The sequence below is a fragment of the Frankia alni ACN14a genome (assembly GCF_000058485.1).
Lineage (GTDB): Bacteria > Actinomycetota > Actinomycetes > Frankiales > Frankiaceae > Frankia > Frankia alni.
On sequence record NC_008278.1, the window covers coordinates 1,206,442 to 1,264,112 of the forward strand.

A 57,671-nucleotide genomic window follows, 5' to 3' on the forward strand; every position below is an offset into this window, starting at 1 on the left:
AACCGCCGGCCGGTGCGAACCCGCCGGGTGTTCGCGGCCTGTTCGGCGCCGCCGGCCTGACCGGCGGCGTGCGCTCGGCGGGCGGACCGGGCTCGGCCGGTGACCTTGGCGGCCCGGCCGCCGGCTCCGGCCCGGCCGCCGGCTCCGGCCCGGCCGCCGGCTCCGGCTCGGCCCCTGGCTCTGGCATGACCACGGGGGAACTGGCGTCCTACGGCGGCACCGGGCAGTTCGGGCGGTGGGCTTCGCCGGACGCCCCGCCGGACGCCGACGCAGCCGGGCCGAGCGGCCCGCCGCACGTGACCGCGCCGACCGCTGCCACCGGGATGACTTCCGCCGGCACCACGGGCCCCGGCCCCGCCGGCACCCCCGGGGGCTGGCACGACGGCGATGCGACCGGCGAGTTTCGGCGGGTCGGTGCGCCGACGGGTACGGGGGCCCCGCCGGCGCGGGCGGCCGGTGTGGCGGACTGGGACGATGACCTCGACGACGAGGGTGACTCCGGCACCGACGCTTTCGGTGGCGGGAATCCCTTCGGCGGCACGGAGCCTGGCCGCGGCACGAAGTTCGATGGCGAACCCGAGTCCGGTTGGGCACCGTCGGGACCGCGCAGGCCGGCGTCGGCGGTCGCCCGCCCGGCCGCCGCCGGGGGGCTGGGCGAACGCGTCGGCGGGTTCCTCCGGCAGGCCCGCGATCGTCCCCCGCTGCTGATCGCGGCCATCGTCGTGCTGGTCTGCGTGGGCCTTGGGGTCGCGGGATTCCTCGCTTTCGGCGGGGGCGGCTCGGACGGTGGGTCGGCCGTGGGTGCCGCGGCAGCCGGCAAGGGCCATTACAGCAAGGCCGTCCGCGAGGCGTATCTGAGCTCCTGCCTGGACGTCAGCAACGGCAACGAGGGGTACTGCACCTGCACTCTGGACAAGCTGGAGGCCACCTACACGGAGGAGGAGTACAAGCGGTTCAACGCCAGCGTCCAGTCGGAGTCGTCGCGGCGCATCGTGCGCGAGATGTACGCCGCCTGTCGTGACAAGCGATGACTCCCTCCCGTGTACCATGGTCAGTCGGAGCTAAGACCCCATATCCTTCCGGGCTTATGGGCGACCCGCCAGCGAGCTATTGCTTTTTTGCCGGCCGTACGGTAGGACGTCCATCACGCATAGCCACACGATCACGGCCAGGCGGTGCGCGGGGCCGCAGACCGGGATCGCATGCCTCCGAGCGGCGCTGCTCCCGACCGACTGATCTGGCTGGGTGCGGGTTGCGACGAGATGGTTCAGACAATGCACGTCCACACGATGGCTGCCCACATCGTGCTGATCTGGGGGGCAGGAGATGCCGCCCGATGACCATGCACCGTAGCCCGGGGCCCGAGGGCCCTGCGTCTGCCGTTCCGTCCACCCGCGTGCCGAGGCGGGGGGCAGTTCGGTGACGACCCACGATGCCGATGTGAACGGCCCGGCCCGGCCGGCTCCGCCCCGCCGCGACGACGACTTCTTCGCCGTCGAGCGGGTCGGCGAGCCCGAGTCCCGCCCCTCCGCCGCGCCGTCCCAGGTCTCCTTCGCCCCGACCCCCTGGCCACCGCAGTCCGCCGAGCCGCCGAACGCGGGGCCGCCGAACGCGGGGCCGGTGAACTCCGGGCCGCGGGCGGTCCGGCCGCAGGACTCCGCCGTGGCGCCGCCCGGCGGGCCGCCGCGCCGCACCGATCCCTTCGACGTCACCAGCACCTGGGACGGTCCGGCGCCGCGACCCGGAGGCGGGTCCTCGTCGATCTCCGTGGCGCCTCCGGTCGACGCCGTCGCGCCGGGCGGTTTCCGGCCGATGGCGAACCTGCCGTCGATGTCACCCCCGGTACCGCCCGCATCCGCCGGCGCCGGCCCGTCCGCCCGTCGGGAGCCGGGCGTCGACCGGATCGGATCGCCGGTGGCAGGTGGCCGGACCGGGCCCGGTGACCAGCGGGCGTGGGGTGGTTCGTCCGCGGACGCGGTGCGCGTCGGTGACTCGCCCCAGCACGGCGCGCCCGCGGCGGACCGGTCCGCCGGCGGTTACACCGACCCGTTCACCGGCGGTTTCCCCATCTCCGCCCGTCCGGTCCCCGCCACCGGTCCCCGTACGGGTCCGACCCCGTTGTCGTCTCAGCCCCCGGCGGCCTACCCGGTCGCGGCGCCACGGCAGGCCGCGTACCCGCCGTCCGCGCCCGCCGGCCCGCCGGCGTCCGCGGGCTTCTCCGCGGCCCCCGCCATGCCCGGCACGAACGGCATGCCCGGTACCAACGGCATGCCCGGCAGCAACGGCATGCCCGGTACCAACGGCATGCCCGTGGCCGGAGCCGCGTCTGCAGCCGCACCGCCGGGAACGGCCGGCCGGGCGACCGGTTCGCCGTTCGGGGGGGCCCGCCAGCCGGAGCCCGGGACGCAACAGCGCGTGGGACCGGACGGCTTCGGCGTGACCGACGCCAGCCCGCATCCGGCTCGGCCGGCGATGCCCGGCGGTCGCGGCCCGGGTTGGACCGGCCCCGGCGGCTACGGACCCCAGGGCGGGGCCGACCTGCCCGCCACCGCGGGCAGTGGGCGGGAGGCCCCTCGGCAGACGGATCCGTGGAACGGCCACAGCTCGCCGCGGCTGCGGCCGCCGGCGTCACCCGCAGCCGACCCGGCCCAGGCAGGCTGGGGGACGGGCGGGCAGGCTCCCGACTACCCGTCGGTGCCGCCGCGCGGCTTCGGTGGGGTGGGTGCCTACCCGTCGCGGGAGTCCGGAGCTGGAGCTGCGGGCCGACCCGGGGACCTCGCCGCGCGCGGCCAGGCCGCGGCCGCCGGCGAGGCGTTCGCAGCCGGGGCGGCGGCGCCCCCGGCAGGAGGTGTGTACGACCGCGCGGGCGCCGGCCCGCTTCTCGGCGCCGGCGCGGCGTCGGCGAGCCTGTCGGGACCGGCCGCTGGGATCGAGCCGGGGCCTGCGGTCGATCGCGGGCGCTCCGGCCCCACCGCGGCGCCCCTCGCTCGACCAGAACGCCCCCGGGATGCGTCGCAGGGTGCGCCCGGCGCCTCGGCCTGGCGCAACCCGTTGACCGACACCGGCAGTTTCGTCCGCCCGCTGCCGCCGCCCGGCGTCCCCGGCTCGCTCGCCGACCGGGAAGATCCCCTGTCGGGGCCGTTGCCGGTGGGACGGCGTCGCCGTGGGTCCGGGGTCGGGATGGCCGGGGCTGGAGTGCCGGAGGCTGGAGCGCCCGGACCCGCCGGGCCTGGAATCGGTGAGTCTGGAGTCGGAGCGCCTGGAATCGGGGGAGCCGGCACCGGCTGGCGTGCGCCCGCCGCCTCGCCGGCGGGGGAGCGCCACCTGTCCCCTGCTCGGGAGGGAGCAGCGACAGGCGTCGACCGAGCCGGTTCCGCCTCGGTCGCGCCGGACGCGGCCCCGGTCGGCATGCGAGCCGGTGGCCCGCCTCCGCGGCGGGTCGAGGAGACGATGACGACAGCCCGGCCGCTGTACCGGCCGGATGCACCGGCTACCGGTGGGCAGCCCGAGGGCAGGCCCGGGCAGCCCGGCGAGGCGGGCGGTCGGAGCCCCGGCGCGGCCGGCCCCACCGGGCGCCGGCCGGAGACGCCGGCCGAGATGACCTCCCTGGTCACCCGGCGAGCATCGGGCCGGGGACGGGGCGGCGCCGCGAACTCGGCGGGGGACGACGACAGCGGTTGGCAGCCGTCCCGGACGGTGCGCAAGCCGAGCGGTCGCAGCGTTCCCGCCGATCGTCGCCGCACGCCGAATCCGGTGACTGACACCGACAGCCTGCAGCCGGTCTCCGCCCCGTCCGCGGGACGGCCCACTGCCGGCGGTCGGGTGGAAGGCCGTTCCGACACCGGCGAGCGGCGGCGGCGCACAGCCGACCGGGCAGCCCGCAGCGGCGCGACCGGGCCGGGGGCGCGCCGCGCCACGGGTCGGCGAGCGGACACCACCGGCGGCCATGGCGGTGGCGGCCATGGCGGTGGCGGCCATGGGGGTGGGGGCCATGGGGGTGGCGGCCCTGCGAGCCCGCAGCGGCGGTCCGCGCGCGCGGCGACGTCCTCGGGACTGCTGGAACCGACCGACCGCCGGGACGCGACGCCCGACGACGAGCCGCCGCTCGAGGACCGGCTGGCCTGGCTCCGGCAGGGCTGGATCGGCCCGCTGGCGGTCGCGCTGGTCGTGGCGCTGCTGGCGGTCGGCGGCTATGTCCTGCTGCGCGGTGGCGGCAACGAGGGCGGCGGGCCGATCACCGCGAGCCCGTCGGCCGACGCCTCGGCCACCCCGGCGACGACCAACCCGGACGCCCTCACCGGCAAGGCGATGATCGACGGCAGCTGGCAGTGCCGCCTGGTCACCGTCACCGATCCGATCAGCCTGTCCCACGAGGTGGTGGGGGTGCTGGTGGTCCAACGCACGGCGGGCGACTACACCTGGAACGGCGTGGGCGGCCAGTACACGATCACCCCCGTGGCCGGCAACGACGGCGGGAATGTGATCGGCGACGTGAGGTTCACCAGCGGTCCGCTGAAGGACCTCGCGGCGGTGCACATCGCCAAGCCGGGGGACGGAATCCGCGGGAAGGCGCAGGGCACCCTGGATCTCAAGGCCAACGGGACTGCGCCGCATCGAATCTGCGGAGTGAACTGAGAACATCCGTCCCTATGCTGACTGTAAGCGGGAACGGCGAAATGTCTGTTCTAACCGGTGGGTCGGCGATGCCGGCCGGTCGGCGGGCGACCCCGGTTGTCGGGTTTAGACGGCGGTGCGGCAGGATCAGGTGCCATGCTCAGGTCTGACCGTGGTATGGGTGGCTGGCGGCGTTCCGCCGCCGGCAACGAGAAGGATGTGGCCGGCGGGGTGGGCGGCGGTGTCCCGGCGGCTGTCGGGACCGGTCGACCGGCCGTCGACCGGCGCAGTCTGCTCCGCTGGGCCGGGACCGCCGCGGTGGCCGCGCCGGCCGCCGGGTTGCTCGCCGCCTGCGGCGGGTCGTCGTCCTCCGATGGTCCGCGCAAGGTGCGTCTCGGGTACGTGACCTCCCGTACCGGGACGCTCAGCTCCTACAGCGTGGTCGATTCGTACGTCGTCCAGACGATGCGGTCACTGCTCGCCGACGGGGTCAAGGTGGGCGGTCGCAGCTACCCGGTGGAGATCTTCGTCCGCGACGCGGAGTCCGACCGGCACCGGGCCGGGATCGCCGCGACCGACCTGATCTTCAAGGACAAGGTCGACATCGTCCTGGTCGGCGGAACCTCGGACACGGCCATTCCGGTCGCCGATCAGTGTGAGATCAACCAGGTTCCGTGTATCTCGACGAGCGCCCCCTGGCAGTCCTGGTGGAACGGGCGCGGCGGTAACGTCGACATGCCCTTCCACTGGACCTACCACTTTTACTGGGGGATGGAGGACGTCGTCGCCACCTATGTGGCGATGTGGCGCCAGCTCGGGATCACCAAGGTGGGGTTGATGTATCCCGCGGACGATGACGGCCAGGCATTCGCCAACCCCGACTTCGGAATTCCCACCATCCGCAACTTTGATTTTCAGCTCACCTCGCCGGCGACCTCGGGCTACCAGGTGGGAGCGCCGTCGTTCGACTCCTACCTGAGCGCCTTCAAGGCCGCCGGCGTCCAGGCGGTCGTCGGCATCGCCCAGGCAGCGGACTTCGCCACCTTCCGGCGCCAGACCCGAACCGCGGACTTCACCCCGAAGGCGCTGACCGTGTCGAAGGCGCTGAACTTCCAGGAGGACGTCCGGGCGCTCGGGTCCAACGGCGACGGGCTGACCACCGAGGTCGCCTGGTCGCCCGCACACCCCTACCGCAGCTCGCTGAACAACAAGACCTCCCAGGACCTGGCCAGTGACTTCGCCAGCGCCCGCGGCCGCGGCTGGACGCAGTCGCTGGGCTTCTCCTACGCACTGTTCGAGGTGGCCGTGAAGGCGCTCGGCGGCGCCGCCTCGCTGGACCGGGAGGCGATCGCCGCGGCCGTCAAGGAGGTCGACGCCCAGACGATCGTCGGCCCGGTGGCGTTCGGATCCCAGTCGAACGTGCCGAAGAACGTGGCCCGAACCGCGCTGGTCGGCGGGCAGTGGGACCAGGTCGACAACGACTTCGCGCTCAAGGTCGTGAACAACAGCGGCAACAGCAAGGTCGGGGTGGACACGCAGTTGCGCCCGCTCCCGCCGCCGGTCTGAGCGGCGGACCGCCGACGCACACACGCGAGGGGCCCCGGGACACGTGTCCCGGGGCCCCTCGCGTTGTCTGGTGGGTCCGGACTGCGGCAGCTCAGGTTCGCGGCAGTGCAGGTGTGCAGGTGTGCAGCGGTGCAGGGTTGCAGCGGGTCAGGCGCGAGCGGCCGCCCGCGACATCGTGTGCTCGACCACGGCGATCAGCGCGCTCTTGGTCGAGTCCCGGTTGCGGGCGTCGCAGGTGATGATCGGCACGGTCGGGCTGATCTGCAGTGCCTCGCGGACATCCTCGATGGAGTGCCGCAGGATGCCGTCGAAGCAGTTGACGCCGATGACGAACGGCAGCTGACGCTTGTTCGAAGTAGTCGACGGCGGCGAAGCAGTCGGCCAGCCGGCGGGTGTCGGCCAGGACGATCGCGCCGATGGCGCCCCGGACGATGTCGTCCCACATGAACCAGAAGCGGTACTGCCCGGGCGTCCCGAACAGGTACAGGATCAGGTCCTCGTCGAGGGAGACGCGGCCGAAGTCCATCGCGACCGTGGTCGTGGTCTTGTCGGACAGGTGGGTGAGGTCGTCGACGTGGGCTCCCGCCTCGGTCATGACGGCCTCGGTACGCAGCGGGACGATTTCGGACACCGAGCCCACAAAGGTGGTCTTCCCGGCGCCGAATCCTCCCGCCACCACGATCTTCACCGAAGTCGTGGCGACGGAGGAGTTGACCCGTCTGTTGTCAGAGCTTTCGAAGGCCACTGAGAACCCTTTCGAGCAACGCGAGATCCGGTGCCTCGTCGCGGTCAGGCTGCTGGTGGACGCGGACGAAGCCTTCGTCCGCCATGTCGCCGACCAGCACACGGGCGACTCCCAGAGGCACCCGGAGCCCGGCGGCGATCTCCGCGATGGATCGCACCTGCCGGCACATGGCGGCGATGGTCTGTTGCTCGAGGTTGAGGCCGATGGCCCGTTCCTCGCCGAGCGGCGTCGTGAAGACGAGCGCCTCGATGGCGAGCTCGTAGCGTGACCGAGTACGCCCGCCGGTCATCGCGTAGGGACGGACGACCGGACCGGGCGCGTTCTCGGGATCGATACTCACCCTGACTCCCTGTGCTGCCGCTCGTTCACCGCGGAAGCGTTCCCTGCAGCTCGGCCCGCAGCGCCGGGGTGAGAACATCCTTCGCCCGGCTGACCAGCAGTGCCATCTCGTAGCCGACCAGGCCGATGTCGCACGACGGCGCCGCCAGCACCGCCATGCTCGCCCCGTCGCTGATCGACATGATGAACAGGAAGCCGTGTTCCATCTCGACGACGCTCTGCGTCACGGCGCCCGCCTCGAACACGCGTGCCGCCCCCTGGGTCAGGCTCACCAGCCCGGAGGCCACCGCGGCGAGCTGGTCGGCCCGGTCGCGGGGAAAGCCGTCGGAGACGGCCAGCAGCAGCCCGTCCGCGGACACCACCACGGTGTGGGCGACACCCGGGACTCGATCGACAAAATTGTTGATCAACCAGTTGAGGTTCTGAGCCTCAGAACTCACGGGTGTCACCGTTCCTCCTGCGCGTCACGTCGGGGATTCCTCGTGGTGTCGACTCCGACATCACGTCCCTGCCGCACGCCCTGGTAGAAGCTGGCAAGCCGGCCACCGACGGCCTCGGGAGACCTGGTCGAGGTTTCGGCGGGACGCCGGCTTGGCGCGGGTTCGGCGCTGCCGGGCACGAGATGGGTCATGGGAACTCGCACCGGCAGGCCCGATCGCGTCACGCCACCGCTGCTCGGCTGGCGCAACGACTCGGCTGCCTGCCAGCCGGCGTCCCCGGGAGAGCTCCAGCCTCCCCGGTCCGGCGGCTGTGCCGTTTGGTGCTGTGGTGCCGTCTGGTGCTGTGGTGCCGTCTGAAGCGGTGGTGCAGCCTGAAGCGGTGGCACGGACTGGTTCGGTGCCGGTGGCTGGTGGGACTGCGCCGCCGTGGGCTGTGGCCTGGTGCCCGGTTGCCCGGCCCCCGGCCGCACCGGGCCGCCGGGGGCCGGGGACTGGTGCGGCGCGGCGAAGGCGGCCACCGGCGCCGGCGCGGCCGGCTCGGCCGCCGCCGGGCGGGCGGGTGTGGCGGGCTCGGCCGCCGGACGGGCCGGACCGCGCTGCCCGAAGGCCCCGCCGATGCCGGGACGCCCGACCGGCCGGGCCGGGACCGCGGCCGCCGGCTCGCCGGCCGCACGCGCGGCAGCCGCGGAGGCCTGGCGCTGGGCCGATGCCGCGTCGCCCGGTGTCCGGCGCTGGAACCACGCGGACACCGAGTCGAAGATCGGCGAGGTCTCGACGTCGTCGGTCTCCGACTCGGCCGTGGCCTGCTCGCCGGTGATCTCGGCGGGCGCCGGCTCCGCGACCCGACCGGGAACGGTCGGTGTCTGCGGTCCGGCCTGCGGGAGGGTCCGTGCCTGCGGCTGAGGCCCCGCCTGCGACTGGGGACCGGTCCGTGACTGGGGACCGGTCGGCGCCTGCGGGCGGATCGGCGGCCGCAGGCCGGCCGGTGACGGCGGGCCGGCCGGTGACGGCGATCCGGTGGCGGGCTCGGGGCGTGGCCGCGCCTGTGGTTCGGGCCGGTCGTCCGCGCGGGCGAACACGTCGCCCGGCCGCGGGGCGACCGGCTCGACCGGATGCCTGGGTGCCTCGTGGTCGGCGCGGTCCCGGAGGTTCGGGCGCTCCCGCACGGGCAGCTTCGGCGTCGCCTCGGGCTGCTCGCCCGTGGCGGGCTCGGCGTCCGTGGGCCGGGGGCGGGTCGGCCAACGGTTGTCCCCGAACGACACGGGGCTCGTGACGTCCGGTGCGGGCTGCTCGCGGCGGGCGGCCGGCCCGCGCCGGTCGATGGCCTCGGTGTCGGGGGTGACCCCGCCGGGTGACGCGCCGCGGGGAGCGGTGCCGCCGGCGGCACCGCCGGGTGGCGTGCCCGTGCGGCCCCGTGGCCCGCTGTCGTGGCCGGGCCGGACGTCGAGGTCGATCTCCTGGCTGTCGAAGTCCCGCGGGCCGCGGTCGTCGTCGGCGGGGCCGTCGGGCGCCCGGTCCTGCGGGCCGGTGCTCGGGAACTGCGCGGCCCGTCGTGCGGTGCCCCCGTCGCCCTCACGTGGCGCGGTCGACGGGGTGGACGCCGTGCCGCCGGTCTCGCTGTCCCGGTCGTTGCGGCCGTCCAGGCCGGGGGAGAACTCCTCCAGACCGAAGTCGCGCCGGTCCGCGGTGGGCATCGGGCCGGTCCGGTCGGAGCCGAGCTGCGCGGCCAGCGGGCCGGTCAGCGGAAACGGACCGGTGTTGGGGAAGCGCCGCGGACCACTGGAGTCGTCGAAGATGTTCTCCCGCGTCGCGGGCTCCGACTCGGGCCGGTGCCCGTTGCTCACCCCGTTGCTCGCGCCGGTACCCGCCGGGGTCGGGGCCCCGTTCGCGCGGTCGGGCGCCACGCCGTTACTCGGCCGCTCGGTGCGTTCCGCGGGCCGTCCGCCGCCGATCGCCGGGGCGGTCGCGGGCCGGTTCAGGGCCGGGGGACGGCCGGGCAGGGCGCCGGCGGCGCTGTCGCCGGTGACCAGCTTCGCGGGCAGCCGGACGACGGCGGTGATACCGCCCGACGCCGACTCCCGCAGCTGGACGCGGATGCCGTGCCGGCCGGCCAGCCGGCCGACGGCGAACAGTCCCATCGTGCGCGACACCGACACGTCAACGACCGGGGGATTGGCCAGCCGCTCGTTGACCCGCTCGAGCTCCTTGGCCGGCATGCCGATGCCCTGGTCCTCGATCTCGATCATCGCGCCGGCGCCGGGGCCGAGGGAATGGCTGGTCACGAGCACCTCGGTGACCGGCGGCGAGTACGAGGTGGCGTTCTCCAGCAGCTCGGCGACGAGGTGGACGACGTCGCTGACACCGTTGCCGGCGATGGACACCGGCGCGGCCGAGGTCTGCTTCACCCGGGTGTACTGCTCCACCTCGGAGATGGCGGCCAGGACCACCTCGTTGAGCGGCACGGGGTGCGTCCAGCGGCGGGCGGTGTCCGTGCCGGCGAGGACCAGCAGGCTCTCGTTGTTCCGCCGCATTCGGGTGGCGAGGTGGTCCAGCTTGAAGAGGTTGGAGAGCTGGTCGGGGTCCTGCTCGCGGTTCTCCAGGTCGTCGATCAGGCGGAGCTGGCGCTCGACCAGCCCCTGGCTGCGGCGGGAGAGGTTCACGAACATCGCGTTGACGTTGTTTCGCAGCGACGCCTGCTCGGAGGCCAGCCGGATCGCCTCACGGTGGACCTCGTCGAAGGCCCGGGCAACTTCACCGACCTCCTCGTCGGTGTTGATACCGACCGGTTCGATCGAGTCGTCGATGTCCTGGTCGGTGGAGTCACGCAGGCGGCGGACGGCCTCCGGCAGCCGGCGGTCGGCGATGTCGAGCGCCGCGGTCCGCAGCGCAAGCAGCGGCCGGACCAGCGACCGCGCCACGACGAGCGCGGACAGCAGGGCGGCGGCGAGGATGAGCACGATGAGCAGACCGGACAGCAGGGCCCGGTGCTGGATGTTGCCGCGCAGGGTGTCGACCCGGTCGTCCACGAGACCCAGGAGTTTGTCCGTGGCGTCGGTGCTGGTGTCGATGGTCTCCTGGGTCGCCCGGTTCCACTTCTCCGACTCGACGACGGTCAGGGGCTGGCCGATGGGCGCGTCCAGGACCTCCTCGACGTAATTCTGGGTGTTGCGGATGTCGCCATTGTTTTCGGTGTCGATTGTCGGGTTGTAGATGGCCTGCTGGGCTGGCCCGGCGACGTTTTCGAGGTCGTCGCGTTCCCGTGACCGCTGCGTCTCGGCCGACAGGAACTCGCGATAGTCACCTTCGGTGAAGACCTGGTTGCTGCCGCGTGGAAGCAGGCCGTAGACGAGGGCCTGCTGCTGCGCGAGGAGTTCCGTCCCCGACATGAGGAAGTAGGCCGTATTGACGCCGTCGTCGAGCTGCTGGTCGTCATTTCCCTGCGGGATGAGCTGGACCAGGTTGATCAGCGAGTCGATGATCGGCTGAAAGGCCGTCTGGACGGCTTTCGGGTCGACAACTCTTTGGATCGTCTGCCGCTTCGCGGGCAGCGAGTCCATCCGGGTCTGGACGTCGTCGAGGGCCCGCCGGACCTCGCCGCCGAAGGAACCGCGCCGTCCGTTGGCCACCGCCTTGTAGGCCTGGTAGGCATCGTTCACCGCCGCCTGGCGGGGCGGGACGGCGGCGTCGTCGCGGGAACCGACCGGGCCGCTCGCCACGAAGCCGGTGCTGTACGTCCGTTCCGTCTGCAGGGCATGGGCGAGCGTCGACGCGGACCGGCCGATCTCGGTGAGATCCGAGATCCGGTTGACGTCACGGGTGCTGGTCAACACCGTGCTGGCCTCGATGGAGGAGTAGACCAGGATCGCGATGACCGGCACGGCCAGAATCGCGATCAGCTTGGTGCGGACCCGCCAGTTGGTGGGGTTGCTGGCGGCGCGACGAAGGCGCACCAGACCGGACCCCGCGGGGTCCGGTGGCGCCGCTGGGCGATCGTCGCGCTGCCCGCCGTCTTCGGTGTCCACGGGCAAACCCGGCGCCGAGGTCGGCTCCGGATCTGCGGCGATGCCCGTGCTGCTGGCCATCGGTTGTCTGCGCACGTACCTTCGCAACCTCTCCGCCAGCCTCCCGGAACACGTCGTACCAGGATGGCTCGGTATCGGGCCCTGATGTCCCTTGCCAGGCACCATAGCGGTACGAAGTCGGCATCCGAAAGGCGCCTACCGTAAGCGCCTTGGTGGCCGCACGCCAGTTGTGGTCACGGCGCACGGAGTCACCGTCTGCGTAACCGTCGCGAAGCCCGACAACGTACGCCCATCGTGACGTAGCGGTTGTCCCGGTGAGTGGCACTGAAGGTGCAAAGCAGGCATCTGCGACATCCGCCGTTACGGGTCTTCGGGGGCGCCGCGATGCGCCGCCGGTTCCCGTGAACGGGCGCCGATGGGCGGCGGCCGGGCCCGGAAGGTCGCCCGAGTAGGCCTGGCCCACAGGTGCCGCAGGGTCCGTAGGCTTGCGGGGTGAGCGAGTTGCAGCGCAGCGATGCTGGTCACGATGTGAGACCGGGGGCCGTGGGCCCGGCGGGGGGCGCCCCGACGGCGCCGGTGGCCAGGCCCGGCACGCCCGCGGGCGCCGGTGCGCCGGGGCATCCCGGCTACGACACGGTGTTGGTGATCGATTTCGGCGCGCAGTACGCCCAACTGATCGCCCGACGGGTCCGGGAATGCCATGTGTACTCGGAGATCGTGCCGTGGGACATGCCCGTGGACGAGATCCTCGCCCGCAGACCGTCCGCACTGATCCTTTCCGGTGGGCCGAAGTCGGTGTACTCGCCGGGAGCGCCTCGGGTCGACCCTGCGTTGTTCGAGACCGGGCTGCCTATTCTCGGCATCTGCTACGGCCACCAGGTGATGGCCCAGGCGCTGGCCGGCTCGGTCGCCCGGACTGGAACGGCAGAGTACGGAGCGACTCGCCTGTCGGTGACCGGGCCGGGCGTCCTGTTCGACGGCCTGCCGGTCGCCCAGCAGGTGTGGATGTCGCACGGCGACTCCGTGACCGCGGCCCCGCCCGGCTTCCGGGTGACGGCGTCCACCCCGTCGACCCCCGTCGCCGCCTTCGAGGATCCGACCCGCCGCCTCTACGGCGTCCAGTTCCATCCGGAGGTGGTGCACAGCGAGCGCGGGCTCGACGTGCTGCGGCACTTCCTGCTGGTGGGTGCGGGCTGCCGGCCGACCTGGACCATGGTGAACATCGTCGACGAGGCGGTGGCGGCGGTGCGCGCCCAGGTCGGCTCGGGCCGGCTGATCTGCGGGCTGTCCGGCGGGGTGGACTCCGCGGTCGCCGCGGCGCTCGTGCACCGTGCTGTCGGTGATGCCCTGACCTGCGTTTTCGTTGACCATGGCCTGCTGCGGGCGGGTGAGGCCGAGCAGGTCGAGCGGGACTTCGTCGCCTCCACCGGCGTCGATCTCGTCCACGTGAAGGCGGCCGACCGGTTCGCCGCGGCGCTGGCGGGCGTGACCGACCCGGAGCACAAGCGGAAGATCATCGGACGGGAGTTCATCCGGGTCTTCGAGGAGTCGGCCCGCGAGCTGGAGGCCCGCGCCGAGGCCGAGGGTGCGACGATCGAGCACCTCGTGCAGGGGACGCTGTACCCCGACGTGATCGAGTCCGGTTCCCCGACCGCGGCGAAGATCAAGTCGCACCACAACGTCGGCGGCCTGCCGGAGGACCTGCGGTTCGGCCTGGTCGAGCCGTTGCGCACCCTGTTCAAGGACGAGGTGCGCCGCCTCGGTGAGGAGCTCGGCCTGCCCGAGGAGATCGTCTGGCGCCAGCCGTTCCCCGGCCCTGGACTCGCCGTCCGCATCATCGGTGAGGTCACCCCCGAGCGGCTCGACGTGGTCCGGGCGGCCGACGAGGTGGTCCGCGACGAGATCCGCCGGGCCGGCCTGGACCGGGAGATCTGGCAGGTCTTCGCGGTGCTGCTCGCGGACGTGCGGTCGGTCGGCGTGCAGGGCGACGAGCGCACGTACGGGCACCCGGTGGTGCTGCGCGCGGTCACCAGCGAGGACGCGATGACCGCCGACTGGGCGCGGCTGCCCTACGGGCTGCTCGAACGGATCTCCAACCGGATCGTCAACGAGGTGGGACAGGTCAACCGGGTCGTCTACGACATCACCTCGAAGCCCCCGGGCACCATCGAGTGGGAGTAGGCCCGAACGCCCGTCGGCGGCAGGCGCCCGGCGGTCCTGACCGCCGCCGGGCGCCTGCCGGTTTGACGTCCGGGCAAGTCCGGAGCACGCTGAACCTGTGACCGTGCACGAGATGGCCATTACTTAGGCGCGCACCCGAGCTCCGGGTCCGCGCGCCAGCCCTTCCGCCCTCTCGGCGGGGGGCTTTTTTGTTGCCGCGGTCACGGCGAGGTGGCCGCACAGCCGCCGGGAGAGGCATCATGACCGCACCAGCCGCAGACGACGACCAACCGACGCCCGGGAGCGGGGACCCTGGGCCCGGCGAGGCCGACCCGGATGTCGAGGCCGACCCGGGCGTCGAGGCCGACCCGGGCGTCGAGGCGGACCTGTGTGCCGAAGCGGATCAGCGTGTCGACGCGGATCTGCGTGTCGAAGCCATCGAGGCGGCGGCCGGGGTGCTCGACGGCGTGGCGCGGCGGACTCGGGTCGTGCCTGATCCCGGCCTGTCGGCCGCGCTCGGCACACCCGTGTGGTTCAAGTGCGAGCACGAGCAGCACACCGGCTCGTTCAAGCTGCGTGGCGCCTACCACCGGGTGGCGACCGCGGACCCGGCGGCGCGAGCCCGGGGAGTCGTCGCGGCCAGCGCCGGGAACCACGCCCAGGGGGTGGCGTTCGCGGCGGCCACCTTCGGCGTCCCGGCGACGATCTTCGTACCGGCGGGGGCGAACCCCGTCAAGGTCGCCCGGACCCGCCGGTGGGGCGCGCGGGTCGAGGAGGTGCCCGGAGGGGTGGAGGCCGCCCTCGCCGCGGCCGCCGACTTCGCCGCCCGCGGCGGGCGCCTGCTCGTGCATCCCTTCGACGATTTGGCCGTGGTGGCCGGGCAGGGCACGATCGGTCTCGAGCTGCTCGACCAGGTGCCGGACCTGGGGACCGTCCTGGTCGGTGTGGGCGGCGGCGGGCTCGTCAGCGGGGTCGCCGCGGCGCTGCGAGCGCGCCGGCCCGGCGTGCGCGTGATCGGGGTGCAGTCGGTGCTGGCCCCCGCCTTCGCCGCCTCGCTGCGAGCCGGTCGGCGGCTCACCGCGGTGGTGGGTGCCGATCTGCCGGGCGCCGCGGCGCGCGGCCGGGGCGTTCCCACCATCCCGGGCAGCCGGCTGTCCGGGCGGCCGGTGCTGCCCCGACCGGCGGCGCGGCCCCGCACGATCGCCGACGGCATGGCGGTGAGCGAACCGGGTGCGCTGACCTTCGCGCTGGCCACCAGGCTGGTCGACGAGGTGGTGACCGTGGACGAGGCCGCCTTCTGGGAGGCGATGGTGCTGCTGCGCCGCGCCGGTCTCGCGGTGGAGCCGGCCGGAGCCGCGCCGGTCGCCGCGCTGCTGCGCCACGGCCGCCTCGTGCAGGGGCCGACGGTGGCGATCCTGTCGGGGGGCAACATCGATCCCGGGGTGGCCAGCCGGGTCAAGTCGCTCGCGGCGGTCGCGACCGACGACGTCGGCGAACTGCGGACCACGGCCTGAGGCGGCCCGCCGGGCGGTGGGCGGCCGAGGTGACCATAAGGTGGCGACACGTGGGTCGGCGACGTCGCGGGCGCGTGGCGCTTCACGGCGGGCCGCTCCGCGGCAGGCCGCCGCCGGTCCGGCCGGGAGGCGGCGCCTCCCCGGCGAGCCCGGCTCCGACCAGTCCGGCGTCGAACGTACGATCGAGGTCTGATGAGCACTCTGTTCGGTGAGTCCCCCCGTGCCTTCGGCGAGTCGGCCGCGGGCGTCGGCGGTGGCGTGCCCTACGACCTGTTCGGCCCGGCGGTGCTCGCCCCGTCCGCGGGCGGCGACGCAGGCGGCGGGGCACCCAGGCTCGATGCCGAGGGCCTGCTCGACGGGCTCAATCCGCAGCAGCGTGCCGCCGTGGTGCACATCGGCGCGCCGCTGCTGGTCGTGGCGGGCGCGGGCTCGGGCAAGACCCGGGTGCTGGCCCATCGCATCGCCTACCTGCTGGCGGCCCGGGGCGTGCGGCCCGGGGAGATTCTGGCGATCACGTTCACGAACAAGGCCGCAGCCGAGATGCGGGAGCGGGTCGGCGCGCTGGTGGGCCCGCGGGCGCGGGCGATGTGGGTCAGCACGTTCCACTCGGCCTGCGTGCGCATCCTGCGGTCGGAGGCGAAGCGGCTCGGCTACGGGTCCTCCTTCTCCATCTACGACGCCGCGGACGCGCAGCGGCTGATCACGCTGGTCACCCGGGATCTCGACCTCGACCCGAAGCGGCACCCGGCGCGCGGGCTGGCCGCGCAGATCAGCAACCTGAAGAACGAGCTGATCGACTGGGAGGCCGCCCGGGACCGGGCGAGCAGTCACCAGGAGCGCACCCTCGCCGAGGTGTACGCCGCCTACCAGCAGCGGCTGGCCCAGGCCAACGCGCTCGACTTCGACGACCTGATCATGATGACGGTCAACCTGCTCCAGGCGTTCCCCGACGTCGCCGAGCACTACCGGCGCAGGTTCCGGCACGTGCTGGTGGACGAGTACCAGGACACCAACCACGCCCAGTACGTCCTCGTGCGGGAACTCGTCGGCCAGCCCGCGCACGCCGACGCCGACGCCGACGTGCCAGGGCCGGGGGCGGCGGCGGACGCGGCGGTGTCGACCGTCACGTGGGCGTCGGGCGCCGTGCCGCCCGCCGAGCTCTGCGTCGTCGGTGACGCCGACCAGTCGATCTACGCCTTCCGCGGGGCGAACATCCGCAACATCGTGGAGTTCGAGGAGGACTTCCCCGACGCCGCGGTGATCCTGCTGGAGCAGAACTACCGTTCCACCCAGACCATCCTGTCCGCCGCGAACGCGGTGATCGCGCGCAACAACCAGCGCAAGGCGAAGCGGCTGTGGTCCGACGCGGGCGACGGGGAGAAGATCGTCGGATTCGTCGCGGACAACGAGCACGACGAGGCCGCCTTCGTCGCCGAGGAGGTCGACCGGCTCACCGACGCGGGGCTGGCCCGGCCCGCGGACGTCGCGGTGTTCTACCGGACCAACGCGCAGAGCCGCGTCTTCGAGGAGATCTTCGTCCGGGTCGGGCTGCCCTACCGGGTCGTCGGCGGGGTGCGCTTCTACGAGCGCCGCGAGATCCGCGATCTGCTCGCCTACCTGCGGGTGCTGGCCAACCCGAACGACACGGTGAACCTGCGCCGCATCCTCAACGTGCCGCGGCGCGGCATCGGGGACCGGGCCGAGGCGGCGCTCGCCGGCTTCGCCGAAGTCGAGCGGATCGGGTTCGCCGCGGCGCTGGAGCGGGTCGGCGAGGTGCCGGGGATCGCCACCCGCTCGGCGAAGGCGGTGCGCGAGTTCGCGGCGTTGCTCGCCGAGCTGCGCGCGATCGAGGCGGACGGACCGGTCGCCGTCGTCGAGGCTGTCCTCGAACGCACCGGCTACCTGTCCGAGCTTCTTGCGGAGGACACGGTCGAGGCCCAGGGCCGGGTGGAGAACCTGCAGGAGCTGGTCGGCGTCGTCCAGGAGTTCACCGAGCGCAACCCGCAGGGCACTCTCGCCGAGTTCCTCGAACAGGTCTCACTGGTCGCCGACGCCGACCAGGTTCCCACCGATGACGGCTCCGACGGCGTCGTCACCCTCATGACCCTGCACAGCGCCAAGGGCCTGGAGTTCCCCGTCGTCTTCCTCACTGGCCTGGAGGACGGCGTCTTCCCGCATCTGCGGACCCTGGGCGACCCCACCCAGTTGGAAGAGGAGCGCCGCCTGGCCTACGTGGGAGTCACCCGGGCCCGCTCCCGGCTGTACCTGACCCGCTCGGTCGTCCGCAGTGCCTGGGGCCAGCCGGCGTACAACCCGCCGTCGAGGTTCCTCGGTGAGGTGCCCGACGCGCTGGTCGACTGGCGTCGTCTCGTCGAGGCGGCGCCGGAGCCGGCTGCGCGCCCCTGGGGCGGCTCCGGAGGGTCCGGGCCGGGCGGGTTCGGGTCGGGCGGGTTCGGGTCGGGCTCGGCGGGGCAGGGCGCCGGCCGGGCGGGCGGCGGGAGCGCGCCGGCCCGCAAGCCGCTGCCGAACTCACCGTTCGCCGGCCGCGGCCGTCCCTCGGCGCGGCCCGTGCTGGAGCTGCGCCAGGGCGACCGGGTGACCCACGACAGCTTCGGCCTCGGAGTCGTCGTCGCCACCGGTGGGGTGGGGGATTCGGCCGAGGCGACGATCGACTTCGGTGCGGACGCCGGGACCAAGCGCCTGCTGCTGCGCTACGCCCCGGTCGAGAAGCTCTGAGTCCCGCGCACGCAGCTCGGACCCCTGGTCGGGAAGCTCCGAGCCCTGGTCGAGCAGCTCTGACTGCTCCGGCGCCGTCGTCCCTGCCAGCCAGCCCGCAACCCGGCGCGTCACCGCCCCGTTGAACGCCAGCGAGTGATGACCGAGCCCGGGGACGGTGACGTTCACCGCGTCCAGGTCCGGATGGTCGATCGCGGCCTGGGCCGGGCGGACCACCGTGTCCCGCCCGGCGGCGACCGCGACGAACCGCGTCCGGCATCCCGGCGCCGGGCGGCCGAGCTCGACCAGCAGCGGCGAGCCCGGCCGTAACTGGGCGAGCAGGGGATACGGCAGCGCCCGGGGTACCAGCTCGGCCAGGCGGGTGCCGCCGTGCGGGGTGGCGAGGGTGATCAGAGTGTCGACCTGCCGGTCACCGCCCAGCCGCTGGACGTGGTAGCGGGCGACGAGGCCGCCCAGGGAGTGGGCGACGACATGCACGTGGCCGCCGTCGCCCGCCGCGGCCGTCACCGCGGCGGCGAGCACCCGGGCGCCGTCCTCGACGGTGGTGGTCCACAGAGGCAGCTCGACCGCCCGCACCCGGCGAAAGCCCCGGCGGCGTAGCTGATGGTGCAGGCGGGTGAAGATCGACCGGTTGTCGACCAGCCCGTGGACCAGCAGGATCGGCGTCCCGGCCGCGGCGGGCGCGCGCACCAGCAGGCCGCGCTGCAGCGGCGGCAGACCGTCGAGAGAGTACGGTTCGTCGTCCCGCTCCGGCTGGCGGCGCAGCGCGCTCGCCGGATAGAGGGCCAGGTGGGCGGCGACCCAGGCGGTCTCGACGGCGAGTCCGCGGGCGTTGTCCCCGGTGGCGCGCAGCCCCGCGACGAGCGCGCGGCGGGTCGGTGCCTGTCGGGGTGCTGGTGGTACCGGCTCGCCGATGGCCGATCACCTTCCTTCGTCGCGCCGTCGAGGCGTCACGCTGTTGCCGGGTGGACCCGTGCGTGTTCGCCCGACCTCGTCGGGATCGGATCGAGAAACGCAAAGAGATTACAGACTGTCACGTAGTTCTGTCGACCAGCGCTGCTGGCGGCGTTCCCGCCGCTGCGCCGGGTCCTGCCAGGAGACCTCGGCGAGCAGCCCCGCGGCCGCCTGCGCCACCTGGTCCGCGGTCGTCGCGGGCAGCAGGCAGTCGGCGAAACCGAGTCGGTACAGATCCGTGGGACGCAGCCCCGCCCGGTCCGCCGCCTGCTCGACCGGGATGCGCAGGGTCGTCGCGGCGCCCTCCGGGGAGAGCGCGGTGAAGTAACTTTCCGGAGTCATAATCACCATATCGGTGACCGCTGCGGCGAGGGCGCCGCCCGACCCGCCCTCGCCGAGCACCACCGACACGGTCGGGGAGGGGCAGGCCAGGACCGCCGCCATCGCATCCCCGATCGCCGCGGCGATCCCGGCGGTCTCGGCGTGCGCGCCGCCGGCCGCGCCCGGTGTGTCGACGAGCGTGACCAGCCCGACCCCGAGCTTGCCGGCCAGCCGGGCGGCCCGGGCAAGCAGCCGGTACCCCGCCGGGCCCGGCGCGCTGCCGCGTCGGGCCCCGACCGCGACGACCACCGCGCGCATCCCGCCACCGCCGTGCGGCGCGGCCCCTGCACCGGCACCGGCCCTGGCGCCGGCACCGGCACCGGCCCCCGCACCGGCACCGGCCCCGGCCCCTGCGCCGGCACCGGCGTCAAGCAGGGCACCCAGGCGGGCACCGACCAGCGGATCGGGCCCGACGAGATCGACCCCGTCGGGCAGCAGGGCGCGCAGCACCGTCGCACCGTCCGCCCGCTGCGCGGTCCGGGCGGCCATCACCTGCTCCCAGCCGGAACGGGCGGCCACCTTGTCGAAACCCACCGGCAGATCGGTCCGGGCCGTGCGTACCGGCGGCCTCCCCGGTGCCGGCGGGCCCGGCGGCATCGGCGGCCTCGCCCGGGCCACCGGTTCGATCGGGCCCGGCGGGGTCAGCGCGCGCAACGCCCGGCGTAGCCAGTCCGCGACGCTGTCGGGTGCGGGCGCGGCGTCGACGAGGCCGGCGGCGAAGGCGGACGCCGCCGTGTGGCTGCCGGCGGGCGGCGGCGTCCCGGTCGTCGCCGCGACCACGCGGGGACCGGCGAAGCCGACCGTCGCCCCGGCGACGGCGCAGCGCAGGTCGCAGCGCGAGCCGATGGTGACCCAGACCCCACCGGTCGTCGGCTGGTCGGCGACGGCCACGTGGCCGACCCCGGCCGCGTCGAGGGCCGCGAGGGCGAGGGCGGCGCGGGGCAGTCCGACGAGTCCGGCGACACCCTCCTGCAACCGGGTACCGCCGCTGCGCAGGAACGACACCAGCGGCCGGCGGCTCGCGACCGCTGCGGCCGCCGCCTCGGCGAAGCCGGCGGCGTCCGCCTCGCCGAAGCTGCCGCCGTGGACGGCGAAGTCCCAGACCGCCGCGACCGCCGGCACTCCCGCGATCAGGCCGGCACCCCACCTAAGCGCCGGCCGTCCGTCGTAGTCCGGCCAGCCGAGACGGTTGACCGCGGGGGCGGCCGACGGCCTCAAGGTGATGCCGGCGAGCAGGTCCGTCCGCCAGTCGGCGGACGTCTGCCGCCCCGGTCGGCTGTCACTGTCCATGTCCGCATCTTGGGGCCGACAGCGGCCGTGTCGATGGCCCGGACGGCGGCGGTGTTGCAGGACACGCCGCACCGGGACGCTCACCGGCGGCACCCCGAGCGATGCTCGGATGTCTCCCGACGCCGGAAGGGAAGGGACATTTGTGACCTACCGTGCAGTCTGCTTCACGGCAGTCAGCGACATACCCTTTCGTTCACAGCCCCCTGAGTGGGTGGGTGCCCGCACCACACCCGCGAGATCAGTTCCCGCGAGATCAGTGGAGTGAGGAGAGGGATGCTCACACCGCTGCTGGAGGACGACCCCCGCCAGATCGGCCCGTACCGTCTGCAGAACCGCATCGGCGCCGGGGGGATGGGGACCGTCTATCTCGGCTTCACCCCGGAACAACATCCGGTCGCGGTGAAGGTGGCTGCCGAGGAGCTCGCCGAGGACGTCGAGTTCCGCAGCAGGTTCGAGCGCGAGGTGCACGCGGCGCTGCGGGTGCGGGGCAATGCGGTCGCCGCCGTGCTCGACGCCGACACCGAAGCCCCGGCGCCGTGGATGGTCACCGAGTACGTCGAGGGCATCAGCCTGGCCGAGGCGGTCCGGGCTCGGGGCCGGTTGGAGAACCATCTCGTCCGCGGCCTCGCGGTCGGGCTGGCCGACGCGCTGGTCGCCATCCATGCCGCGGGCGTCGTGCACCGCGATCTGAAGCCGTCGAACATCCTGCTGGCGTGGGACGGGCCGAAAGTGATCGATTTCGGTGTCGCCCACATCAGCGACAGCAGCACGCTGACCCGCACCGGGCACGTGATCGGGACTCTGGCCTGGATGTCACCCGAGCAGATGCGCGGGGACGCGTCGGACTCGTCGGCGGACATCTTCGCGTGGGCGAGCTGCGTGACGTACGCCGCGACCGGCCGCCACCCCTTCCACGCCGAGACGCCGGACAAGCTCGCCCTGCGCGTACAGCGGGACACGCCGGACCTCGACGCCCTGCCCGCCTACCTGCTCACGTCGGTCGCCGGGGCCCTGTCCAAGATCCCCCGACAGCGGCCGACCGCCTCCGCCCTGCTCGCCTCACTGGTCGGCCGGGAGGTCCAGGGGGTGACCGAGGCCGACGCCGTCGCGGGTGACTTCCTCGAACGGACCTGGACCGGCACGGCCCGGGCAGCGAGCGACGGTCTCACCGTCCTGCCCGCCGGCGAGTGGTCCGGCGCGGACCGCGCGCGGGCCGCCGACGGCCCCGAGGGGGACGGACGGTCCGACCCCGCCCCGTCGGGTGGCGGGCGGCCGTCCGCCGCGGGTGGCTGGTCGCCCTCCGTCCAGGGGCCGCCGCCCGCCTCCGGCCCCTGGCCGGTCGGCCCGCCGCCCCCCGCGTCCGCGTTCCGGCCCGCCGTCTCGCCGCCGCCGACGATCCCGCCGCCACCGCCGCTGCCGGCCTCCCGTCTGACCCCGTTGCCGCCCGCGCCGCTACCGCCGTCCGCGCCGCCGCCGTCCACGCCGCCGGCCCCGAGGCCTTCGGCCGCCAGGGTTCCCCCCGGGGCCTCCCCGCCCGCCGGATCCCAACCGGTCGTCTCGCCCTGGACCTACGACATGGACGAACCCGATTCGCGGGCGCCCGTCCGGCCCCGGCGCGAACCTCCGCCTGACCCGCACGCCGCGGGCGAGACCCGCCCGCGATCCCGGACGGACCAGGCGGAGGACACCATCCGGCCGCCGGACCCGACCCCGCCGGCGCGGCCGCCGGATCCGTCGGAGTTCCAGGTGTGGATCAGGCCCGCGAGTGCGGCGTCGTCGTCGGCCCCCTCGTCGTCGGCCCCGCCGTTGTCGCGCCGGGTGTCGTCGAGCCCGTCGTCGAGTCGGGCGCCGACTCGCCCGACACCAGCGCCGCTGCCTGCCTCACCGCCGCGCCGGTCGGCCGCGGCGGCGCCGGGCGGGATCGCCGCGGCGTCGGGTGGCCGCGGGCACCGTATTCCCGTGGCGGTGGGTGGTGGGGGCGGGGAGGGCTCGGACGCTCGCCGGTTTCCGCCCACCACCCCGGTGGAGCACGGGCTCAACGGTCGGGCGTTGCTGTCGGTTGTCCTGGCCCTGGGTTGGCTGTTCGGGGTGGGCAGCGTCGCCGCGATCGTGGTCGGCTCGATGGCCCAGGCCCAGATCCGTCGGCACAACCAGCGGGGGCGACGGCTCGCCGCCGTCGGGATCGCGCTGGGTTGGACCGGAATCGGGCTGACGGTCGTCAGTCTGCTGATCGTCCTCGCGCTGCGGTGAATTCCGCGCCGATCCGGCCGGAGCGGCCAGAAGGTCGACCACGATCGGTGTTGTTCCCGTGTGATTTCTGACATATATCCGATGGTCAACTCCGTGACCTCGGCCACGGCAGCTCGCGGTGCCGCGTGCGGTGGTCACGCTCAGCGTCTTTTCTCGTACGCATGATCCGTCCCCGCGCGACGTGCGGGTGCCGCTCGGGGCGCGATGTGCACCTCATTTGTCCTGTATCGATGGGCCTGACGTGGGCACCCGGCCAGCCGAGCCCGGGCGATGGCACCATCGACGGCCCCGGCCGGACCCGGTGCCACCCGGCTTGTCGCCGCCGCCGGCCGCGCACGGGGGCACTCCGCGTGACGCGCGCCGTAACCGCCTCGTCAGTAGGCTCGCAGGCGTTCTGTGCCCCCCTACGTAACCCAACCCGTACGACCGCATCCGACTGGACGGACCGTGGATCTCTTCGAATACCAGGCGAAGAAGCTGTTCGCCGAACATGGCGTTCCGGTGCCCACCGGGAAGACGGCGACCACCCCTGAGGAGGCGCGCGCGATCGCCACCGAGCTCGGTGGCAAGGTGGTCGTCAAGGCGCAGGTCAAGGCCGGCGGCCGAGGCAAGGCCGGCGGTGTCAAGGTGGCCGACGGGCCGGATGACGCCTTCGCGAAGGCGACGGCGATCCTCGGGATGGACATCAAGGGCCACACGGTCCACTCGGTGCTCGTCGAGGAGGCCAGCAACATCGCGGAGGAGTACTACGCCTCCTTCCTGCTGGACCGGGCGAACCGGACCTTCCTCGCCATGGCCTCCCGCGAGGGCGGCATGGAGATCGAGGAGGTGGCCGCGACCAACCCGGACGCGCTGGCCCGCATCGCGATCGACCCGCTGACCGGCGTCGACGCGGCGAAGGCCCGCGAGATCGCGGTTGCCGCCAAGCTGCCCGAGACCGCGCTGGACGGGGCCGCCGAGCTGCTGGCGAAGCTGTGGACCGTCTTCGTGAAGTCGGACGCCACCCTGGTCGAGGTGAACCCGCTCATCCTCACCGCTGACGGTCGCGTCGTCGCGCTCGACGGCAAGGTCAGCCTCGACGAGAACGCCGACTTCCGGCACCCGGAGAACGAGGCGTTCGTCGACGTCTCCGCGGTGGACCCGCTGGAGCAGAAGGCCAAGGAGAAGGGCCTCAACTACGTCAAGCTCGAGGGCGAGGTCGGGATCATCGGCAACGGTGCCGGCCTGGTCATGTCGACGCTGGACGTGGTGACCTACGCCGGCGAGGAGTTCGGCGGCAAGCGCCCGGCGAACTTCCTCGACATCGGCGGCGGCGCGTCCGCCGAGGTGATGGCGAACGGTCTGTCGATCATCCTCGGCGACCCGTCGGTCAAGAGCGTCTTCGTCAACATCTTCGGCGGCATCACCGCGTGCGACGCCGTGGCCAACGGCATCGTGCAGGCGCTGAAGATCGTCGGTGACGTCACCACCCCGCTGGTGGTGCGCCTCGACGGCAACAACGCCGAGGAGGGTCGTCGCATCCTCAAGGAGGCGAACCTCTCGGTGGTCAAGCCGGTCGACACGATGGACGGCGCGGCGAAGCTCGCCGCCGAGCTCGCCGCGGCCGCGGCCTGACCAGGGCGAAGGGATTGCGAACCGATGGCTATCTGGCTTGACGAGAACAGCCGGATCGTGGTGCAGGGCATCACCGGCTCCGAGGGCACCAAGCACACCAAGCGGATGCTCGCCGCGGGCACGAACGTCGTGGCCGGGGTGAACCCGCGCAAGGTCGGCCAGCAGGTCGAGGGCGTGCCCGTGTTCGGCTCCGTCGCGGACGCGATCGAGCAGGCCGGCGCGAACGTTTCGGTGATCTTCGTGCCGCCGAAGTTCACCAAGGACGCGGCGATCGAGGCGATCGACGCGGCCATCCCGCTCGCGGTGGTCATCACCGAGGGCGTGCCGGTCCACGACACGACCGAGTTCTGGGCCTACGGCCAGTCCAAGGGCACGACCCGGATCATCGGGCCGAACTGCCCGGGCATCGCCAGCCCCGGTCTGTCCAACGCCGGCATCATCCCGGCGGACATCACCCCCGGCGGCCGCATCGGCCTGGTCAGCAAGAGCGGCACGCTGACCTACCAGATGATGTACGAGCTGCGCGAGTTCGGCTTCTCCACCTGCGTCGGCATCGGTGGCGACCCGGTCATCGGCACCACGCACATCGACGCCCTCGACGCCTTCCAGGCCGACCCGGGCACCGACGCGATCGTGATGATCGGCGAGATCGGCGGCGACGCCGAGGAGCGGGCCGCGGCGCACATCGAGGCGCACGTGACGAAGCCGGTCGTCGGCTACGTCGCCGGCTTCACCGCGCCGGAGGGCAAGACGATGGGCCACGCCGGCGCCATCGTGTCCGGCTCGTCCGGTACCGCGCAGGCCAAGAAGGAAGCCCTCGAGAAGGCCGGTGTGCGGGTGGGCAAGACCCCGTCCGAGACCGCCCGGCTGATGGCTGACATCATGCGGTCGTTGTAGACCTTTCTGGATGATGGGCCTCCGCTTCCCGCGGTGGCTCGTCATCCAGGCGGTCCAGGGGTCGTGGGTCGTCGGGAGTGAGGGACGCGGATGTCTTCCCTCATCTCCCCACGACTGCAAGACTCCTGCATCGGTGCGTGGGCGAACCGGCGTCGTCGTGCCGACCGAGCTGACGAAGTGGGGTTCCCGTCGTGGCACAGATCGGCGGTCGTAGCGTCGCGACCAACGACATCGGGGTGATCGCCTCCGGGCTGGTCATGTTCATCGTGAGCTTCCTGCCCTGGTATTCGGTGACCTACTCGTTCTTCGGCCGCGGCACGAAGGCGCACGAGAACGGCTGGGGGCTCGGGTTCAACTCCTGGTTCCCGGTGTTGTTGGTCCTCGCGGTGGCCGGTCTGCTCGCGGCGCGACTGTTCGCGAACGTGCGCATCCCGGACGTCGGTCCGGTGTCCGCCCTGTGGATCCTGCCGGGCGCCTCCGCGTTCGCCGCCCTGCTCCTGCTCATCCGCTGGATCAGGTTCCCCGACGTGCCGAGCGGACTGGACGCCGGCCCGAGCTACGGCTTCTATCTTGCGCTGGTCGCCGCCATCGCCCAGACGGTCTTCGGTGTCCTCGCCGCGCTGGCGAACGGGGCCACCATCCCCGGCCGCGGTCGGGCGGGCGGCCCGGGCACGCCCGGCGGCTGGCCGCAGCCGGGTCAGCCTCCCTACGGCCAGCCCTACGGGCAGCAGCCGACCCCCGGCTACGGCGCTCCGACCGGCGGCTACGGCCAGCCCGGTTACGGTCAGCCCCAGCAGGGATACGGCCAGCCCCCGACCGGTTATGGACAGCCGTCTCAGGGCGGTTACGGCCAGCCCCAACAGGGCGGCTACGGCGCGCCGCCCAGCGGCTACGGCCAGCCGCAGCAGGGTGGTTATGGCCAGCCGCCCGCGGGTTATGGCCAGCCGCCGGCCGGTTATGGCCAGCCGCCGGCCGGCTACCCCCAGCCGCCTGCGGGCTACGGCCAGCCGCCCGCCTACGGCCAGCCGCCCGCCTACGGCCAGCCGCAGGATGGTTATGGCCAGCCGTCCCAGCCGCAGGCACCCCAGCACCAGGAGCCGCAGCCTCAGCAGCAGCCTGGTTATGGTCAGTCCCCGCCTCCGGGCACCTACGGCCAGCAGCCGCCGGCGGACCGTTAGCCGTCGGGCCTGGCGTCCCGCCGCCCCATGCCGGGCAGCGCGGACGTTCGGGATGTTCCCGGCATTTCCGGGATCCGGACGGCGTGTTGTCCGGGATGGCGTGCAGCCGCGTGCGAGCGTCCTACCGTGCCCGCCTTCCCCCACCGTCCCGGCCCCGCCGGCCAGCTCCTCGACCGGTTGTGGCAGCGGGTCGGCCGGCCGGCGGCAGCGGCGATCGCCGCGTCGGCGGCCGGACTGGTCTTCATCGAGTTCATCGTCCTGGTCGTGTGGGGCGCGGACACCGGTTCGTCGACCGGGCCCGCCGCGGCCCTGCGCGTCGGCGCCGACCTGTGGCTCGTCGCCCACGGCACGACGCTGCGGCTGCCGGACGGGATCATCTCCTTCCGGCCGCTCGGGCTGGCGCTGTTCCCCCTGGCCGCCGCGCTCAGCGCCGCGCACCGGCGGGCGGCGGCCGCCCCCACGCCGGTCGGCTCCGCGCTCCTGCGTCCCGGCCGGGGCGGTGAGGGGCGGGGCGGTGGGGGTCGGGAGGGCCGCGGCCGGCCGGGTTGGCGCCCGTCGAGTTGGGGCCCACCGGGTTGGGGCCGGCCGGGTTGGGGCCGGCCAGGTGGGGACGGGTCGCACCGGGACGCGATGGATCGGCCCCCGATCGCCGGCGCAGGCGGTGCCGCCGGCGCGAGAGGTGCCGTCGGTGGGGGCAGTGACCCGACCGGCCGGCAGGCGCCGGCGACGGGCCGGGCTCCCGGTGCTTCCGGTGCTTCCGATGTCGCAGGCTCCGGCGAGGGGGGCGGGGCCGACGACCGGGTCCGGCGCGACGGGCTCATCGGCGTTCCCTGGGGGTCGGTGGTGGCCGACATCGTCGGCGTCGTCGGCGCGCAGACGTTGTTCGTCGTGCTCGTCGCGCTTGTCGTGAACTCGGGCCCGGCGCGGCCGACCCTGCTGTCGGCGGCACTCGGCACGATCGCGCTCGGCCTGCCCGCCGCGCTGCTCGGTGCCCTCGCCGGTCGCCACCGGCTGCGGACTGCCTGGCGCACGCTGCCCGGGATACTGCGCAGTTCTCTGCTGTGTGGGGCGGGTGCGTTCGCGTCGTTCATCGCCATCGCCGCCTTCGGCGTCGCCCTGGTACTCGCCGCCACGCTGCCCGAGGTGGCCGGGGCGGAGCGGGCGCTCGACGTCGGGGTTCTCGGTGGAATCGGGCTCGCGGCGACGCAGCTCGCGCTCGTCCCCAACCTGGTGCTGTGGGGCCTGTCCTACGCCCTGGGGCCCGGCTTCCGGACCGGGCCCGGCATGGTCCGGGTCGATGCGGTCCGTCCCGCCGAGCTGCCCGACCTCCCGGTGCTGGCCGCGCTGCCCCCGAACGCGCTGCCGCGGCCCGGGTGGCTTGTCCTGGCCCTGGTGCCGATCGTCGCGGGCATCGTGCTCGTGGCGATGGTCCACCGGGCCACCGCCGGGAGCCGTTCGCGGGACCGGCTCGCGACCGTGCTGGTCGCGGGCGTGACCTGCGGTCTGCTCACCGGGCTGGCGATTCAGGCGTCGATCGGGCGGGTCGGTGGGGCCGCCGCCCACTACGGGCCGACTGCCGGCTGGGTGTGCGGGCTGCTCGCCGGGGGCGAGGTCGCCGCCGTCGGCCTGCTCCTGCTCGGCGGCATAGATCTGGCGGCCCGGCGTGCCGAGCGGCCGTTCCTGGCCGAGGACGCGGAGCCGTCGTTCTGGCGGCGCCGGATGTCGCTGCCCGGATCCGGGCTCTCGGCGCGGCCGTCGCGGCGCACTCAGTAGGCCAGCGCACTCAGTAGGCCAGTGCACTCGGTGAGCCGCGCACTCGGGAAGCCGTGGCGGCCGAAATCGACCGGCGGGATCGTCGCCGGAAAATGTCCGTGGCGCGGGTTAGGGTGCCGGCGTTGGATCATCCTCACGGAGGTCGTCGTGCCGATCGCGGTCGCCCACATCCGAGTCGAGGCCAGGCGTCTGCGGGCACTCGGCTGGTCCTACCGTCGCATCGCCCGCAGGCTCCAGGATCGTCATCGGCTCGGTGCGTTGGTGGCCTTCCGCCTCGCCCACGGCTGGACCCAGGAGGAAGCGGCGCGCCGGTGGAACGAGCGATGGCCGGGGCGGGGACCGGCCAAGACCGGTAAGACCTGGTCGTACTGGGAGAGCTGGCCGGGCAGGGGCGGCCGGGCACCCTCGGCCACGGTGCTGGCCCGGCTGGCCGAGCTGTACCTGTGCCGGCCGGGCGACCTGCTCGACGGGCCCGACTTCGGCCAGCTCGACCCGGGGGCGGACGACGCCGGCGACCGGACCGCTGCCGGCTGCTCGTGCGGTGTGGGTGCTGGCGGGGACGACGACGACCGGCTGGCGGGGCTGCTGTCCATGACCGGGCCCCTGGCTGCCCCGGCGGGCCGCGACGTCCCGTCCGCCGCGGCCATCGAGGCTCGGCTGGCCGAGTTCGTGACCGGGTGGGCCCCGGCGGCGTGATCGCGGCAGCGGGCTGCTCCTGGGCTGTTCCGCGCGCGGCGCAGGTGGTCCAGTCAGTACAGTCGGACGGGTCGTCCTTCGCCGCGGTCGGGGACGTGAGCGTCGCGCGGTGGCGGTGGCACTCAGCGCGCGGCGGCGGCCGTCCCCCTGCGTCTGTGGCGCGTCGACGCTCCGGTCGCTCGGGGCGTCCGGCCCGGGTCCATCGGGCCGTCCCATTCTGGTCACGGAGGGTGAAGTGTCTGCTCGCCTCGTCGTACTTGCCTCGGGCGCGGGAACCACCCTGCAGGCGGTTCTCGACGCGACCGCGGATCCCGAGTTCGGCGCGACCGTCGTGGCGGTCGGCACCGATCGCCACGACACCGGCGCGGAGCGGCGGGCCCGGGAGTACGGCGTCGCGGTGTTCACGGTCCGGCTCGAGGATCATTCCGACCGAGAGGCCTTCAACGTGGCGACCGCCGAGCGGATCGCCGCGTTCGAGCCCGATCTGCTCGTGCTGGCGGGCTACATGAAGATTCTCGGTCGGCGGGTGATCGGCCGGTTCCGGACGATCAACACCCATCCCTCGCTGCTGCCCGCCTTTCCGGGGGCCGCCGCGGTCCGCGACGCGCTCGCCGCCGGGGTGAAGGTGAGCGGGGTGACGGTGCACTGGGTCGACGAGGGGGTCGACACCGGGCCGATCATCGCCCAGCGTCCGGTTCCGGTCGAGCCGGACGACACCGAGCAGACCCTTCGCGCCCGGATCCAGGGCGTCGAGCGAGGGCTGTTCGTCGCGACGATCGGCGAGATCGTGCGGTCGGAGCGCGCGCAGGTGGTTCCGGCCGGGCGTCGGCGTGCCCCCGACCTGCGCGCGCCGACGCGAGGTTCAGGTACCGGCAGAGGCTCAGCTCACGTCCAGGAGGAATCATGACGTCATCGGGCGAAGGCACGGCGGGCGCAGACGGCGCCGCCCGAGGATCCGAGTCCGCCGAGGTGATCCCCACCGGGCGACGGCCGCTGCGCCGAGCGCTCGTCAGCGTGTACGACAAGAGCGGGCTCGACGTGCTCGCCGAGGCGTTCCTGGCCGCAGGGGTCGAGGTCGTCTCCACCGGGTCGACCGCGGACGTGCTGGCTCGCCATGGGCTGGCGGTCATCCCGGTCAGCACCGTCACCGGCTTTCCGGAGGTGCTCGGCGGGCGGGTCAAGACGCTGCACCCGCACGTGCACGCCGGTCTGCTCGCGGACCTGCGCAACGCCGAGCACGCGGCCGTCCTGGCCGAGCTCGACATCGCGCCGTTCGATCTGGTCGTGGTCAACCTCTACCCGTTCGCCGCGACGGTGGCCGGTGGCGCGAGCGAGGACGAGGCGATCGAGCAGATCGACATCGGTGGCCCGGCGATGATCCGTGCGGCGGCGAAGAACCACGCGTCGGTCGCCGTCGTCGTCTCGCCGGACGAGTACGCGCAGCTGGCCGAGGCGGTCCGCGGTCCGGGCTACGACCTGCCGGCCCGCCGCCGGCTCGCGGCCAGGGCGTTCGCCCACACCGCCGCCTACGACGTCGCGGTGTCCTCGTGGTTCGCCGGGGTCGTCGCCCCCGACGAGGTCGCCCGGGAGACCGGCTGGCCCGACGTGCTGTCCGTGCAGTGGCACCGTTCGGACGTGCTGCGTTACGGCGAGAACCCGCACCAGCGGGCCGCCCTCTACGTCGAGGCCGGTGGCGAGGGGCAGCCGGGCCTGGCCACGGCCCGCCAGCTGCACGGCAAGCAGATGTCGTACAACAACTACACCGACACCGACGCGGCCCGCCGCGCGGTGTACGACTTCACCGAGCCGGCGGTCGCCGTGATCAAGCATGCCAACCCGTGCGGCATCGCGGTCGGCGCGACGATCGCCGAGGCCCACCGCAAGGCGCACGCCTGCGACCCGGTCTCCGCGTTCGGCGGGGTGATCGCCACCAACCGGCCGGTCTCGGTGGAGCTCGCCGAGCAGATCGCGGAGATCTTCACCGAGGTCGTCGTGGCGCCGTCCTACGAGGCGGGGGCCGTGGAGATCCTCGCCCGCAAGCCGTCGATCCGCCTGCTGGAGTGCCCCGCGCCCCCGCATCAGCGCGGGATCGAGTTGCGTCAGGTCAGCGGCGGCCTGCTGCTGCAGTCGCGGGACGCGGTCGAGGAACCGGGCGACGAGCCGTCGGGCTGGACGCTGGAGGCGGGCTCCCCCGCGGACGAGGCGCTGCTGGCCGACCTGCGCTTCGCCTGGCGCGCGGTGCGTGCGGTCAAGTCCAACGCGATTCTGCTCGCCAGCGACGGCGCCACCGTGGGCGTCGGGATGGGACAGGTCAACCGGGTCGACGCGGCACGACTCGCGGTGACCCGGGCGGCGGACCGAGCGAAGGGCGCGGTCGCGGCCAGCGACGCCTACTTCCCGTTCCCGGACGGGTTCGAGGTCCTCGCCGAGGCCGGAGTCCGGGCCGTCGTCGAGCCGGGCGGATCGGTGCGCGACGAACTCGTCATCGCGGCCGCCCGGGAGGCCGGCGTGACGCTCTACTTCAGCGGGGTGCGCCACTTCGCGCACTGACGCCGGCCCCTCGGTGGGGCGACGGGGGAGCCTGCCGGCAGGTTCAGCGGAACCGCCGGGGGGCCCACCGCGCCGGTGGCGCCGGCCGCGGATGCTCCGGCTCGATGACAGCTCGACCCGGGGGCGGGGCAGCCGGCGCGTCCGGCGCCGGCGCCGGACGCGGTTCGTGGGCGTCGGCGGGGAGCTCCGGCGGGGGCCACGCGCGCGGCGGCGGTCGCGGCCCGTCCGACTCCGGCTCCGCCGAACCCTCGGGCGGGCTGGATGCGACCGCCTCCGTGCCGTGCTCGGCGGACCACACGCCCCCCGGGGGGACCGGCGCACCAGGCGGCCGTGGATCAGATCCCGGCGCCGATGGACCCCGGGATGACTCGTCGGTGGCGCCGTCCGGCGGCGCGTCGCCCCGCCCGGTGCCACCGCTTCAGGACGCGGCGTTCGCCTCCGCGGCGGCGGAGCCCCGCCGGCCGGTCGCGCTGCCGTTCGCCGTGGTGGCCGTCGGCGCGCTCGCCGCCGCCGCCGTCCCGCCCGGCTGGTCGCCGTTGGGCACGTAGCGCTGGGCGACCCAGTCCAGGGCGTCACGCCAGCTCGCGCCGTACAGCACCGAGATCCGGTCGGCCGTCTGCCGCGCCAACGCCTGGACGAACACCCTGTCGTCGCTGTCCAGGTGTCGGGCGTCACCGAAGGTCTCCCAGGCCCTGAACATCAGTTCCTGAAGCTTCTTGCTGTGAGGCGATTCGTCTGCCACGTCGAACTCCCTCCAAGTGGGCACCGCGGCCGGAAGTCTGCCCTAAGCGCGCGGGAGGCCCACAGGTGGGGGTGTTGAGCATTGTGTTCCCGATGTGGCCGAATGGGGCGATGACTCACTTGCATACCCGCATGTGATATAGGGCCCATCGCCCCGGCGTGCGCTGCTCGGGAGCTCAGGAGTGCTGCATCGGCTCCGCCACGTGCGGGCGAACGATCCCGAGCCGCATCACCTCGTTCGCCAACCGTCCCCGCCGGTTCGGTCCCGGCGCGATGTCGAACTTGCGGTAGAGCCGCAGCAGGTGCTGCTTGACCGCCCCCTCGGTGACGACGAGGTTTTCGGCCACCTCGCGCGTCGATGACGGGATGACGAAAGCACCCGGCGCGCCGGCCGGGCGGGACAGCGCGCGCAGCACGTCCCATTCTCGGCGGGTGAGATCGGGCGGGTCGGGGACGCGCAGTTCTGCGGTCCGGTCCCGGCCCATCAACCCGCCGCCCGCCTCGATGGTGAACTCGATCAGCGGGCGCCGGTCCTGGAAGCGCACGCCCGCCGCGCCAAAGCGGATGACATCGCCGTCATGGAGGATGCGCCGGCCGACGGGCTGACCGTTGACCCGGGTGCCGTTGCGAGACAGCCCCTGATCCCAGACGTAGAGGTACGGGCCCCGCCGCACGATCTCGGCGTGCAGCCGGGAGACGCTGGAATCGGCGAGCGGCACGTCGACCCCCGGTCCCCGCCCCACCGTCGTGATCTCGGTGTGCAAAGAGATGACCTCACCGGTGATCTCGATCCGCAGACTCGGCCCGTCCACTTCTGTCCAACCTCGCTTCCATCGATCAACGCTAGTCCGTGACCTGCCCGCCCCCCGCATCGCACGCGCCGGCTCCCCTGTGACCGCTGGTGACCGCATCCGGGGCGCTGGGGCAATCCTCTGGCCAGTGATCCCCGGTCGGGGGTCAGTAACACGCGACTTTTGGACGATCTGGCCGCTTCGGATTCACAGGTGACCGGTGGACGGCCGGAGCACGGCCTACCGTGTGTCCTGAGGATCCGGTCATGCTGGTTGGATGAGTGTTCTGCAGCGTCCTGTCGCGGTGGGACCGTCGGTGACGGCGTCGCACCGCGACGATCAGCACGGCAGGCCCGTCCGACAACGACACTGACCGGCGCCGGAGGTGGGGGTGACCGACGCGCCACGCCGGCCCGACCCACGCCGCTCCGACCCGTTCCGACCCGACCCGCTCCGACCCGAGGATGCGCGCAGGCCCGGCGATGAGGGTTGGCCCGGTGATGAGGGTTGGCCCGGTGACGTGGGTTGGCCCCAGGCTGGGTACCGGCCCGAGGCTGCAGGCCGGGACGAGGTTCAAAGCCCGAACGCAGCCGCCTCCTGGGATGAGGCTGTCTCCCGGGACGAATCCACTTCCCGGGACGAACCCACTTACCGGGACGGGGTTCTTCCCCGAGACGGGGTTCCCGGGGGCGGGGGCGGGGGCGAGCCGGGGAACCGCAAGGATGCGCGGGGCGGCCCGGCCGGGGAACCCGGCTGGCGGGGTGCCGCGCCGGAGCACCGCTCGGCGCGCGTCCGGCCGCAGCCGTGGTACCCCGACGAACGCGGCCGCGGCGACGCCGACCGCCATCGCGAGCCGCGCCGCCGGGAGGACCGACCCGCGCCGCCGGTGCCGCCGGTTCCGCCGGCCGATCCGGCGTCCACCCGTACCGCGCGCGGCGGGCTGCGCCGCGGTGAGGACCAGCGCGGCGAGGAGCAGCGCAGGGCGGCTCGTGAGGCCGACACTCGCCCGCGACTCGGGGCGAGGGGTCCCGCGGTGGACCGGCGACCTTCCGCCCGGCGCGCGGGGGGAGCAGTCGGACCGGATCCGGCGGAGTCGTCGGTGCGTGCCTGGCCACCCGACGACTCCGCGGACCGCGGGCCGCTCGGGGCACCCGTGGCATCCGTGGCCTCGCGGCCCGATGCCCAGGCCGGGCCGCCGGACGCTTCCGCCGGGCGCGGGCTGACGGCCGGGCCTGCCGCGTCCATGGTGTCCGGCGGGAGCGGAGCCGGTCGGCTCGGCATCGTCGGCTGGCTGCGGCGCGAGATGCTGTTTGCGTCGGTGCTGGTGGGCGTCATGGTCGGGTTGACGCTCGTCTATCAGGACCGGTGGCGTCGCGGCATGCTGGTGGTCGGGGTCGTGCTGGCCCTGGCGGGACTCGCCCGCCTCGTGCTGCCGACGCGGCGGGTGGGTCTGCTCGCGGTGCGCGGGCGGGCGTTCGACACCGTGATCCTGATGCTGTTCGGGGCAGCCGTGATCACGCTCACCTCCGCGGTGCCCTACCTGGGACCGTGAGTCAGCGCCGCCCGGACATGGTGCGCCGCACGGCGAGCCGGGTCAGGGAACTGGTCGGGATCGTTCCCTGACCGAGCCCGATCTCGACGAGGGTGTCGTAGAGCTCGGTGCGGGTGCGGGCGGCTCGCACCGCGGCGTCCATCATCGTGCGGCGCCGGCCGACGAGCCCGGCGAGCAGGGCGGTGTGCCGCAGGTGCCGACCGAGCTCGGCGTCGAGCGAGCGTCGGTAGCGCCGGCCGGCGCCGGTGGGGTTCGCCACGCCGACCGCTGCCTGCCCGGCCAGGGAGCCGGACAGCAGGGCGTAGTAGATGCCCTCTCCGGTCAGGGGATTGATCAGCGAGGCCGCGTCGCCGGCGAGGAGCACCGGACCGTTGGGCTGGCGCGGCCGATGAGTCGACAGGGGCAGGTGGTGGGCCCGCAGCGTGGTCGGGTCCGCCGGCGTCTGCGGCAGCATCCGGGCCAGGGTGCGGTGCAGGACCGTCTTCGCGCTCGTCCCGTCGTCGCCGCCGGTCAGGCGGGAGCGCAGCATGCCGTAGCCGATGTTCGCCCGGCCGTCGCCGATCGGAAACGACCATGCGTAGGCCGGCCAGCCGTCGTCGGTCATGTGGATGAACTGCTCGGGCGGACGCTCGTCGGCGGGGAGGTCGGCATACGCCCGCACCGCGATCGCCATGGCCTCGGGCGGGTTCGCCGCCAGGTTCAGCCCGCGTCGCACGACCGAGTTCGCGCCGTCCGCGCCGATGACGACCCGGGCCGTCAGGGTGCCGTTGACGACGACGACGGGTTCGCGCCCCCGCCCGTCGGGCCGGGGCCGGTCGGCGAGCTCCAGGGTCCGCACCCGGCGTCGCACCAGGTGGGCGCCGCGGGCGCGGGCCGCGGCCACGAGACGGGCGTCGAAGACCTCCCGGGGAACCACGTAGCTGGCCCGGACCGACGGGGTGGCCACCTCCGCGCCACCCGGCGTGCGCAGCCGCATCCGGTCGACCGGCCGGTAGCCGGCGACGGCGTCGGTGACGCCGAGGTCGCGCAGCACGTCCAGGCCGTGCGGGGCGATGCCGTCGCCGCACGTCTTGTCCCGGGGGAACGCGGCGGCGTCCGCGATGACGACGCTGGCCTCGGGGCGTTCCCGCAGTGCCGCCAGCGCCGCCGCGCAGCCGGCCGGACCGCCGCCGACGATGAGCACGTCGATCGTGCGGTCGGGCAGATCCACCGACTCGTCGACGCGCACGATCGGGGTCGCCGTCGTGATGGTGTCGATGTCCTTCGCTGGTCCCGCCGGGATGGGGCGTGGGTCGGACGGGAGGGGCGCTGAGGACGGGGTCTGCACGCCCGCCAGTCTCGCAGCCGACCGCGGGACAGTGCGCCGGCGCCCCCGGTGCCTGGCGTGGGCCCGCCCGCCGCGCGGGCGGGTCGCCCGGGTCGGCGTGGTCCGTTCGGGTCAGGCCGGGTCAGGTCGGATCCGTCCGGGTCCGGTCGGGACCACGGCCCGGCGGCGCAGTTCGTACAGTGCGTGGCGTGGACGCACTGGAGCAGGTTTCGCGGTGGCCGGTCGGGACGGTGGCGGTCACGGTCCTCGGCCGCGAGGACGCTTCCGGCACCGGGACGGTGCGGGAGCTCGGCCGGACCGGCCCGGACGATCACCCGTTCCGGCTTGCCTCGGTGTCGAAGCTGCTCAGCGCCTACGCGGTGCTCATCGCCGTGGAGGAGGGCGCGATCGGGCTGGCCGACCCGGCCGGCCCCGAGTCGTCCACCGTGGCGCACCTGCTCGCCCACGCCTCCGGGTTGGCGTTCGAGGGCGACAAGGTGCTCGCCGCGCCGGGCACCCGCCGGATCTACTCCAACGCCGGCTTCGACCGGCTGGCCGAGGTGGTCACCCGGGCGACGGGGATCGCCTTCGCCGACTACCTGGCCGAGGCCGTGTTCGAGCCGCTGGGGATGCGGCGGGCCAGCCTCGTCGGCTCGGCGGCCGCCGGGGTGACGGCGACCCTGGCCGATCTGCGCACCTTCGCCGCCGAGCTGCTCGCCCCCACCCTCCTGTCGGCCGCGACGTCGGCGGCCGCGACCTCGGTCGCCTTCCCGGGGCTGACCGGTGTCCTGCCGGGCTTCGGGCGTCAGGACCCGAACGACTGGGGACTGGGATTCGAGATCCGCGGGAGTAAGCATCCGCACTGGACCGGCGGCGCGAACGCCCCGACCACCTTCGGTCACTTTGGCCAGGCCGGCACGTTCCTGTGGGTGGATCCGGTCGCCCGGCTCGCCTGCGTCACGCTCTGCGATCGGGACTTCGGGGACTGGGCGCGCCGCATGTGGCCACCCCTGTCGGATGACGTGCTGGCGCAGGCCCGCCCCCAGGTGGTGAATCCCTCGGCGTGACCGGACCGCGCAGCGACGGGCGGGCAGCCGCCGCCGATGACACTTGTCGGGATCCTCCCACGATCAGCCGCATCCATATGGCGGGTTGTCGCCGTTCTGGCCGGATCTGCGCGTGAGCGGGTCGCGGTCTTCTGGTCCGCGGGAGACAGGCGGGGTCGGTGGGCCATGATGTCGGCATGCTTTCCTCGGCGACACCGACCCCGACGGCCGGTCACCGACCCGGTGATGGCGCGCCCGCAAGTACCGAGAGTTACGATCTTCGGCTGGGATGTCACGGGCGCCGCGCGTGCCACGGTGCCGGTCGCGCATGAGTGAAAGGTCGCTCGAACCAGGCGCCGTCGTGCGCGCGGCGGATCCGGCCCGCCCGGCCGACGCGGTGGACCTGGCCGACATCGGCGTCGCGATCGGCATTCCGGAGCCCTACCGGACCGAGCTGCAGGACTGGCGGGAGCGGCTCGGGGATCCCAATGCCGCCCTCATCGTTCCGCATGTCACCCTGCTCGGGCCGACGACGGTCAGGCTGGCCGATCTGCCGGCGATCGAGCGCCATCTCGCGGGAATCGCCCCGCCGAACGCTCCGTTCACGATTCGTCTGCGGGGCTCGGGGACGTTCCGTCCACTGTCGCCCGTTGTCTTCGTCGCTCTCGTCGCGGGTGCGGCCCGCTGCGCCACGCTGGCGGCGGCGGTGCGGTCCGGCCCTCTGGACCGGCCGCTGAACTTCGCCTATCACCCGCATGTCACCGTGGCTCACGACATCGCCGAGGACGGTCTCGACCGCGCCTACGAAGCGCTGGCCGACTATCAGGCACAGTTCGAGGTCCAGGGCTTCGGCCTCTACGAAAGAGGGGTCGACCTCCGCTGGCGGCAACTACGCTTCTATCCGTTCGGTCAGCAGGGGGACGAGTCCGAACCGAATGGCGACGGAGGGCGACGCGCCGGCCTCGGTTCACGGGAATGACCAGGCGTCGGCGGGGGGACATCGACGGGTGTGACAAAACCTCGTGAGGCGGTTCGGGCCGGCGTCGGCACGGTTTCCGACACCGCGGGGGCGGTAAGGGCGAAACGTCCGTTTCTTGACCACATCATTCGGGCGTACTCCCGGTACACGGCCGACGGCGGGGACCGGCTGGCAGCGTCGGCGACGTACTTCGCCTTCCTGTCGTTCTTCCCGATCGTCGCGCTCGCCTTCGCGGTCACGGGGTTCGTGGTCGACGCCTACCCCGACGTGCAGGACAGCCTGACCAAGCAGATCAACGACTACCTGCCGGGGCTGGCGGACCGGCTCGACGTCACGTCGATCGGCAACGCCAAGGTCGGTGTCGGCATCGTCGGCCTGCTCGGACTGCTGCTCGCCGGTCTCGCCTGGATCGACGCGCTGCGCGACGCCCTGCGGCTGATCTGGCACCAGGACATCGACGTCGGCAACATCATCATGCGGCGGCTGCGGGACATCACGGTCCTCGCCGGTCTCGGGCTGACGCTGCTGGCCTCGCTCGTGGTCACCAGCCTTTCGACCTCGGCGACCGGGACGTTCCTGGACTGGATCGGGCTGTCCGGCAGCACGGCCGCCGCGTGGGTCACCGGCATCCTGGCGCTGCTCGTCGCCCTCGCGATCGATACCGCGGTGTTCCTCTACCTGTTCTGGCGGTTGCCCGGGCAGACCGACCGGAGCCGGTCGGCGCGCGGCGCGGTCCTCGGCGCGGTCGGGCTGGAGATCCTCAAGGTGGTGGGGACCTGGCTGATCGGCAAGACCACGGGCAACCCGGTCTACGGCACGTTCGCGGTCATCGTCGGACTGCTCATCTGGATCAACATCGTGATGCGCTGGACGCTGTTCGCCGCCGCCTGGACGGTGACCGCGCCCTACGCCTCGGACGTGTACCCCTCGGGGACGGCGGTGCCCCCCGAGGCTCACCGGCCGAACGGGTCCGCGAGCCGGGACGCCTCGCGGCCCGCCGTGCCCCACGGGGCCGACTCCCCGTCCGCTCGGGGCACCGCCCCGGCGGACCCGCCCGGGTCGGACCCGTCGCCGTCGCACGGGTCCGCGTCGGACCTGTCCCGGCCGAAGCGATCCTCGCCGGGCCGCCAGCCCTCCCGCCTGGAGCCCGACGAGTCGACCTCCACGACGCCGTACTCCTCCGGCGGGTCCGTGGCCACCCGCTCGGACGCGACGCTGACCGCCAGGCTGCGCGCCCTGCTGCGCCGGCGCCATCCATCGGAGACCTCCGGCGGGTCGGGCTGAGGGGGCACGGCTCGGCGCGGCCGCGCGCCGAGCCGACTCGCGCAACGGCCCCGTGGCACAGCCGGTGAGGTGCCCACCACCACCGGCGGGCCCGACTCGCGGTGCCGGCGACGGCCGCGGGCCGCGCGTCGGGTGAGGACGGTCATCACGCAGGCGCCCGCTGTGAGCGCAAGCGCGATCCAGGTCATCGGGCCGATGTCGCCGGCGAGACCGCCCGAGTGGTCCGCTCGATGGACGGGCGCCGCCGCGGGCCGCGCGACCGCCTGCGCGGCGGCCACCGGCCGGGTAGCGTCGCCGGCCACGGACGCCGCGGGGTTCGGCAGGTAGCCGACCGGCGTCACCTGATCGGCGTGCGCGAATCCCCAGTCGAGCAGGGCGCGTGCGTCGGTGCCGTAGGCGGGGGCCGCGCGCAGCAACGCGACGATGAGCGTCCGGCCGCCACGGGTGGCGGCCCCGACGAACGTCGCACCGGCCGCCACCGTGTACCCGTTCTTCACCCCGACGGCGCCATCGTAGGTGCGCAGCAGCGCGTTGTGGTTCTGGATCTCGAAGCGCTGGTCGCCGCGCCCGGCGAGGGACGCCCGCGGGATGGTGAGGTATCCCCGCACGCTCGGGTCGTTGAGGGCGGCGCGGCCGAGCACGGCGAGGTCATAGACGCTGGTCACCTGCCCCGGACTGTCCAGCCCGGTCGGATCGCCGGCCACCGTCTCGCGCGTGCCCAGTGACCTGGCCAGCGCGTTCATCCGGGCCAGGACCGCCGCGGTGCCGCCGGCGGCCTCGACGAGGGCCACCGTCGCGTCGTTGCCACTGGAGATCATCATCGCCGTCGCCAGGTCCCGGACGGTGTACCCGACGCCGGGCACCAGACCGACCTTGGTGCCGTCCACGCGGGGGGCGTTCTCGTCGACGGTGATGACCCGGTCCGGCGGCAGGCCGGGGAGCACGGTCAGCGCGGTGAGGATCTTCATGGTGCTGGCCGGCAGATCCGGCGCGTGCGGGCGGGAGGCGGCAAGGACGGCGCCGCTGCCGGCGTCCGCGACCAGCCAGGCCTGCGCGGTCAGCCCCGCCGGTGCGGGCGGGGCGGGGGAGCCCGCGGGCGCCGGCGCGGGTGTGTCTGGAGCCGCCAGGGCCGTCGGGGCGTCGACGCCTGCCTGGCCGCCCGCTCCCGTGGTGCCTCCGGTGCCGGCCTGAGCACCGCCGATGGCCTGGCCTCCCGCCCCGGGAGCCGCCGGCGTCGCGGCGGCGGCGGCCAGGGCGGGGGCGAGCCACACCGCTGGGGCAAACAGCAGGCCCACGGCTGTGAGGGTGAGGACCAGGGCGCGACGGGCCGGCAGAGTGGGACGGGCCGGCAGAGTGGGACGGGCCGGCAGAGTGGGACGGGCCGGCAGAGTGGGACGGGCCGGCAGAGTGGGAGGGGCTGACGGTGTTGAACCGGCTGGCAAAGGTGAACCGGCTGGCAAGGGCGAACCGGCTGGGAAGGTTGGACGGGAGCGACACGACCGGCCGGCACGCACCTACAGAACGCTACTGGCTTGGGCCGCTCTCGCGCGGGCGGTCACGAGACGTGTCGCGAAGTGGCGTTCACTGTGGGCGAATCGGCTGATTTCGGGTGTTCCGTCGATCGGCGGGCCGATCCGGCGTGCAACGGGGATCGATGATGTCCGCGGCTCGGTGCCGCCCGGCCCGCCCGATGGGTGGCGGAGCCACTGGCGCCCGTGTCTGCCCTGGCCGCGTCGGTCGCCGACGGGTCGGCCTCACCAGGTTCGGTCGCCACCGGCGCGCCCGGGATCCCCGCGGCGGTGGGTCGGGAACCGTCGATCGCAGTCGCGACGAGGTGCGCCGGCGCCGGCTCGGGACCGGCGTCGACCGCCTCGACCGCCTTGGTCTCATCGGTCTCATCGGTCCGGGAGATACCACCGGCGTGCCCGGCCGGGCTGACTCCGCCGGCCGGGCTGACTCCGGAGGGTGGCGGGGAGAGCTCGTCGGCGCCGTCGCGGCTCGTCATGTCCGCCGGCGATCCCTCGGCCGGCGACTGCTCGGCCGGCGCTCCCTCGGTCGGGGAGCCGCTGCCCGTCGGGGTGTCGACAGGCATGTTCGCCGACGCGATCTTGGCGATACGGGCACGCTTGGCGCCCTTGGGACGCTTCGGCGCCCTGGGGCGGGGGAGGCCGGGCCCGTCGGCATCCTCGGCGGAACCCGCACCGCCGTCGCGGACCGCGGAGGGTGCGGCGGCCGAACCGGCCGGCTCCCGGTCGTCCGCGCCGGAACGGGCCGAGGTACCGGGGTGGGCCGAGGTACCGGGGTGGGTCGACGGACCGGGGTGAGTCGACGGACCCGGGCGGACGAACGCGCCGGGCTGGGCGGGTTCGCCGGATCGCCGGGCGGGCTGGGGCTGACGGGGGAGCTCGACGGCCTCCCGGAGCAGGCTTTCGAGGTCTCCGCGCAGCGCCTCGAGCTGACCGGCCAGTTCCCCCCGTACGTACTGGCGCGTCGCCGCCTCGCTCTGCGCGAGCCGCAGGGCTGCGACCTCGCGGGTCAGGAACTCCGTGTCCTCACGCATGCGGCCGGCGACGGCCCGGTCCTCGGTGAGCGAAGCCCGGTCGCGGTCGTCCTGACGGTTCTGGGCGAGCAGGATGAGCGGCGCAGCGTAGGCGGCCTGGGTGGAGAAGGCCAGGTTCAGCAGAATGAACGGGTAGGGATCCCAGCGCATCAGCGGCACCGCGATGTTCAGGGCGATCCAGACGATGACGATGGCTGTCTGGATCGCGAGATAGCGCCCGGTGCCCAGGAAGCGGGCGATGGTCTCCGCGACGCGGCTGACCGTCTCCCGGTCCACCCGGGGAAGGAGCGCGCCCCGGCCGGAGACCGGCAGATCGAGACGATCGGTGCCCAGACCTCGACGGTCCGTCGTTCGCGTTGCTGAGATGGTCATGGAAGCTCCCCACCCGCGCGCAGGCGGCCACCGCCGACGTGCGCGCGCTCCTCGAGCAGGCCGCACGCGCCGTTGCCACGGCGGCCTCAGGTCGACACGACATCAATCGACCGCACCTGCTCGTGCACTGCCCGATCAGATCCGCCGACCGAGGGCGACACGGATCCAGAGGTCGGCACCGGCGCGCGGATGCGCCGGTCAGGCCGCGGCGGGACAGGTGAACGTCACCCCGGGCCGGAGAAGCAGCGGTCGACCATGCGGCACCCCGCGTGGGGACCGGGGCCGACCCTCGACCGACTTCCGAGCAGTGCCCCGGGAGTCGTCAACCCCGGGTTCGTGGACGCGGGCCGGAGGCGCATCGCGCTCCGGCCGGAGCTCAACGCCGGCTGGCGTCCACTAGCAGGAAGCGGCCGTTACTGGAGCACCCGCCAGGACTCACAGCGGCCACCTCCTCGCGTTGGTCCTCCGTGGAGGATTCTTCGGGGGCGTGTCAAGGATAACTGCCCCATCCGTGACCGGACCTACCGGGGTATCCGTGACGTCCGTCGCGAAGGCGTCACCTGTGGCGCGTGGTCGGTAGGGTCCCCGGGGCGCCTCATCCTCTTCGGGTCGCCGCGCAGTCACTCGCAGTGGGATTGCGCATGATGGGGTCGTTCGGGGTGGGGCGGGGTATGCCGTGGCCGATTGGCGCCGGTACACCGCGGATCTGGGGTTTCGTCCCGTTGCCGTCCGCGGATCGGCGCCGTGAGATGAGGGGAACACGGTGAAGGTCAACGGATGCGCTCGGTGCGGGCAGCTCGTCTTCTTCGAGAACACCGCCTGCCTGCGGTGCGGGGCACCGCTCGGCTTCGAGCCGGAGCGTGGCCGGGTCCTCACCCTGGTACCCGACTCGCCGCCGACGCCGGGCACCGCGGACCCTGCCGATGTCCTCGAACCCGCGACGGAGTTCTTCGAGCTGCCGCCGGTCGCGGAGGTGGGGGCGGGGCTCGACGACGGGCCGGCGACGGAGGGGCCGGCGGTCCACCAGCCGGGCGCGGTCTCGCAGCCGGACGCCGGCGCCGGGACGGATCCGATCGCCCGGGATCTTCTCGAGGCCGTTCCGGCGTCGCGCCGACGCCGCTACCGACGCTGCGCCAACGCCCGGCTGGCCGGCTGCAACTGGCTGATCCCCGTGCCGGCCGGTGGGCTGTGCGTCTGCTGCCGGCTCACGCGGACGCGGCCGGCGGACACCGATCCGGTGGGCAAGGAGCAGTTCGAACGGGCGGAGGCGGCCAAGCGCCGGCTCGTGGCCCAACTGCTCGAACTCGGCCTGCCCGTCGTCTCCCACCTCGACGACCCGGCGACCGGGCTCGCGTTCGACCTGCTGAGCAGCACCAGGCAGAAGGTGATGACCGGGCACAGCGACGGCGTCATCACCCTGGACCTGGCCGAATCCGACGACGCCCACCGCGAGACGGTCCGCACCCAGCTCGGGGAGCCCTACCGCACGCTGCTCGGGCACTTCCGGCACGAGACCGGCCACTACTACTGGTCCTCGCTGGTCGACGCCGATCCCGAGCGTGCCGCGCGGTTCCGAGAGCTGTTCGGCGACGCTGGCCTCGACTACTCCGCCGCCCTCGACCGGCACTACGCCGACGGTCCCCCGCCGAACTGGCGCGACACCCATGTCAGCGCCTACGCCACGATGCACCCGTGGGAGGACTGGGCCGAAACCTTCGCCCACTACCTGCACATCCGCGACACGCTGCGAACCGCCGCCGAGTTCGGTCTGCGGGTGGCCGGCCCGGACCTCGACGCGTTCGGGGTCGCGCCACGCAGCCTCGCCGCCGAGCCCGCCGACCTGCCGCCGCTCGATGTGGACGGGCTCGACCGGAGCTCGGGGGAGCTCGCCGAGATCGTCGCTCAATGGCTGCCGCTGACCTACGCCCTCAACGCGATCAACCGCAGCATGGGGCGCGACGACCTCTATCCGTTCGTCCTGACGCCCGCGGTCCAGGCGAAGCTCTCCTTCGTCCACGACGTCATCGCCGCCGCCCGGCGCGCGGAGGGTGCAGCGAGCGCAGCATCGGGACGAACGTCTTGACCGCCGGATCGTCCGTGATCGGCCGCGCACCGCCGAGGACGACGAAGCCGTGACGAAGGTACAGCCGTCGCGCCGGTGAGTTGGTGGGCGCGACCCACAGCTTCACCGCCTCGGCGCCGGCGCGGGTGGCCCAGGTCACCGCGGTCGCCAGCAGGACGTCTGCGGCGCCGGTGCGCCGGGCCGGGGGCGCGACCCACATGGCGCCCAGCTCGCGTAACCAGGGCCGGTCGGTCGGGGTGAATCCCTGGACCATGCCGACCGCCTCCCCGGCCTGTTCCACGACCGCCACCAGCTCTGCGGGGGAGTCGGCCCCGGCGCCGGCACGCCGCGCCCATTCGGCCGCCGGCTGGGTCCGCGCCGCCTCGAGGGTCTGCCAGAAGGCGGCGGGGGAGTCGGCGAGCGCGGCCAGCCGCAGCCGGCGCAGCAGCGGCCCCTCGTCCGGCCGGATATGACGACCATGGCTACCGTCCGTCACGGTATTCGACTCCTCTGTCGTGGCGGTGTCCCGGGTATCGGGTCTCGTCTCGCCTGGGATGCCGTGGGCACGACCGGCGCCGGTCGATGTCCCCACGTCCCGCGGTCGGCGCGTCCGTCGGCGTGATTGTTGCGCGGGGAAAGAGCCGTGTTGGGCGTAATCGGCACGACCTTTAGCGCAAACGGCTCCCAGGCGCCCCCGCGAGCGCGGATACTGATCAAAGCGGCGGGACGGCGGAGGAGTTCGCTGGAGATGATCCATCGTGGGTAGGCCCGTCACACTCATCGTGCGTCAGGACGGCCCCTCGTGGTCGGCCTGGTCCCCGCAGTACCCGGGGCTCGCCATGGTGCAGCCGGCCGCGGCGGACCTGCGGGCCGTGCTGCCCGAGGTCCTCGCCTGGTACTTCGGCGAGGACGCGGCGATCGAGCCCCAGGTCCACTGCGAGCGTGAGCTGCACGGCGTCATCGTCCGGCTGGCGCAGGACACCCAGCTCTACGAGCGCGAGCGGGTTGCCGAGCGGCTCGGTGCCGCCCTCGGCGTCGCGAGCCAGCGGGCGCAGCTGCGCTCAGGCCCCGTGAGCGGCGCGGGCGAGGTCACCTTCGTCTGCGCCCTCCAGTCCGATCGGATCAGCTGGCTTACCGCCCAGATGGAGGACGACAACGACGCCGTGGTCGCCCTTCTGCCGGTCGCGGAGACGATGCTGTGGGCCATCCGGTTCGGCCCGGCGGGCGACGACTCCGCCGCGGCGGTCCAGCCCGCGGCCTACCCGCCCGACACCACGCTGGGCGAGGTCATCCGCACCTTCGCCGGCCCCCGCCAGCAGCTACGCACCTGAGCCCGCTCGAACACCAATCCCTCCGGCCGGGCCCGTCGGCGAGCCGCTCGCCAGGCGGGCGCACGCGGCGTCAGGCCTGCGGCGTCAGGCCTGCGGCGCCGGCGCTGACGGGGCTGGGCTCGACAGGTTCGCGAACTCGGCCAGGTAACGGGCACGATTGGTCGGATCCAGCTGCGCGGCCTGGTCGAACGACTTCTGCGCACCCGCGCGGTCACCGCTGATGTACTGGACGTGGCCGAGCAGGGACAGCAGTTGGGCGCTGCGCGTCGAGCCGTCCGCGAGGGCGACGGCGTTGCGGTAGGCGTCGACGGCCCGCCGGTAGGCCGCCGGATCGGCGACCCCCCGCGGCGGAAGCTCGACGAGCGCGAGGCCCACCCACGCCTCCGACTGCACGGTCCGGCCGGCGGGATCCCCCGTCCCCTCATCGATGGCGAGGCGGAAATGGCGCCGGGCCGCGTCCCAGTCCGCGCTCACGGCCGCCTGACTCAGGCACGCATAGACCCGCCCGAGGCCAAGGTCGATCTTGCTTCTCGTGAGCCTTTCATATGGAGGGGCCACCTCGCCGGCCGCCAGGAGGTAGACGTCGATTGACTGGCGCAGATCGGTGACTTTCACCGTGTCGGTCGTGCACTGTCCGCGGGACAGGTGAAAGCGGGCCTCGGCGGCGCCGGTGTGGGCGCGGCCGAATCGCGGATTGATGCCGGTCGCCTTGCCGAACCAGCCGATCGCCTCGTCGTACCGACCCTTCTTGTCGGCGGCGTTGCCCAGAAACAGATAGAGGATCTCCTTGCCGTCGGCGTCCTGCCAGCCGGGCATGCCCGCGGCTTTCCGCAGATCGGCGGCGGCCTCGTCATAGTGGCCCAGCGCGTAGTGCCCGACACCGAGGACGAAACAGGCCAGCGCGCCGGCACGGGCGGCAAGAACTGTGCGTATTTCGCGCTGGAAGACCGGATTGTCGGCCAGCCCGGCGGGAGCCGCAACGGGCGTGCCGAACTGGTAGTAGCCGGCCAGTTCCTCGGCTCCGGGGACGAGGCTCCGGTCGATGAAGAACTCCGGGGTGAACACGACGCGATCGGCGCCGGCCGCCCGCAGGACGCCCCGCACCACGATGTTCGCGTTGCTCCTGTGGACTATCTGATCCGCCCAACCGGCCTGGTCGCCGCGGCCGGAGGGCGCCCGTCCGATCTTCGACGGTCCCCAGACCTGGACGGCGAGTGACTGCTGGACGGGTTGGAGGCTGCGCACCATCTGGTCCGCGACCAGCGTGGCCGCGTCGGTCGTCGATGCCGACGGATGGCGCTGGCCGGCATCGTCGACCTCGTCGAACGCGGTGACGGCGACCCGGAGATCGCCGACCATCCGGGCGGACGGCACCCCGTCGGAGTTGCCCCTGATCATGAGCAGGCCCGCGACGGCGCCCGCGACGACTATCGCGACGCCGACGGTCACCATGAGCGCCCGCGTAGTCAGCAGGGCAAGGCCGGCCCGCGGCAGCCGCCGTCGTAACCGGGCGGCGTCAGCGCCGGACGAACGACTGGGGGGCGCGCCCACCGATACCGGCGGAGTATCGGTGGGCGATGCCCCGACCTCGGCGGTCGGCGATCCGACTTCGGCGGTCGGCGATCCGACCTCGGCAGCCGACGATCCGACCTCGGTAGCAGACGACCCGACCTCGGACGGCGGCGGGGCGCCCGGGAATGTCGTGGGCTCGATCCCGACGGTAGACCGATCCGTGGGAAAGCCGCGCGTCGCGACTCGCGCGACCGCCTCGACGCCGGCGGCGACGAGAACACGGCGTCGTGCCTCGGTCTCGTCCGCGTCGAACAGGTCGACGTGGGCGATCGTCGCCAGCATGCCGGGCAGCGGACAGGCCTCCACCCGCAGCGGGATCACCGATCGGGACACGAGTGCCCCCGTCCACACCTGCGAACTCCACGGAGTGTCGAAGTAGGCCGCGGAGGAGATCACCATGGTGAGCCGGGCGGCCGCCATCTGGGCGTCCGTCCACAGCACATAGTTGACGCCGGGAGGCAGGTCCCAGGCGAGCACTCGCGCTGACAGGCCCCGTTGCTCCAGGACGGCCGCGACCCAGGTGGCCCACGGGGCGTCGTCGGACACATGAGACACGAAGACGTCCACGTCCTTCGTGTCGCCAGGCTCGACGGGCCGGCGCTGTGTCGGCCCCATCCTCATGTCCCGTCGAGGGTCTTCAGCCGGGGTCAGCCCCACGTCCGTCCCCGTGACCGGTCAGCCAAGGTGGAAAGGCACCATGATGTCGGCGAGCGGCGGCTTCGAGGGGAATCCCCCTGCCGGTCGGGCCAGCAGGTTCCATCCGCCCCGGGGATCATCCTCGTCGGTGACCAGCCGGTACCGCGCGTTTCCCTGGTCGTCCGCCCGTAGGACGACGCTCGTCCGATACTCGCCCTTCGCCTGTGACTCGCCGGCGAAGAAGAAGTCGATCGCCACCTGGTCCCCCGGCCGGAAACCGGCGAGTTCCACCACGGCCTCGTCGCCGGGATGCAGATCGTTGTCGTAGTCACGGATGACCATCAGCGGGCTGGTGGCTCCTGGGAGCAGGGTGAACGCGGTCCGCCAGACCTGGCGGCCGTCGGTCGCCGTGACGGTGTACCGGCCGGCCGGGGTGCCGAGAAAGGGCGTCCAGTACAGCGCGTCCAGCAGCTCGGCATCTGCCGGGGAGTCACAGACCATGCAGATTTCGGTGCTACGTACGACCTCGCCGGAGGCCGCGGTCACCGCGACGGCCAGGCGCGTGCCTGGATCGAATCCGACCGGGCAGACCTGGTATTTCCGCAGGAGGCCCAGGTCCGCGCCGGTGCGGTCCACCCCGTTGACGAGGATGACCGGGCCCGGCCCGCTGTATTCCTGGGCGATTTCCCGGCAGGTGGGAAGATCGCCGCCGATGGCTGCGCCAAGGCTGAGATCCACTCCTGCGGGCGGAAGATCGTGGGCGTTGAGGACGCTGGAGCCAGCGGGGGACGGCGTGGCGGGCTCGGCTCGGCTACGTGCCGGTTCTGCCTGGTCACCGGCAGCCGCCGGCCCTGCGGGCTGGTCAGCGGCCGTCTGGGAGGGGGCACGGGCGGCCGAGGGCATCGGTGTCGCGGTCGGCGAAGGCCCACCCGCTGCCGGACGCGCCTGCACTGCGTCGGGGGACGCCGGTCGGGTCGGGCCAGGCGTCGGCGCACCGTGATGCGCCGAGCTGGCCGGCCGCGGGCTGCCGTGACCCGGTAAGCCGACGTCCTGCCGAGGAACGTGGGGGGACCGGGAGGGGGAGTCGGCCGGCGAGGGAGACGCGGCGAGCGGCGACCAGGCGGAGCCGGCCGAGGGCGAGGCATCGGCCGGTGTGGGGTGCTCCGGACGCGGCGCGACGGTGTCCGCAGGCGGGGAATGGTCCGCCGGTTCCGACGACCCTGACAGTGCGATGGGAGTGGATGCCGCCGGCGCTCCCGCGGGACCGGACGACGACCCCGAACATGCGGCCACCACCAGCGGAAGGATCGCGGTGAGCAGAAGGCAGCGGTAACGCTGCGTAGAAAACCCTCGCGACGTCATGCAGCCCCCGGCACGCACATCATCACTGCTTTACGGCGATACTCGCCGGAGGTGAACTATACCGGCCGCACATCGACCGCGATGCGGGGCGGCGCGCTGGTCCGACGGGCTCGCCCGAGAAGAACGTGGTGGACCGGAAAGAGAAATCGGCAGTGCACCGGGACGCTGGGCGTACCTCCGGAGCGAAATGACCGAAATTTGGCGTCTCGCAAACGCTTGATGAGCCGGCGAGAACGACGACAACTGCTGCGAGGGTCGAACGGTGGGTTACTCGCGAAGGAGCGTCTCGCTGGACGCGTGTGCACGTCACATTCCGGAAGCCACGCCGCCCCGACCGGTGATCGACTAGGACAGGAGTATGAGCGTCCGACTGGCTTTGACAACGGTGAAGTGTCGGCGGTCGACGGTGGCGACCTCATCGACGCCGAGTCGTTCCGCGCAGGCGATCACTGATGCATCCACGGTGCCCAGGGCAGGTTGCGGTCCTGGTTGACCAGGTCCGCGATCCGCAGCCAGTCGGTCGGGTGGACCGATGCAAGACAGCTCGAGCAACGAGCCCGTCGCGACTCCGGCCGCTATCTCACTCTATGTCGATCAACGTGGCTGAAATCGCGCGCCCACAGAGCGGCCACGGGGGCTGTGGGTGCGAGGCTGGTGGGGTGACTCTGTCGAAGCGCGCGTCCTGGTTCTTGATCGCGGTTGGCGTCTGGACGTGGGCGATCTGGCCGAATTTCCTGCGGAACATCTGGAAGGATGATCGTTCCTGGGATGACGGCCCGACCGGATTCTTCACCGTCCACCTGGTTCTGACCGTCGTCTCCCTCGCGGTGGGCAGTGCGGTCGGGTGGCTTGGTATCCGCGCGGTACGCGCCGGTCGTTCGAGCGTCGCCGAAGACGTCGCCCCGTCCAAGCAGCTGATCGGCTCGGACTCTTCTATGACGTAGGTACTTCGGCATCGGCCGGGGATGACTTTCGGCGAGATCATGCCGACCTTCGCTGGCCCACGGCCCACGGCCCATGGCCCATGGCTCAGTGCCTGACCTGGGCCGTTCCGGCTTTGTCGGTGGCATCGGGTAGACACCTGGGCATGGCAGCAGACGAGACGACCTCAGCGCATCCGGGGGCCGACGGGTCCGTGGCGGGGACCAGCTCACAGCCGGCCGGCGTGGCCGTCGTACCCGCGGCGGCGGCCGCGCTGGCGGCTGGCGGCGGGGCGCTGCGGACGCGGGCGGAGGAGCTGCTGCGCGCGTTGGCCGGGCCGGCCGCGGTGCTGCGGGAGGACCAGTGGCAGGCGATCGACGCGTTGGTCACCCACCGGCGTCGGGTGCTGCTGGTGCAGCGCACCGGTTGGGGCAAGTCTGCGGTGTACTTCCTCGCCACCGCCCTGCTGCGCGGCGAGGCCGGACTCGGTCCGGCGGACCTGGGTCGGCGTACCGGGCCGACGGTGATCGTCTCGCCGCTGCTCGCGCTCATCCGTAACCAGGCGGCGGCCGCCTCCCGGCTGGGGATCCGTGCTGGTGAGATCCACTCTGGCAATGTCACCGAGTGGGACGAGGTCTACGCGGCGTTGCGCGCCGGCGACCTCGATGTGCTGCTCGTCGGGCCGGAACGGCTGAACAACCCGACCTTCCGCGACGACTACCTGCCCGAGCTCGCCGCGACCACCGGCCTGCTCGTGGTCGACGAAGCGCACTGCATCTCCGACTGGGGGCACGACTTCCGCCCCGACTACCGCCGCCTGCGGACCCTGATCGCCGGGCTGCGTCCGCAGGTCCCGGTCCTAGCCACCACCGCGACCGCCAACCAGCGGGTGGTCGAGGACGTCAGCGAGCAGCTTGGTGCCGGTGCCGGTGCCGGTGCCGGCGCCGGGGCGGGTGCGGGTGCCGGCGCCGGGGCGGGGTCAGAGTCAGGGGCGACGCCGGGCACGCTGGTACTGCGCGGGTCGCTCGACCGCGAGAGCCTGCGGCTCGCCGTCGTCGACCTGCCCCGGGCCGAGCATCGCTTCGGTTGGCTCGCCGAACGGCTGGGTGAGCTGCCCGGCTCCGGGATCGTCTACACGCTGACCAAGGCGGCGGCGGAGGAGCTGACCGCCTTCCTGCGCGGCGAGGGGTACCCGGTCGCCTGCTACCACGGGGGCACCGAGGCCGCCGAACGCATCGCCGCCGAGGAGGACCTGCTCGCGAACCGGGTGAAGGCGCTCGTCGCCACCAGCGCGCTCGGGATGGGCTTCGACAAGCCGGATCTGGGCTTCGTCGCGCACGTCGGGGCGCCGTCGTCGCCGATCTCCTACTACCAGCAGATCGGCCGGGCCGGCCGGGCCGTCGAGACCGCCGAGGTCGTCCTCCTGCCCGCGGCGGAGGACCGCGCCATCTGGCGCTACTTCACCGACACCTCCTTTCCACCCGAGCACGTGGTCCGCGCGGTCCTCGGGGTGCTCGCCGACGCCGACCGGCCGATGTCCACCCAGGCGCTGCTGGCCGCCGTCGACCTCGGCCCCAGCCGGCTCGACCAGATGCTGAAGGTCCTCGACACCGACGGCGCGGTCCGCCGGGTCAAGGGCGGCTGGACCGCGACCGGAGCGCCATGGCTCTACGACGAGCCCCGCTACCGGCGGGTCGCCGCCGCGCGGGCCGCCGAGCAGCAGGCGATGCTCGACTACATCGCCACCCCCGGTTGCCGGATGGAGTTCCTGCGCCGCCAGCTCGACGATCCCCACGCCGCTCCCTGCGGGCGGTGCGACCGGTGCACCGGTCGCACGTGGCCGTCAGCCGTGTCGACGGCGGCCAGCACGCGGGCCCGTGAGGAGCTGATGCGCCCGGGGGTCGTCATCGAGCCGCGCCGGATGTGGCCGACCGGCATGACCCGGCTGGGCATCAGCCTGTCCGGCCGCATCCCGCCGACGGCCGGCGCCGAGCCCGGACGCGTGGTGGCGCGGCTCGGCGACATCGGCTGGGGCAACCGCCTGCGGCCGATGTTCGCCGCCGACCCGGCGACCGGCCCCGACCGGGGCCCCGCCGGGGGACCCGGGCTCGGCAGCGGGGGCGACGGCCCGTTGCCGGCGGACCTGGTGGAGGCGGTCGTGGGCACGCTCGCCCACTGGGACTGGGCACGTCGGCCGGCCGCGGTGGTCGCGATCGCCTCGCGCGCCCGGCCCCGGCTGGTGGCCAGCCTCGCCGAACGCATCGCCGCGATCGGCCGGCTGCCGCTGCTGGGCCAGCTCGACCGGGTCGGCGGCGGCCCGCACGCGGGCCAGGTCCACAACAGCGCCCATCGGCTCGCCGGCCTGTGGGAGGCGTTCGCCGTCCCGCCGGACCTGCAGGGCGCGCTCAGCTCGATCGATGGCCCGATCCTGCTCGTCGACGACCGGATCGTCACCGGCTGGACGATGACGGTGGCCGCCCGCCTGCTGCGCAGGGCCGGCGCGCCCGCGGTGCTGCCGTTCGCACTCGCCGTCGACACCACCTGACCACGCCGCCGCCCGCGCCGACGGCCAAGGCTGCGGCACGCTGGTTGGACGCGGCGGACGGCTCCGCGCGAGAGGTAATCGGGGCGGGCAGCGGCATGAATAAATGTTCAACTCATGGACGTTTCGGCAGCCGGCTTGGCACGCTGTGCGCACACCGAACATCACCCCGGTAAATGGTGTGACATCGAGGTGAAATCGGCCGGCTGACCATGGACAACCCCGGTATTCGTCCTAGCCTTGTCTCGCGGGGGTTTCGGGGCCGACCGATCGACGGGCGGACGAGACGGAGAGCGGGCACTGATCAAGATGTGGGATGGCGACCGTTGCACCGCGACGGTGATGGGGGGCGGGCGGGGATACGTCGCTCACCGGTGTGGCAAGCGAGCGGTCGGGAAGGACCCGGACGGCCTGTGCCGAACCCATCGCCTGGAGCGAGAGGGTGCGCAGGACACCGACGTCGGCGAGCGGAACTGGCTGCGGGACAAGGATAACGAGCGGCGGCTGAATGAGCTCGCCCGCCATCTCGACGACTTCTACAGCCTGCGCGTTCGGCTGGAGTACGCCGACTCCTCGCCGACCCGCCCGCCGACCGGGCGACTCCTGGTCGACGCCGACGATCTGCTCCGGGTGCTGCGCGCCCAGGACCTGATGCCACGTCGCGCCATCTGATCCGTACCTGGCCGATTCCGGCAGAGGACGGGAAACACGAGGACTCCCGGGAATCGGGACGAGGATCGCGGGTTTCCCGCGCGCCGGTTTCGGTCGATCAGAAGCGGCGGAACAGCAGGGCCCGCTTGACCTCCTGGATCGCCTTGGTGACCTGGATACCCCGCGGGCAGGCATTCGTGCAGTTGAAGGTGGTCCGGCAGCGCCAGACGCCCTCACGCTCGTTGAGGATCTCCAGCCGCTCGTCGGCGCCGGCGTCGCGGCTGTCGAAGATGAAGCGGTGGGCGGCGACGATCGCCTGCGGCCCGAAGTAGTCCCCGTCGTTCCAGAAGACCGGGCAGGACGTCGTGCAGGCCGCGCACATGATGCACTTGGTGGTGTCGTCGAAGCGGGCCCGGTCCTCGGGGGACTGCAGCCGTTCCCGGGTCGGCTCGTGGTCATCCGTGATCAGATAGGGCTTCACCGCCCGGAACGCGTCGAAGAACGGTTCCATGTCGACGATCAGGTCCTTCTCGACCGGAAGGCCTTTGATCGGTTCGATGCTGATCTCGGGCCCGAGATCCTTCACGAGCACCTTGCAGGCGAGCCGGTTGACACCGTTCACCCGCATCGCGTCCGAGCCGCACACGCCGTGGGCGCAGGAACGCCGGAAGGCCAGGGAGCCGTCGAGGTTCCACTTCACCCACATGATCGCGTCGAGCAGGCGGTCGCTGGGATCGAACGGCACCTGGTAGCTCTCCCAGCGTGCCTCGTCGGCGAACTCGGGGTCGAACCGGCGGATCTTGAGCGTGACGGTCACGGGCGCCGGGCCGGTTGCGGCCGGACCCGGGGCCGCGGTGGGCCGGGAGTCGACGACGGTCATCAGTACTTGCGCTCCATCGGCTCGTAGCGGGTGACGACGACCGGCTTGTAGTCCAGCCGGATGTCCGCCTCCGGCGAGGCGGCGGCGAGCGGTCCCGACCGGTAGGCCATCGTGTGGCGCATGAAGTTGACGTCGTCCCGGCTCGGGTAGTCCTCCCGCGAGTGGCCGCCGCGGGACTCGTTGCGCGCCAGCGCCCCCACCACCAGAACCTCGGCGAGGTCGAGCAGAAAGCCGAGCTCGACCGCCTCCAGGAGTTCGGTGTTGTACCGGCGTCCCCGGTCGGACACGCCCACCTGCTGGTAGCGGACCTTCAGCGCGGCGATGTCGCTGAGCGCCTGCTTGAGCGTCGCCTCGGTGCGGTAGACCGAGGCGTTGACGTCCATCGACTGCTGCAGCTCGGCGCGGATCACGGCCGTGTTCTCGGTGCCGGCACCCGCGCGCAGCCGGCGGAGCATGTCGTCCACGAACGACGCCGGATCTGCCGGCAGGTCGACGTGGTGCGGGGTGGCGTTCGCGTACTCGGCGGCGGCGATGCCCGCCCGCCGGCCGAACACGTTGATGTCGAGCAGAGAGTTGGTCCCCAGGCGGTTCGCGCCGTGCACGGACACGCAGGCCACCTCGCCGGCGGCGTACAGGCCGGGGACGACGGTGTCGTTGTCCGCGAGGACCTGCGCGTCGATGGTCGTCGGGATGCCGCCCATCGCGTAGTGTGCCGTCGGCTGGATCGGGATCGGGTCGTCGTAGGGCTCGATGCCGAGGTAGGTGCGGGCGAACTCGGTGATGTCCGGCAGCTTCGCGTCGAGCTGCTCCGGCGGCAGATGGGTCAGGTCGAGGTACACGTGGTCGGCGTCGGGGCCGCAGCCCCGGCCGGCGCGGATCTCGGTGTAGATGGCCCGGGCCACCATGTCGCGGGGGGCGAGGTCCTTGATGGTCGGCGCGTAACGCTCCATGAACCGCTCGCCGTCGCGGTTGCGCAGGATCCCGCCCTCGCCGCGGGCGCCCTCGGTGAGCAGGATGCCCATCTTCCAGATTCCCGTCGGGTGGAACTGGAAGAATTCCATGTCCTCCAGCGGAATGCCGCGGCGAAACGCCAGGCCCATGCCGTCGCCGGTCAACGTGTGCGCATTCGACGTGACCTTGAACACCTTGCCGAACCCGCCGGTGGCGAAGACCACGGACTTGGCCTGGAAGACGTGGATCTCGCCGGTCTTCAGCTCGTAGGCGACCACGCCGGCCGCCGCGCCATCCTGCAGCAGCAGGTCGAGGACGTAGAACTCGTTGTAGAACTCGATGTCGTGCCGGACGCACTGCTGGTACAGAGTCTGGAGGATCATGTGGCCGGTGCGGTCGGCCGCGTAGCAGGATCGGCGGACCGGCGCCTTGCCGTGATCGCGGGTGTGGCCGCCGAAACGCCGCTGGTCGATCCGACCCTCCGGGGTGCGGTTGAACGGCAGCCCCATCTTCTCCAGGTCGAGGACGGCGTCGATGGCCTCCTTCGCCATGATCTCGGCGGCGTCCTGGTCGACCAGGTAGTCACCGCCCTTGATCGTGTCGAAGGTGTGCCACTCCCAGTTGTCCTCCTCGACGTTGGCCAGCGCGGCGCACATGCCGCCCTGGGCCGCGCCGGTGTGCGAACGCGTCGGGTAGAGCTTGGTGAGCACGGCGGTCCGGCAGCGCTGCCCCGCCTCGAGGGCGGCGCGCATCCCGGCCCCGCCCGCGCCGACGATGACCACGTCGTACCTGTGGAGCTGCACGCCTACCTCCTCACTGGATCGGGGTCGCACCTGCTGGATCGGGGTCGCACTCACAGAGTGGGGTCGAAGGTGAAGATGACCAGCGTGCCGAGGGTGACGACCAGAAACGCCGAGGTGTAGAGCAGCATCTTCAGCCAGAACCGGGTCTGTGCCCGTTCCGCGTAGTCGTTGATCACGGTGCGCAGCCCGTTGGTGCCGTGCAGCTCGGCCAGCAGCAGCATCACCAGGTCCCACGTGCGCCAGAACGGCGATGCCCAGCGGCCCGCGACGAAACCGAAGTTCACCCGCTGCACGCCGCCGTCGAGCACGTTCATGATGAACAGGTGGCCGAGCACCAGGAAGAACAGCAGCAGGCCGCTGATCCGCATGAACACCCAGGCGTAGAGCTCGAAGTTGCTGCGGGCCTTCGCGGCGCCCGGCTTCGTCCGCCGCCGCGGCGAGCGCGGGGCGGCCAGCTCCGGCGCGCCCCGGTCCGCCGGCACCGCCGTCGTCGCCATCAGGTCGCGCTCCCGAACAGCGTCTCGACGGTGTGCAGCAGCATCCGGTAGGCCGCGGGAACGAGCAGCACCACGAACAGCACGAGTTCGATGTACAGCATCTGCTTCTGGTACTTCGGTCCGGACTCCCAGAAGTCGATCAGGATGATCCGGATGCCGTTGAGCGCGTGGAACAGCACCGCGGCGACCAGGCCGACCTCGAGCAGGTTCACGATCGGGCTCTTGTAGACCTCGATCACCTCGTTGTACGACGAGGGCGAGACCCGGACGAGCGCCGTGTCGAGCACGTGCGCGAACAGGAAGAAGAAGACCAGGACGCCCGTGATCCGGTGGGCGACCCAGGACCACATCCCCTCGCGACCGCGGTACAGCGTGCCCGCTGGTGCCTTCGGCAATGAAAGCTCCTCCGGATCGGCCCAGCCGCTCGGCCAGAAAGGGTCACATCCGCGGCGCCCGCGGCGCCACGGGGCGGCGATGCGTCGCCGGGGCGGCCACCGCGCGCCTGCGGCAGATGCTAGTGCCGGGCCTGGTCAGCGGCGGGTCCGGGCCCGGCGCCGGCGGGTGAACTATGCCACAGCGGGCCCGCCCGCCGCCGTCACTGCGCGGCCGGCGGCGGGCCGGTCGACGGCGGTGGCGCAGGCGCGGTGGCCGGCGTTGTCCGGATGGTCGGAGTCGGCGCGGGGGTGGTCGGTGCCGGCTTGGTCGGCGGTGGCGCCGTCGTCGGGAGCGGCTGCGTCGGCGACGCCGGCGGCGTTTCGACCGCGGTGCTGGCCTGCGCGGTCGGCGTGGCCTCCAGGATCGGGGAGGTCGTCGACGGCGCGCGGTGGGTGCGGCGCGGCGTCGACGGGGTCACGACCGCCGGGGCGGAGGTGTCGGGCTGCGAGGTCGTCGCGAGCGGGGAGGAGGGTACGGCGGAGACGGTCGGGGCGGTCGTCTTCGGCGCCGTCACGTCGTTCGGCTTGGCCGGCGAGCCACCCCCGGCCAGACCCACGGTCAGGGCGATCGCCGCGCCGGCCAGGATGGCGACCGCGGCAGCCGCGATCGCGATGGTCCGCCGTCGACGCTCCCCGGCACCGCCGGACCCCCGACTGTGGCCGTGGCCGTTGCCGTGGG

39 protein-coding genes and 3 pseudogenes (2 of these 42 only partly in view) are annotated in these 57,671 nt (G+C 73.2%); 23 read left to right on the forward strand and 19 right to left on the reverse strand.

Translation table 11 applies throughout. The annotated features are described in order from the left end of the window. The 3 genes from FRAAL_RS04975 to FRAAL_RS04985 form a co-directional block, all read left to right on the forward strand. Positions 1 to 1,031, forward strand: the 3' portion of a protein-coding gene (locus FRAAL_RS04975; RefSeq protein ID WP_011602346.1) for a hypothetical protein. Its footprint begins 379 nt before the window's first position; the window shows 1,031 of its 1,410 coding nt (coding positions 380–1,410); the start codon falls outside the window, past its left edge; the stop codon is at positions 1,029 to 1,031. Between the two features lie 388 nt (positions 1,032 to 1,419). Next, positions 1,420 to 4,635 (forward strand): hypothetical protein, encoded by a 3,216-nt coding sequence (locus FRAAL_RS35730; protein ID WP_011602347.1) that lies wholly within the window; start codon positions 1,420 to 1,422, stop codon positions 4,633 to 4,635. 135 nt (positions 4,636 to 4,770) lie between these two features. Further along, a complete protein-coding gene (locus tag FRAAL_RS04985) occupies positions 4,771 to 6,180 on the forward strand; it encodes an ABC transporter substrate-binding protein (protein WP_041938860.1) in 1,410 nt (469 codons plus the stop codon). Positions 6,181 to 6,327: 147 nt separating this feature from the next. Here the strand turns inward: FRAAL_RS04985 and FRAAL_RS04990 are convergent. The 4 genes and pseudogenes from FRAAL_RS04990 to FRAAL_RS05005 form a co-directional block, all read right to left on the reverse strand. Then, positions 6,328 to 6,925: pseudogene (locus FRAAL_RS04990) on the reverse strand (GTP-binding protein). Then, on the reverse strand, positions 6,906 to 7,265 hold the full coding sequence (locus tag FRAAL_RS04995) for a DUF742 domain-containing protein (RefSeq protein ID WP_011602350.1): 360 nt from the start codon (positions 7,263 to 7,265) through the stop codon (positions 6,906 to 6,908). Before FRAAL_RS04995 ends, FRAAL_RS04990 begins: the two are co-directional and overlap by 20 nt. 25 nt (positions 7,266 to 7,290) lie before the next feature. Beyond that, on the reverse strand, positions 7,291 to 7,713 hold the full coding sequence (locus tag FRAAL_RS05000; RefSeq protein WP_009740465.1) for a roadblock/LC7 domain-containing protein: 423 nt from the start codon (positions 7,711 to 7,713) through the stop codon (positions 7,291 to 7,293). Next, positions 7,710 to 11,786 (reverse strand): sensor histidine kinase, encoded by a 4,077-nt coding sequence (locus FRAAL_RS05005; protein ID WP_011602352.1) that lies wholly within the window; start codon positions 11,784 to 11,786, stop codon positions 7,710 to 7,712. Before FRAAL_RS05005 ends, FRAAL_RS05000 begins: the two co-directional genes overlap by 4 nt. A gap of 516 nt (positions 11,787 to 12,302) precedes the next feature. Here FRAAL_RS05005 and guaA point away from each other — a divergent pair. The 3 genes from guaA (at position 12,303) to pcrA (ending at position 18,136) form a co-directional block, all read left to right on the forward strand. Continuing rightward, entirely contained in the window at positions 12,303 to 13,907 is a 1,605-nt protein-coding gene (guaA, locus tag FRAAL_RS05010; protein ID WP_173402725.1) for a glutamine-hydrolyzing GMP synthase, read from the forward strand. 239 nt (positions 13,908 to 14,146) lie between these two features. Further along, positions 14,147 to 15,400: a threonine ammonia-lyase gene (locus FRAAL_RS05015; RefSeq protein WP_083866707.1), complete on the forward strand. Its 1,254-nt coding sequence runs from the start codon at positions 14,147 to 14,149 to the stop codon at positions 15,398 to 15,400. A gap of 192 nt (positions 15,401 to 15,592) precedes the next feature. Beyond that, positions 15,593 to 18,136: a DNA helicase PcrA gene (gene pcrA / locus FRAAL_RS05020; protein ID WP_011602355.1), complete on the forward strand. Its 2,544-nt coding sequence runs from the start codon at positions 15,593 to 15,595 to the stop codon at positions 18,134 to 18,136. A gap of 360 nt (positions 18,137 to 18,496) precedes the next feature. Here pcrA and FRAAL_RS35735 read toward each other — a convergent pair. Then, positions 18,497 to 18,826: pseudogene (locus tag FRAAL_RS35735) on the reverse strand (esterase/lipase family protein); the annotation flags it as partial. A gap of 333 nt (positions 18,827 to 19,159) precedes the next feature. Beyond that, positions 19,160 to 20,761 (reverse strand): carboxyl transferase domain-containing protein, encoded by a 1,602-nt coding sequence (locus FRAAL_RS05030; protein ID WP_041938861.1) that lies wholly within the window; start codon positions 20,759 to 20,761, stop codon positions 19,160 to 19,162. 273 nt (positions 20,762 to 21,034) lie between these two features. Between FRAAL_RS05030 and FRAAL_RS05035 the strand changes: the two genes are divergently transcribed. The 8 genes from FRAAL_RS05035 (at position 21,035) to purH (ending at position 31,719) form a co-directional block, all read left to right on the forward strand. Then, positions 21,035 to 23,011, forward strand: coding sequence for a protein kinase domain-containing protein (locus FRAAL_RS05035; protein ID WP_041938862.1), 1,977 nt, complete (start codon positions 21,035 to 21,037; stop codon positions 23,009 to 23,011). Positions 23,012 to 23,458: 447 nt separating this feature from the next. Beyond that, positions 23,459 to 24,625, forward strand: a complete 1,167-nt coding sequence (gene sucC, locus FRAAL_RS05040) for an ADP-forming succinate--CoA ligase subunit beta (RefSeq protein WP_041938863.1) — start codon at positions 23,459 to 23,461, stop codon at positions 24,623 to 24,625. Positions 24,626 to 24,649: 24 nt separating this feature from the next. After that, complete coding sequence (sucD, locus tag FRAAL_RS05045) at positions 24,650 to 25,522, forward strand: succinate--CoA ligase subunit alpha (RefSeq protein ID WP_011602360.1); 873 nt, start codon at positions 24,650 to 24,652, stop codon at positions 25,520 to 25,522. 191 nt (positions 25,523 to 25,713) lie between these two features. After that, entirely contained in the window at positions 25,714 to 26,700 is a 987-nt protein-coding gene (locus FRAAL_RS05050) for a hypothetical protein (protein WP_011602361.1), read from the forward strand. A gap of 126 nt (positions 26,701 to 26,826) precedes the next feature. Then, positions 26,827 to 28,473 carry a cell division protein PerM gene (locus FRAAL_RS05055; RefSeq protein WP_041938864.1) on the forward strand — a complete coding sequence of 549 codons (1,647 nt, stop codon included), beginning with the start codon at positions 26,827 to 26,829 and terminating at the stop codon, positions 28,471 to 28,473. A 147-nt stretch (positions 28,474 to 28,620) separates the two neighbouring features. Then, a complete protein-coding gene (locus tag FRAAL_RS05060) occupies positions 28,621 to 29,169 on the forward strand; it encodes a helix-turn-helix domain-containing protein (RefSeq protein ID WP_041938865.1) in 549 nt (182 codons plus the stop codon). Positions 29,170 to 29,404: 235 nt separating this feature from the next. Then, entirely contained in the window at positions 29,405 to 30,076 is a 672-nt protein-coding gene (purN, locus tag FRAAL_RS05065) for a phosphoribosylglycinamide formyltransferase (RefSeq protein ID WP_011602364.1), read from the forward strand. Then, complete coding sequence (gene purH, locus FRAAL_RS05070; protein ID WP_011602365.1) at positions 30,073 to 31,719, forward strand: bifunctional phosphoribosylaminoimidazolecarboxamide formyltransferase/IMP cyclohydrolase; 1,647 nt, start codon at positions 30,073 to 30,075, stop codon at positions 31,717 to 31,719. The genes purN and purH overlap by 4 nt, the downstream gene beginning before the upstream one ends. Before the next feature lie 418 nt (positions 31,720 to 32,137). On the opposite strand, the gene FRAAL_RS05075 is transcribed toward purH, so the two are convergent. Next, the gene (locus tag FRAAL_RS05075; RefSeq protein ID WP_041938866.1) at positions 32,138 to 32,461 is read right to left on the reverse strand and encodes a hypothetical protein; all 324 of its coding nucleotides are present in this window, start codon (positions 32,459 to 32,461) and stop codon (positions 32,138 to 32,140) included. A gap of 175 nt (positions 32,462 to 32,636) precedes the next feature. Further along, entirely contained in the window at positions 32,637 to 33,272 is a 636-nt protein-coding gene (locus FRAAL_RS05080; RefSeq protein WP_011602368.1) for an FHA domain-containing protein, read from the reverse strand. Positions 33,273 to 34,350: 1,078 nt separating this feature from the next. Here FRAAL_RS05080 and FRAAL_RS05085 point away from each other — a divergent pair. After that, complete coding sequence (locus FRAAL_RS05085) at positions 34,351 to 34,803, forward strand: DUF3017 domain-containing protein (protein ID WP_231861513.1); 453 nt, start codon at positions 34,351 to 34,353, stop codon at positions 34,801 to 34,803. A 1-nt stretch (position 34,804) separates the two neighbouring features. Here the strand turns inward: FRAAL_RS05085 and FRAAL_RS05090 are convergent, their stop codons facing one another. Continuing rightward, positions 34,805 to 36,130, reverse strand: coding sequence for an NAD(P)/FAD-dependent oxidoreductase (locus FRAAL_RS05090; RefSeq protein ID WP_011602371.1), 1,326 nt, complete (start codon positions 36,128 to 36,130; stop codon positions 34,805 to 34,807). A gap of 188 nt (positions 36,131 to 36,318) precedes the next feature. Here FRAAL_RS05090 and FRAAL_RS05095 point away from each other — a divergent pair, with 188 nt between their 5' ends. The 3 genes from FRAAL_RS05095 to FRAAL_RS05105 all read left to right on the forward strand — a co-directional run bounded on the left by FRAAL_RS05095 (position 36,319) and on the right by FRAAL_RS05105 (position 39,418). Then, positions 36,319 to 37,176 carry a serine hydrolase domain-containing protein gene (locus FRAAL_RS05095; protein ID WP_011602372.1) on the forward strand — a complete coding sequence of 286 codons (858 nt, stop codon included), beginning with the start codon at positions 36,319 to 36,321 and terminating at the stop codon, positions 37,174 to 37,176. 340 nt (positions 37,177 to 37,516) lie between these two features. Then, the gene (locus tag FRAAL_RS05100; RefSeq protein ID WP_011602373.1) at positions 37,517 to 38,134 is read left to right on the forward strand and encodes a 2'-5' RNA ligase family protein; all 618 of its coding nucleotides are present in this window, start codon (positions 37,517 to 37,519) and stop codon (positions 38,132 to 38,134) included. 30 nt (positions 38,135 to 38,164) lie between these two features. Continuing rightward, entirely contained in the window at positions 38,165 to 39,418 is a 1,254-nt protein-coding gene (locus FRAAL_RS05105; RefSeq protein ID WP_011602374.1) for a YihY/virulence factor BrkB family protein, read from the forward strand. A gap of 464 nt (positions 39,419 to 39,882) precedes the next feature. On the opposite strand, the pseudogene FRAAL_RS34625 reads toward FRAAL_RS05105, so the two are convergent. Next, positions 39,883 to 40,932: pseudogene (locus tag FRAAL_RS34625) on the reverse strand (D-alanyl-D-alanine carboxypeptidase family protein); the annotation flags it as partial. A gap of 41 nt (positions 40,933 to 40,973) precedes the next feature. Next, a complete protein-coding gene (locus FRAAL_RS05120; protein ID WP_011602376.1) occupies positions 40,974 to 42,350 on the reverse strand; it encodes a DUF1003 domain-containing protein in 1,377 nt (458 codons plus the stop codon). A 763-nt stretch (positions 42,351 to 43,113) separates the two neighbouring features. Here FRAAL_RS05120 and FRAAL_RS05125 point away from each other — a divergent pair. Then, positions 43,114 to 44,433, forward strand: coding sequence for a zinc-binding metallopeptidase family protein (locus FRAAL_RS05125; protein ID WP_011602379.1), 1,320 nt, complete (start codon positions 43,114 to 43,116; stop codon positions 44,431 to 44,433). Here the strand turns inward: FRAAL_RS05125 and FRAAL_RS05130 are convergent. Further along, on the reverse strand, positions 44,372 to 44,908 hold the full coding sequence (locus FRAAL_RS05130) for a GNAT family N-acetyltransferase (protein ID WP_011602380.1): 537 nt from the start codon (positions 44,906 to 44,908) through the stop codon (positions 44,372 to 44,374). The two genes, FRAAL_RS05125 and FRAAL_RS05130, sit on opposite strands and share 62 nt — an antisense overlap. Before the next feature lie 262 nt (positions 44,909 to 45,170). Between FRAAL_RS05130 and FRAAL_RS05135 the strand changes: the two genes are divergently transcribed. Next, on the forward strand, positions 45,171 to 45,743 hold the full coding sequence (locus tag FRAAL_RS05135; protein WP_011602382.1) for a hypothetical protein: 573 nt from the start codon (positions 45,171 to 45,173) through the stop codon (positions 45,741 to 45,743). Positions 45,744 to 45,827: 84 nt separating this feature from the next. On the opposite strand, the gene FRAAL_RS05140 is transcribed toward FRAAL_RS05135, so the two are convergent. Together FRAAL_RS05140 and FRAAL_RS05145 are read right to left on the reverse strand one after the other, a co-directional pair. Further along, entirely contained in the window at positions 45,828 to 47,930 is a 2,103-nt protein-coding gene (locus FRAAL_RS05140) for a toll/interleukin-1 receptor domain-containing protein (RefSeq protein ID WP_041938869.1), read from the reverse strand. 60 nt (positions 47,931 to 47,990) lie between these two features. Next, on the reverse strand, positions 47,991 to 48,689 hold the full coding sequence (locus FRAAL_RS05145; RefSeq protein WP_011602384.1) for a hypothetical protein: 699 nt from the start codon (positions 48,687 to 48,689) through the stop codon (positions 47,991 to 47,993). Between the two features lie 1,283 nt (positions 48,690 to 49,972). Here FRAAL_RS05145 and FRAAL_RS05155 point away from each other — a divergent pair. The 3 genes from FRAAL_RS05155 to FRAAL_RS05165 all read left to right on the forward strand — a co-directional run bounded on the left by FRAAL_RS05155 (position 49,973) and on the right by FRAAL_RS05165 (position 53,448). Continuing rightward, complete coding sequence (locus tag FRAAL_RS05155) at positions 49,973 to 50,257, forward strand: SCO4848 family membrane protein (protein WP_041940180.1); 285 nt, start codon at positions 49,973 to 49,975, stop codon at positions 50,255 to 50,257. 143 nt (positions 50,258 to 50,400) lie between these two features. Next, complete coding sequence (locus FRAAL_RS05160; protein ID WP_231861514.1) at positions 50,401 to 52,779, forward strand: RecQ family ATP-dependent DNA helicase; 2,379 nt, start codon at positions 50,401 to 50,403, stop codon at positions 52,777 to 52,779. A gap of 339 nt (positions 52,780 to 53,118) precedes the next feature. Beyond that, positions 53,119 to 53,448 carry a hypothetical protein gene (locus FRAAL_RS05165; RefSeq protein ID WP_011602389.1) on the forward strand — a complete coding sequence of 110 codons (330 nt, stop codon included), beginning with the start codon at positions 53,119 to 53,121 and terminating at the stop codon, positions 53,446 to 53,448. 97 nt (positions 53,449 to 53,545) lie between these two features. Here FRAAL_RS05165 and FRAAL_RS05170 read toward each other — a convergent pair whose 3' ends face one another. The 5 genes from FRAAL_RS05170 to FRAAL_RS05190 all read right to left on the reverse strand — a co-directional run. Continuing rightward, positions 53,546 to 54,307: a succinate dehydrogenase iron-sulfur subunit gene (locus FRAAL_RS05170; RefSeq protein ID WP_011602390.1), complete on the reverse strand. Its 762-nt coding sequence runs from the start codon at positions 54,305 to 54,307 to the stop codon at positions 53,546 to 53,548. Further along, on the reverse strand, positions 54,307 to 56,061 hold the full coding sequence (sdhA, locus tag FRAAL_RS05175) for a succinate dehydrogenase flavoprotein subunit (protein WP_041938871.1): 1,755 nt from the start codon (positions 56,059 to 56,061) through the stop codon (positions 54,307 to 54,309). The genes FRAAL_RS05170 and sdhA overlap by 1 nt, the downstream gene beginning before the upstream one ends. A gap of 50 nt (positions 56,062 to 56,111) precedes the next feature. Continuing rightward, positions 56,112 to 56,558, reverse strand: a complete 447-nt coding sequence (locus FRAAL_RS05180) for a succinate dehydrogenase hydrophobic membrane anchor subunit (RefSeq protein WP_050997012.1) — start codon at positions 56,556 to 56,558, stop codon at positions 56,112 to 56,114. After that, positions 56,558 to 56,953 carry a succinate dehydrogenase, cytochrome b556 subunit gene (gene sdhC, locus FRAAL_RS05185; protein ID WP_041938872.1) on the reverse strand — a complete coding sequence of 132 codons (396 nt, stop codon included), beginning with the start codon at positions 56,951 to 56,953 and terminating at the stop codon, positions 56,558 to 56,560. Before sdhC ends, FRAAL_RS05180 begins: the two co-directional genes overlap by 1 nt. 200 nt (positions 56,954 to 57,153) lie before the next feature. Continuing rightward, a protein-coding gene (locus FRAAL_RS05190; RefSeq protein ID WP_011602394.1) for a serine/threonine-protein kinase crosses the window boundary here: on the reverse strand, positions 57,154 to 57,671 show its 3' portion. It continues 1,507 nt past the right edge of the window; the window shows 518 of its 2,025 coding nt (coding positions 1,508–2,025); its start codon lies off the right edge, out of view; it ends in the stop codon at positions 57,154 to 57,156.

What these genes read in the sequence shown, in the direction of transcription:
- FRAAL_RS04985 (WP_041938860.1), top strand. Translation starts at nt 4,771, where the DNA reads ATGCTCAGGTCTGACCGTGGTATGGGTGGCTGGCGGCGTTCCGCCGCC.
- FRAAL_RS05005 (WP_011602352.1), bottom strand. Translation starts at nt 11,786, where the DNA reads ATGGCCAGCAGCACGGGCATCGCCGCAGATCCGGAGCCGACCTCGGCG.
- FRAAL_RS05015 (WP_083866707.1), top strand. Translation starts at nt 14,147, where the DNA reads ATGACCGCACCAGCCGCAGACGACGACCAACCGACGCCCGGGAGCGGG.
- pcrA (WP_011602355.1), top strand. Translation starts at nt 15,593, where the DNA reads ATGAGCACTCTGTTCGGTGAGTCCCCCCGTGCCTTCGGCGAGTCGGCC.
- FRAAL_RS05030 (WP_041938861.1), bottom strand. Translation starts at nt 20,761, where the DNA reads ATGGACAGTGACAGCCGACCGGGGCGGCAGACGTCCGCCGACTGGCGG.
- FRAAL_RS05035 (WP_041938862.1), top strand. Translation starts at nt 21,035, where the DNA reads ATGCTCACACCGCTGCTGGAGGACGACCCCCGCCAGATCGGCCCGTAC.
- sucD (WP_011602360.1), top strand. Translation starts at nt 24,650, where the DNA reads ATGGCTATCTGGCTTGACGAGAACAGCCGGATCGTGGTGCAGGGCATC.
- purH (WP_011602365.1), top strand. Translation starts at nt 30,073, where the DNA reads ATGACGTCATCGGGCGAAGGCACGGCGGGCGCAGACGGCGCCGCCCGA.
- FRAAL_RS05120 (WP_011602376.1), bottom strand. Translation starts at nt 42,350, where the DNA reads ATGACCATCTCAGCAACGCGAACGACGGACCGTCGAGGTCTGGGCACC.
- FRAAL_RS05140 (WP_041938869.1), bottom strand. Translation starts at nt 47,930, where the DNA reads ATGGGGCCGACACAGCGCCGGCCCGTCGAGCCTGGCGACACGAAGGAC.
- FRAAL_RS05160 (WP_231861514.1), top strand. Translation starts at nt 50,401, where the DNA reads ATGGCAGCAGACGAGACGACCTCAGCGCATCCGGGGGCCGACGGGTCC.
- FRAAL_RS05165 (WP_011602389.1), top strand. Translation starts at nt 53,119, where the DNA reads ATGGGGGGCGGGCGGGGATACGTCGCTCACCGGTGTGGCAAGCGAGCG.
- FRAAL_RS05170 (WP_011602390.1), bottom strand. Translation starts at nt 54,307, where the DNA reads ATGACCGTCGTCGACTCCCGGCCCACCGCGGCCCCGGGTCCGGCCGCA.
- FRAAL_RS05180 (WP_050997012.1), bottom strand. Translation starts at nt 56,558, where the DNA reads ATGGCGACGACGGCGGTGCCGGCGGACCGGGGCGCGCCGGAGCTGGCC.